Source organism: Paraburkholderia sp. RL17-337-BIB-A (genome assembly GCF_046025895.1).
Taxonomy (GTDB): Bacteria; Pseudomonadota; Gammaproteobacteria; order Burkholderiales; family Burkholderiaceae; genus Paraburkholderia; species Paraburkholderia fungorum_C.
In genome coordinates, this window is sequence record NZ_JARESY010000003.1 from 1315812 (window position 1) to 1373482 (window position 57671).

The following is a 57671-nucleotide window of genomic DNA, read 5'->3' on the forward strand; positions in this document are numbered from 1 at the left end:
GCGTGGTCGACCCGGCGACCTAGCGGTATTTTGAATCATTTGGTTCAAAACTCCTTGACAACTTTTACGGCACCAATATATAACCGAATAGTTCTAAATTAACAAGCCGTTTCTGGCCCTGCGGGGCCTCACGACTCGGCCTTCACCCTTCACCACACGGAGACACCTATGGAACATTCGATCGCGGTCGTCACTGGCGCCACCTCCGGGCTCGGCTATGCCGCAGCTCGCACTCTTGCCGGAGAGGGCTGGCGCGAGATCATCATCACCGGACGCAGCCTGGCTCGGGCCAAGGAAGCGGCCGCTCAACTCGCAGCGGAAACCAAAAGACAGGTCCTAACGCCGCTGGAGTTGGAGTTGGACACGCCGGCCAGCGTCCAGTCCGCGCTCGCCGAGCTGGTCAAACAAGGTCGGCCGGTCGATTTCCTGCTGCTCAATGCCGGATTGGTCCCAACCAAGAAGCGCGTGATCACTGCGGCGGGCGTTGAGGCTTCTCAGTCCCCGCTGATCGGCCATCATCAACTGACTGTCGGGTTGCTTCGCGCCAACCTTCTTAGCCCCAACGCGCGGATTGTTATCGCCGGCGCGGAGCCTGCCCGGGGGGGCGTACCTATGTTCAAGTACACCGACGTGGACGCATTCGCTGCCAAATACCACCAGGGCGACCTGACCGCTGCTACGGAAGCCCTACTGCGCAACGGGCCGAACGTGAAGTACGTGCCCAACAATGCGTATGCTGACGCGAAGCTCATCATCGCTTGGTGGACCGCGGCGCTGGCCCGCCGGCTGCCCTCCGGCATGGCCGTGTACGCCGTATCGCCCGGTGGAGCGACCGACACCAAGGTGGTGCGAAACGCTGGCCCGTTGTTGAAGTATCTGTTTATCCCAATCGTGAACCTCATTCCCGGCATGAATCAAACGCCGGAGACCGCGGCCCGTCGGTACCTCCAGGCGTCGGAGTTCGGAACCGACGTCTCAGGGCAATTCTTCGCCTCGGCTCAAGGGAAGTTCTCAGGCCCAATTGAGGCGCAGCGCCACCCACACCTCCACGATGGCGCGAATCAAGAAGCCGCGTGGCAGGCCGTCGTCAACGTCTCTGGCGTCAACTGGTCGTACGCGGAATCGTTGCGCGCGGTGTCCTGAAGGCGCGGCGGTCGCGGCGAAATTGGTCGCGGTGATCGGAATCGGCAGGCGATTGCGGAGTTACATGATTGTCCACGGGTCTTACGGTATTTTGAAATAAATAGTAGTACAAAATAGTTAAATATCAGCAAAGCAGCCCTAACCTCTCAAGGAGAATACATATGAACCGGTACCAGGATAAAAAGGTGGTGATTATCGGCGGCACGAGCGGCATGGGGCTCGCGACAGCGAAGATGCTCCTCGATGGGGGCGCGCGGGTCCTGGTGACGGGTCGCTCGCAGGCCGGACTGGAATCGGCGCAGAAACAGCTTGGAACGGGCGCCATCGTGGTTTCGAGTGACGCGCGGTCGTTGACCGACATCGACGCCCTCGCCGCTCAGGTGAAGACCGAGTTCGACACCATCGACCTGCTTTTCGTCAACGCCGGGTTCAGCATTCCAACGCCTCTCGGGAGCGTGACCGAAGCCGTCTACGACGAAATGTTCAACCTGAACGCCAAGGGCCCCTTTTTCGCGGTCCAGATGCTCGCGCCGCTGATCAATCGGGGAGGCGCTGTCGTCCTCACGACCTCTGTCGCCAACGTCAAGGGACTGCCGGGCCAAGCCACATACGGAGCCGCCAAGGCTGCGCTGCGGTCATTCGCCCGGGTGCTCGCCACCGAGCTGCTCCCTCAGGAGATCCGCGTAAACGCGGTGTCGCCCGGCCCCATCGACACGGGCATCCTCGAAAAGGTGTTCCCTACGGAAGAGATGCGTACACAGGTCAAGGGGCACACCGTCGGCATTATTCCCATGAAGCGCTTCGGGACGTCGGAGGAAATCGCCAAGGCCGTCCTCTTCCTCGCGTTCGACGCGACCTTCACGACCGGCGCCGAGCTTCCGGTCGATGGCGGCTGGTCGCAAATCTGAACGCGGTACAGACCGCACGCATCACCAGACGGGGGCTTCACGATGAATAGGTTGGCAGCCATCCGTTGCTTGACCGGATGAGCGTCCGCTCCCGGGCGCTCGGTACGGCCAGGCCGATCGCAGTTTAGCACGCCGTTGAAATATCCGTCGTTGATGCGCTCAGATGCATTACGACGGATGCTGGGTTTGCACTTTTGAAACGCGGAACACGTTTGCGGGCATTCGGCGTTACTCGCGGGTTCACCATATCGGTGTTATCCATCGCTTCCTGCCCCTCAACCGGCAAGTGTGCGCATACGCGTCAGGTTGTAGCCGACCTGCGTCAGCACGAAGAGCTGGTCTACGCGTTCAAGTCCCCGATACATCGCTTGTCGAATTCGTCCGACTGTCTTGCCCCATCCGAACACCTGCTCAATGCGTTTACGTTTTTGCTGGCTGACCGCATAACCCGGCCAGCGCGTAGTTCGCTCGTCAATTGCTGAACCCCGGACGCCCATCGTTTTGCGCCACATGCGGCGTCACACGGTTCGCTCGACAACTGGCCACGAAACCGGCGGTGTCGTAGTTCTTGTCCGCGCCGACCGTGATGCCGAGCGGCGCAACACTTGCGGCGTCGGCAAGCATCAGCTCGGCCGCGTCGCGCTCGGCGGTGCCCGTCGCCAGCGTCACCTGTGCGTTGACCACCAGGCCATGCCGGTTGTCGGTCAGCACGTGGCCCATATAACAGAGCATCGCTCCAGTTCCTTTGCTCTTGCGAAACAGGCGCGCCTGCTCGTCCGTCGTGGATTGGTGCGTCTCGTTACTGCGCTTCTGTCCGTGCCAGTTGTCATTCGGCGCGGGCGGTTCGTCAGGAGGCGTGTCGTCTTTGTCCGGACTTGCCTTGGGCACAAAGCTCTTGTGCCCGGCCCATGCCTGAATCAACGTGCCGTCGACGCTAAAGTGCTCCCCGGAAAGATATCCGAGCTCACGCGCGGTCTCGACTGTCTCGTTGAAGAGCAACACCACCACATCGTGTTCGAGCAACCGGTCGCGGTTCTTGCTGAACGTCGAGTGGTCCCACACGGTCCCGTCCATCGGCAGGCCGACGAACCAGCGGAACAACATGTTGTAGGAAATCTGTTCCACCAGCATGCGCTCGCTACGAATCGAATACAGCACCTGCAGCAAAAGAGCTCGCACCAGCTTCTCCGGCGCGATGCTCGGCCGACCTCCTTTCGCGTCAGCCTCGTACATCCGCGCGAACACATCGTCCATGCGGTTAAGCGCGTCATTGAGCCAGGTGCGAATCGGGCGCAACGGATGGTCCTTCGGTACAAAATCGTGCAGCTTCAACACCGTGAACATTGACTCGGTAAAACCATCTGGCCCACGCATCCGTTCCATCTCGCTCTCATTGATGACATCAGTTCAACGTTTACCCCTGCGTCCCGGATGACCGCTACATGAGGTATTTCGCCGGGCTGTTAGGGTCGACAAGGGGCGGTCGCGCCATACCGACAGCGGGCCGTTCACGGACCCGGCGATGGGCTCACGAGATGTGAGGTCTCGGTCACAAATGCGCTTTCTGATCGGACCATTAAGATAACTATTCTTGCACTAAACCGCTGACGCGGTAGGGGTGGAGAGCGAGCGCCTATAACTGACGTTCATCAGAGATGGTAATCAGGCGCTGGATCATCAGCGAGGAGAAGCGGACGTTTCCAGGAGCAATATATGGATGCCCACCCGGGCTTCATCATTGCTTCCAGGAGGTGCGCCATGACGCCATTGCGTCAACGTATGTTACACGACATGCAGATCCGTAATCTCGCCGAAAATACTCAGCGATCCTATCTTATTCAGGTTTCAAGCTTCGCCCGGCACTTCCGCCGTTCGCCCGAGTTACTGGGTCCCGAGGAGATACGGGCCTGGCTCATCTATCTTCGGGAAGAGCGCAAGCTAGCGCCCGCCAGTCTCCACCCAACGATCGGTGCACTGCGCTTCCTCTACCGCGTGACGCTTAAACGCGACTGGAGCGACGAGGACTTTCCATTGCCGAAGAAGCCGCTAAGACTCCCCGTCATCCTGAGCCTCGATGAGATAGCAACCTTTTTCGACGCAATTCCCAGCCTGAAGTACCGTGCCATTCTGATGACCGCATATGCCGCCGGTCTTCGAATTTCAGAAGTGGCGCACCTGAAGACCATCGATATCGACAGCCAGCGCATGGTCATCCGCGTGAACCAGGGGAAGAACCGTAGGGATCGCTTCGTGATGCTCTCACCACGGCTGCTCGAGATCCTGCGAACGTACTGGCTCAATGCTCACCCTCGCGACTGGCTTTTTCCCGGCGACGTCCCCGGACACCCGATTACCACTGCCGCGATCTGGCAGGCATGCAACAGGGCACGACAGCGCAGCGGCATCCAGAAGCCGATTACGCCGCATGTGCTGAGGCACGCGTTCGCCACTCATCTGCTCGAAGCCGGTACTGATGTGCGCAAGATCCAACTGCTCATGGGCCACAGGGTCCCTTGCCACCACTTCGCGGTACCTGACGGTGGCCACGAGCGCCGTGTGCTCCACCACCAGCCCCTTCGACCTGCTTCCGCACCCCGCACCCATTCCGTCTGCGCCCGCTGTGCCAGAGGACGTCTGAACCCAGTCATGCGGCCGGCGATCGAAGTGGCAGACATCTTCCGCCGCTGCGGACCTCAGTATCGGCAAACCCATGCCGAGGGGCTCAGTCGTGTCCAGCGTCGCGTGATGAGCGCCATCGAACTGTGCCGCACCGCCGCGCTCGGCGCCCATCTCGAGCAGTGCAATACGTGCTCATATCAGCGCATCACCTACAACTCGTGCCGGCATCGCGCCTGCCCGAAGTGCCAGTCGCTCGCCCGCGCGCAATGGCTCGAACGTCGGCGCGCGGAACTCCTCTCATCGGTCGAGTACTTCCATGTCGTCTTCACGCTTCCCGAATCCATCGCCGCGCTCGCCTTGCAGAACAAGAAGACGCTCTACGATCTGCTGTTTCGCGCCAGCGCCGAGACGCTGCGCACGATCGCCGCCGATCCGAATCACCTGGGTGCCGAGATCGGCTTCATCACAATCCTGCATACGTGGGGCAGAATCTGCTGCATCATCCCCATGTGCATTGCGTTGTGCCAGGCGGGGGCATCGCGCCGGACGCCGAGCGCTGGATCGCCTGCCGTCCTGGCTTCTTCCTGCCCGTGCGGGTGCTCTCACGGCTCTTTCGCCGATTGTTTCTCGAACAGCTGCGCCGCGCGTTTGACGCCGGCGCGCTGCACTTCCGTGGCCAGCTTGAGCCGTTGCGTGACCCGCGAGCGTTCGCCGCCTGGCTCGCGCCCGCTGCTCACGCGGACTGGGTCGTCTACGCGAAACCACCGTTTGGTGGCGCCGAACACGTGCTCGACTACCTGGGCCGCTACACCCATCGCGTCGCCATCTCCAATAACCGGCTGCTTGCCTTCGACGAGCGCACCGTGCAGTTCCGCTGGAAGGACTACCGGCACGAGGCCAGGCAAAGGACCATGACGCTCACGGCCGATGAGTTCATTCGCCGCTTCCTGCTGCATGTGCTGCCCGAGGGCTTCAAGCGCATCCGCAGCTACGGATGGATGGCCAACTGCCACCGCTCTGACAGGCTCGCTACCTGCCGGCAACTGCTCGGCGTCGAGGCTCCCGCCGCTGCGTCAACCGAGCCCGGCGAAGACTACCGTGACCGCTACCAGCGACTGACCGGCAAGTCGCTGCGCGACTGCCCCGTGTGCGGCACGGGCCGCATGCTCCGCATTGAAAGTATGCCCGGTAGCCTCCCACGAGCCCCCCCAGGTTCCGTCCATGCGCACTAGTTGCCAATGCACCTGTTTCTGGACACGTTTGCCTATCCCGACGAGGCAAGCGCGGCTGCACTCGTACCTTCGATTCGTCGCAGCACCCGAATGGCACAAAAGTCAAAGCCTTGGTCCGCGGCTCACTACATTCGTGCGTCTCTCGCCACGCAGGCGTCACGCGATGGTGTCGAGCACAGGTGCGATAACCCACCACGAGCCTCGCAAATTACCGCGGCAGTCAATCACTGCCCATAGCGGTCACCGCCTGCGGAGCGGTTTAGCGCAAACGGTTTTTTCGTTACCGACCGCGGAGTGATCTCGATCGGCCTGGTGATGCGCCTGTAGCCGCGATCGCTAACGAAAAAACGCTCTGCAGTATCCCTGTAGCGACGTTTCCGAACTAAACTCGATGGCATGAAAACGCGCCTCACCTCAGCATCCGGCTCCGATCCCGACGATTTTCCTGATGCCGACGAACTCGCCATGCTGCGTGCCTGGTACGCCGGCATGCCGGTGCGTAAAGCCGCGGAACGCTACCTGCCGGATCGTGTCGGGGCAGGGCAGTCGGCACGCGGCCTGCTCGGCGAGCTTCGACGGCGACTGGCGAAGTTTGCGCGGCAGGTTGGCCGGCAGGATCTCGCTGCTGTTTTCGAGCACGCCGACGGTGAGCGTTTCCGGGAAGCGAAGAGCGTCGCAGATGCGATCGAAGTTCTGCGACATGCAGGCCCGCCGTCACCGCAGATCAGTGACGACATCGGCTTGTGGCTGCCGGCTCGCGCCGTTTCTGTGCTGCGTGCACAAGACATTGCGACTCTGGCGGACCTCACAGTGCGGATTCCGCGCCGACGTCAGTGGTGGAAAGCGGTCCCCGGGCTCGGCCCGGCAAGTGCAAGGCGGATCGAAGCGTTCTTCGCCGCGCATCCTGCACTGTCCGAACGGGCCCACGCGCTGATCGCGCTCAGCGGTCCTGGCGCAGTCGTCCCGTGGGAGTCGCTCCGGCTGCCACACGAGGTCGATGGCTCGTCGGGCGCCTTTCGCGCGCCGCGGCACACCTGCACGCTCGACGCCAACAACGATTACGCAGCCGTGCAGGCATGGCTGTCGCTGCACGAATCCCCTGCAACGCAGCGCGCCTACCGTAAGGAAGCTGAACGCCTGATCCTCTGGGCGATCGTGGACCGTGAGCGAGCCCTGTCGTCGCTCACGACAGAGGATGCGATCGCGTACAGAAGTTTTCTGCGTCGGCCGACGCCGCGCGAGCGCTGGGTGGGACCCATGCGCCCGCGCACCTCGCCGGAGTGGCGACCATTTTCCGGTGGGCTGTCGGCGCGCTCAACCGCCTACGCGCTGTCCGTGCTTGGCGCGATGTTCCGCTGGCTGATCGAGCAGCGCTATCTGCTGGCCAACCCGTTCGCTGGCGTCAAGGTGCGCGGCACCAGCCGCTCAACCGTGCTCGACACGTCCCACGCCTTTACCGAGGGCGAGTGGCTGCTCGCGCGGACGATCGCAGACGGACTCGAGTGGTCATATGGCTGGGAGACGCCGGCGGCGCAACGCCTGCGCTTCGTGCTGGACTTCGCCTATGCGACCGGTTTGCGAGCCAGCGAACTGGTCGGCGCCTGCCTCGGCAACATCGAAACCGACGCCCGCGGCGATCATTGGATGAGCGTTGTCGGGAAAGGCCGCAAGGCGGGTAAGGTCGCGCTGCCACCAGTGGCCCGCGGCGCGCTGGACCGCTATCTGGTGGAGCGAGGGCTCCCGGTCACGCCGACCCGGTGGCATCCCCGACACGCCGCTCATCGGCAGCCTCGAGCAGGACAGTGCGGCAGGCATCAGCGGTGTGCGGCTATGGGAGATCACTCGAAGATTTTTTGCGAAAGCAGCCGAAGTCGTTGAGGCGGACAACCCGGTACTCGCGGAAAAGCTGCGTCGCGCCAGCCCTCATTGGACTCGGCACACCCACGCAACCCACGCTCTCGCACGCGGCGCCGAGCTAACCACGGTACGGGATAACCTGCGTCATGCCTCGATTGCGACGACGTCGATCTACCTGCACAGCGACGAAGTCAAACGGGCCCAACAGATCCGGAACGCCTTCGCGGACAGATAGGGTTCCAGCTGAACCGCCCTGAACGGCATGATCTTTCCGGTTTATATAACCTGGATGCTTATGATAGGAATTCGCGCGTACCTTGTTCATACCCCTACATTCATAGACTGGGTCGATGGAAACCTCGAATAGCCCATCAGGCGCGTGCGAGCAGGCGGACGGCCGATGTCACCGCACGAGCAGTCATTCGTCGGCGACCCGCGACCGTCCCTTTGGCCGGGCACGGACTGACGCAGTTGGCCACGCTCCACCCGTGGCCCTTATATATATTCGAGCCAGGCTTTGAGACGTAGGAGCAACTCACAGCACTCCTCCGCATCGCGCTGACAGATCTCGCAGACGAAGAATCGCCTACTCTGAAAACTTGATCATGCTGGAGCGAGTCAGCGTAACGTTTTTGCTCACGCCGGCCGGCGCATTGGCTAGAATCCACGCGGCCGAGAGTTCGCCGAACGGGTCTCTGCTCGACATGCCATCAGTCGGGACCACTACCTTGAAGCCGCGCACCGCCGCTTCGCTTGCGGTGTACAACACTGCGCCGTGTGCCATCGTGCCGGTAACGATCACGGTTTGAATGCCCTTGTTCTTCAGAGCCGTTTCGAGATCGGTGTTGAAAAACTTGTCCACACCCGATTGCACGACCGTCTCGCCACCTTTGGCCGCGATAACCGGCGGCACCGCCGCCAGTGTGCCCGTGCTAGTCAGACTGTAGACGATCATCAGGTTCGCCTCGCGCGACTTGCTCAACAGATTGGCGACATACGGCAGTGAGGCCGCGCAGGTAGGACGCTCTTTGCTGTTGCAGGTACTGGTGTCGAAATCGAGCAGCAATAGCGCGGTATGACCTGGATCGGTAACGGTAAATGTCTTCAACTCTGGAGGCGGAGGCATCGGGACTGACTGCCAGGACGTGATGATGTCGGCTTGTGCCATACCGCAAAAGGGTAAAGCGAGCAGCAGCGCGCACAGTGCTCTTCGAACGTTACGCATAGACTCTCCGATATAACCTGCATGATATACAGCACCCACGGTGGGTAGGCTTTAGGGCCCGCGACCGTCATGCCGTCGTGGCCAAACAATTCTATTGGCCAAACCATTCAGACACCTGATGGTCGAGCGGCCGAATACGGACGACCGCTTCGAGGCCGCTACTGACCGATGCACTTGCCCAAAATCGACCCGTTGCGGGCAACCGAACGGAACGCACGCCCGTCGGCAATGGTTGCGACACCGGACGTTCGCGGTAATGATCTATCCAGCTTTTGTCGCATCGGTGACGCCGACTGTGCTTTTTCAGGAGGTGCTATTCGTGGCAGGCACAGTGAATTGAAAGGTGACGCCACGCGGCAGATTTTCGTTCACCCACACTCGTCCGCCATGCGCTTCGATGATCGAATGGCAAATCGAAAGTCCAATCCCCAAGCCGGTGGGCTTCGTTGTGTAGAAGGGGCTAAAGACGCGTTCCGCTACGGCCGGCGCCAAGCCCGGCCCCGAATCGCGCACCGCGACGAGTACGCCGTCTGTCCCGGCGTTCCGGGTGCTGATTAGCACCTCTCGCGTGCCGTCGCTGACGTCGCTCATTGCCTCGAACGCGTTCATGATCAAGTTAAGAAGCACTTGTTGCAGTTGCACCCGATCACCCTCGATGAGCGGCAAGCCATTCGCGATCTCCGTTTGTACTGCGATGCCATTCTTTACTGCTTCCCCGCGGGTAAGCTCGATCACCTCGCGGACTGCCTCATTGATGTCCACCCCTTCCATCCGGGAGGGCGCTTTCTTGACGATACCTCGAATCCGGCCGAGAACGGCCCCCGCTCGATAGCCATCCTTGACGACGCGTTCGAGCGCCTGCCGCACTTCCTCCAAATCCGGCGGCTCTGCATCCAGCCAACGCAGGGCGGCCTGGGCGCCGATGACCGCCGCGCTGATGGGCTGGTTGACCTCATGGGCGATCGAGGCGATGAGCTGGCCCATGGTGGCAACGCGGTTCGCGTGCGCCAGTTCCATCTGCGCGTCGCGCAAAGCCTCCTCGGCTCGCTTGCGCTCAGTCAGATCGAGCACGAACGTAACACCTTGATGCCCGGCTTCTTCGACGCTCGCCACACCGATCATGACTGGCACCCGGGTGCCGTCTTTGCGGAAATATTCTTTCTCGAACGGTGGCAGGATCCCGGTCCTCATCAGTTCCGGCAGCCATTGTCGGGTGTCGCGGTCGAGCCATTCCGGCGGCGTCAGATCCGTCCAGCGGATACGGCCTGAGATGAGATCCTCACGGTCGTACCCCACCATATGAAGAAATGCGTCATTGGCCTCGATGACCCGACCTTCGAGAGCAAAGATGAAGATCCCCACAATGTTGGCGTCGACCAGACGCCGGATTTTGGCTTCGCGTTCGGCCAGATCGCGATACAAACGGGCATTCTCCAGCGCGATCGCCGCCTGCGACGCCAATAGCCTCAGCACCGCGAGGCGGGCTGGCGCGAAGACGCGGGGGGCAAGATTGTTCTCCAGGTAGAGCACCCCGACCAGCTCGCCCCGGTTGATCAGCGGCAGGCACAGCGCGGAGCGGACCCGACATTGCTGGATGTAGGGATCGGAGCCGAACGAACCGTCATTCACCGCGTCATCAAGAATCACGCTTTCCCGGGTGCGCAAGACGTAGTGAAGCATGGATTGTGGCAGCATCGTCGCTGTCACGGACTCGTCGCCCACTTGCACAAAGACCCTGTCGCCATTGATCGACGCTTGCGCTTTGATCGTTGGTTCCTCGCCACTCGCCAGTAGCAGAAGGCCGCGATCCGCGCCCGCCTGCTCCATCGCTGTGCGCATGAGCGTGTCGAGCAGCTTGTCCTGCACGATCTCGCCCGAGAGCGCTTGCGAGACCTTGAACGTCCGACTCAATTCCGCGGTCCGTTCCGCAACCTTTATCTCAAGGTCATCGCGGGCCTGCTGCAACGCCTCCTCAGCGCGCCTCCGCTCAACGATCAGGCGCGCGTTCTGACACGCAGTTGCGGCATGATTTGCCGCGACGGAAACCAGCAGTTGATCGATGTCGTCGGGAAAACCGGCGCGATAACGTGCCGCGACAACCAGACCACCCTCGGAATTACCACCGATGGGAATGACGATACCGTGCCCCTCATGGGCATCTCCGCCAATGTCCGAGAAGATTTTACGAGGGGGAAACCGGCCGCCCTCGGTGAGGTGGCGCTGCAGCCATTTGGGAAACTCCGGCCATGCGTTTCCTCGCGTGACTTCGATCGCGACATTGTCTCTAGGATCGAGTAATCGGACAAAAACAAAATCAAGACGCAACGACCGGACGAGTACGTCCGCAAATTCTGCAGCGATCGCCTGCGGTTCCCTGCCTACCCAAGCGGCTGGGACGGCGGAAATGGCTACCAGATCCCTGAGCGCAGTTCGCAACCGTGATGTCTCATCGTGCACATCTGCCCCCACTTGCTTCACGTCTTGCGCCACAGTCTGTCGCTCCCGCGCATATCTTGGATCAGGCCTGTACCTGGAGTAGAGTATAAAAGGATTCTCGTAGATTCTTCTGTAGGCCGTTTCGGTGGGTAAAAAACGCAGAACATACCTGAACAACGCTGTGACAAGCCCGGCCGGACTGCGGTAGGAGTAGAAACGTGACTGATACGACGAAAAGGGATCCGTGTGTGCATCTCGCCGGAAAAATGCTCACGGAAAGGCGTCACGCCTGCGCATTCTTCAACTCGCGCGCGGAAGAGTATCGCGTCTTACTGCCCTTCATCAAGGAAACGATGGACCAGGACGAAAGATCAATCTTCATTCTGGATCCTGAGTATCGGGCAGAACATCTTCGTTGGCTGGAGCAGTCAGGCATCGACGCCGTCGCGCTCCGTCAGCGTGGTCAAATCGAGATTCGCTCGTGGGAGGAAGCCTATCTGCGTGGTGGGCGTTTCAATCCCGATGCCATGCTCAGCTTGATCGACGGGCTCTATGCCGCCAGCAATGTGGATGGTTTCTCCCATGCTCGCCTCTGGGCGAGCATGGAGTGGGCGCTGCAGGATCGGCCGGGCGTCACCGACCTCATCGAGTATGAAGCACGGCTGAATTACCTCCTGCCAAAGTACGATCACATTACTGTCTGCGTCTATGATCTCGCGAAATTTAGCGCCGGTGTGATCATGGATGTGGTTCGTACGCACCCGCTGGTGATCATTGGTGGGAATCTCCAGGAAAATCCGTTCTTTGTGCCTCCCGATGAATTCCTGCGTGAATTGCAGAGCCGTTTGCCATAGATTGTTCCAGTGATTACGACTTGACCGGCGGGAGCCGGTCGGTTGAATATTGCCGGGGCTTCCTGGACACGTCGCTAATACTCACCGTTCAGAAGGTTCAGCAGCGAGAGCTCCACGGTACGCGAGCGGACCCATCTCTATCTGTTTGCCATCGTCCTGTGCGGGCGTGAATTGATGGTGATGTCGCTTTGGCGGTCTCCGTATTTATACACGATTTGCGCCAAGTTTCGGGGTAGGAGGACGCGGCCGCCTCCCGACCAAATAGAGCAGTAGCAGGAAACGTCGACAGAACGCAGTCCGGCGCTGCAGCTTGGAGCTGAATGCTTCGAACCGATGCGCGCCTCGTGGCCGCACAAGCGCGATCGGCTTGACCAGCGGAAGGGACGATTCCGTGAATCCACGCTTTCAAGAGGGGATTCGAAGTGTAGGAGGCGAATTGACAAATTTAATACGCATATATGCGAATTGACACTTTAGCGCCGCTCAGTTGGACGTTAAAATGTCAACCTCCACGCGATTTTCCACGCCGGCGCAATGCCTGGTAGTGACAGACTTGCTTCGCTCTACGCCAAGGAGTGTTTTAAATGGCAGATCTGCAAGTACAAAAGTTGAAGTCCGGCAGCTTGCACGAAGACAAAACAACGACTCACGGGCGGTCGTTGTACAAGACTGGATTTTTGTGTCCGATACAGCAGGCCGCAATTATCAAACTCGTGAGATGTCGACCGATATCAGGAGGAGCATTGTAAGCGGCTCGTCCCCACCGTCGTAGGCGGTTGCTGCGATACACAGCAAAGTGATGTCCATCATTTCCGATTTGATGGACACCACTTTGTCAGAATCTCCAGAGAAGAAGCATGGAAGTCGAGCAGGCCGTCCGAATTACCCACGGGAGCTTCGGGACCGGCTGGCGGCAGCAGCGTGTGAGCCGGGCGTCTCGGTCGCGAGACTGGCCCGTGAGAATGGCATCAACGCGAACATGTTGTACACCTGGCGGCGGCGATATCTTGCCGAGCAGCAAGCTCCGTCCACCGGCCTGCTCCCCGTCGTACTGCTGTGTGACGCGCCGACGCAGGTCGTTGCGTCCTCTTCGGGGGGGCCGCAAGCGCCAGATATGAAGCCAGCGTCGCGTGGGGGCACGATCGAGATCCGCATCGGCCGTGCGGTGATTAAGGTAGACGGCCTGGTCGACGCGGACATGCTGCGGACTGTGCTGGGCAGTCTGCGATCATGATCTCTCTGCCGGTTGGTACGCGCATCTGGATCGCTGCGGGCGTGACCGACATGCGATGTGGGTTCCAGGGGCTGGCCGCAAAGGTACAAACGGCGCTTGAAGAGAATCCACTGGGCGGCAACGTCTACATCTTCCGGGGCCGCCGGGGCGACCTCGTAAAAATCCTCTGGGCAACGGAGGACGGAATCTGGCTTCTCGCGAAGCGGCTTGAGCGGGGTCGTTTTATCTGGCCCCAGGCCGACGGCGGGAAGGTCCATCTGAGTTCAGCACAACTGTCGATGCTTCTCGAGGGCATCGATTGGCGACAGCCCCGTCGTACCGCCGCGTTATCGATGTTGTAAACCGCGCCGCAGACTCGTAAACTACGGCGTATGTCGAACGGCGCCGATCTTCCAGACGATGTCGAATTGTTGAAGGCCTTGCTGGTCGAGGCCAGTAGTCTGCTTGCTGAACGCGATGTCGAGATCGAGCAGCTTAAGGCGCAGATCGACAAACTTCGGCGCATGCAGTTCGGCCGCAAGTCCGAACAGTTGCAGCGGCAGATCGAGACCCTCGAGACCCAACTCGAGGATCTGGCCGCCGGACGCGGCGTTGCAGACGTGGAGCGTGCGCAAGCTCGAGACGCAAACGCTTCCTCCTCCAATGCACCGACGGACGAAGCGGCTTCGAGGCAAGCACTGGCTGCGCACCTCGCGCGTGAGGATCATGTGCTCGAGCCCGAATCGAGTTGCCCGGACTGCGGTCAACAGATGCAGGTGCTCGGTGAGGACGTGTCCGAGCAACTCGCCCGGGTCGCAGCGGCGTTCAAAGTCGTTCGCACGATCCGGCGCAAATTCGTTTGCCCATGCTGCAGCACCATCAGGCAGCCGCCGATGCCCGGCCTTCCGATCGAGCGGAGCATTGCCCATCCAAGCTTGCTGGCGGATATCCTCGTTTCGAAATACGCAGACCACCAGCCGTTGTACCGGCAATCGGCGATCGCGGCGCGCGACGGCGTGACGCTCGACCGGGCCAGCATGGGTCGCTGGGTCGGTCAATGCGAAGCGTTGTGCGCGCCGCTGATTGAGGCGCTGCGCCGCTATACGGTGTCCGCCGCCAAGCTGCATGCCGACGACACGCCGATCCCGGTGCTCTCACCGGGCAACAGGAAGACCCGCACCGGTCGGCTATGGGTCTATGTGCGCGACGATCGTCGCTCGGGGTCGATGCAACCCGCTGCGGTATGGTTCGCATACTCGCCGAACAGACAGGGCATCCACCCTCAGACTCATCTCGCCGGCTTCAGGGGGACCCCGGCAAGCGGACGCTTACGCGGGCTTCGATGAGCTGTTCCTGGGTGGCTCCGTACTGGAAGCGGCATGTCATGCTCACGCGAGGAGAAAGTTCTACGACATCCATGTGCGCACGCCGTCCGACACGACGCAAAAAGCACTTGAATACATTGGCGCGCTATACGACATCGAGGCCTCCATTCGCGGCAAGCCTGCGGCCGAACGGCTACGAATACGGCAGGAGAAAGCCTGGCCACTGCTTCAAATCTATGAAGCGTGGCTCAAGGCCAAGCTCGAAACGTTGTCGTCGAAGTCCGACACTGCCAAGGCGATCAACTACTCGATTAACCAGTGGCGCGCCCTGACGCTATATTGCGAAGACGGCACGCTCGAGATCGACAATAACATCGCGGAAAACGCGCTGCGTTGTGTAAGCCTGGGTCGGAATAATGCGCAGTTGCAAATTATGCGGAGTTACTCATTGTCGAAGAGTGCCATGCGAGTCGCCGACGCGATCCGCAGGGATTCGCGGTTCGGCGAGCTACGCATAATTACAGCGACTCAAGGAACTGGAGGATGCGGTCCGGTGGTCGATAGCGACGGTTCTTCACTTCCGGTGGCTGAATCCTGCTCAGCGCTCGCTGCTTCATCGTCAGATCGGCTTCCATATAGCAGTGTGTTGTCGATGGGCTTTCGTGTCCCAGCCACAAGGCGATGACCGAGAGGTCGACGCCTGATTGAAGTAGATGCATGGCAGTCGCGTGACGAACCAGGTGCGGAGAAACACGCCGTTTGGCGAGTTGCGGACATTGGTCCTTCGCGCGCGTTACGGCAATTCTCATTCGATCGGCGACATTGGAGCGTGTCATCGCGTTTCCCGATCGATTTGGAAAGAGCCTCTGACTTGATGCATCCTGGATCTGCGGCAACCACCCCTTGATGAGCCTGGCCGTGGATCGCCATAAAGGCACCGTTCGTTCCTTGCGTCCTTTGCCAAGAATATGAACGAAGGGTGATGTACCCAGCACGACATCACTGACGCGTAGTGCCAGCATCTCCGAGACGCGCGCCCCCGTGTTATACATCGTTGCCAGCAGAACCCTGTCGCGTTGACCCGACCAGGTGTCCGGGTCAGGCGCCGTCAACAGTTGCTGAATCTCTTCGCGTGACAGGAATCCGACCATAGGTTTATCGCACCGCTTCATCGGCACGGAGAGTGCGCGCTGTATAACGGCCAACGACGCGACGTCACGGTGTGCCGCGTACTTCAAGAACGAGCGCAACGCTGCGAGTCGAACGTTGCGGGTCCGCGTGCTGTTGCGCCGCTCAACCTCGAGATGCCGCAGAAACGCCAAGATCAGCGGCGCATCCATGTCCGACAGCTTCAGATCAGTTGGGCACCTGGCAAGGCGATCCGATGCGAACTGAAGAAACAGACGAAACGAATCGCGGTAGCTCGATATCGTCTCCGGGCTCACCGCACGTTGCTGCATCAACCGTTCGACGAAGAAGTCCTGCAGGAGCGTCGCGAAGGAAGGAACTAGGCAGGCTTTAGTCATGACGTACCCCTTCGGCAAAGCACGCAAATTTCCGGCTCACGATTTCCATGAGATCGGGAACCGCAGTCAGATACCAGTAGGTATCGCTCGGCTTCACGTGCCCCAGATATGTCGACAGCGCAATCATCCGGTTGTCGACGTTCACGCCGTCCTGATACCACTTGAGGATGCACCGGCACACGAACGTGTGGCGAAGATCATGGATTCGAGGCAACGCGTGGTCACCCCGAGAAGTCCACGCGAGTTGCTCGCGAAGCCGACCGAACACCCAGTGCACCGTTCGGGCCTGCAACTTCCTGCCATCAAGATTCACAAAGAACGAATCGCACGGCTCTGCGGCGACGACCAGCGCACGGCGAGCAGCGTAACGCTTCATGGCCAGAGTTACGGTAGGATGCATCGGAATAAGGCGCGACTTGTGAAACTTCGTCTCGCGCACCGTGAGCGTGCCCTCAGCAAGATTCACGTCGTCTCGAGAGAGATTGATGGCTTCCGAGATACGCAAGCCGGTTGCCGCAATCAAACCAAACAGCGCTTCATATGTAAGCGGTATGATCGAACCGACGGGTAACATCGCCGCCGACGCCGTGAGGAGTTCGCCGAGTTCCTGCTCCGTGTAGATGTGCGGCGCCAGACGACGATGGGCCCGCCCGCACAAGTCGCGTCGCGGAACAACCGTATCGGGATAGAACTGCCTGAGGTACTTCGCGAAGGGGCGCACTACCTCGATCCGACGCGCCCAGGTAATGGACCTTTGGCTCGGTGTCGAGTGTGCCCAAGCAAGGGCCAGACTTTCGGTGATCGGACCGCGATCGTGCGCCGTATCCGCGAAGCGGGCGAAGTTCATCAGCACCTGCCCCGAGATCGCAAGGTCGAAGCCGAGACAGCGTCGCTCTGCGAGATACGTTTCCACCAGCGATACCATTGTGTGTGCCGATTTGACGGGACGCTTCATGATTTGCTCCCCGGCCAGGGAAGCGCCACGGCCTCCAGGCTTCGCAGGTCGATCTTCGTGTAGATCGCGGTGGTGTCGATGCTCTGATGGTGCAATACGTCAGCCACTTCCTTCAACGACGAGCCGGAACGAAGCAGCCGTCGGGCCACGCTGTGCCTCAGAAGATGGGTTCCAGATTGTTCAGTCCAGCCGCAGCGAACATATGCGGCATGCACGGCCTGATGGACGCGCCCGGTTCCCAACGGAACGTCGGCGGGTGCGTAATGCCGGACAAAGACAGCACGGGAGGTCGTCGTCTTCCTTCGGGCTAACCGGATATAGTCGGCGATCGCACGACCTGTTGGCTCGGGCAACGGAATGACGTAGCCCCGTCGCGATTTGGTGCGACGGATTTGCAGCGTGCCTTCGCGCCAGTTTAAATCGTCGAGTTGGATTTGCACGACTTCCGCAGCCCGCAACCCAAGATCAGCCAGACAGCGCGCCACTGCGTAATCACGTAAGCTGGACGCAGTCGCGCGATCGAAGGAGTTCAGGAACTGCTCAATCGCTGCATCCGAAAGCGTTTCAGGCAGCGCCGCCAACCTCCATCCAGCCACGTTCGGTACTGCCGCGATCAGCTCTTCGACCTGGTCGTTATATTGCATGGTCCTGAATCGCAGATAACTGCGCAACGTCACGCCCGCTACGTGAGCGGCTCCAGCATTGCACCCGTCAGGGTAGCGCGTAACGAAACGACGGATATCCCGAATCGTTAGCTGCTCCATGTCGATGTGTTTGCGACCAAAGCGCTGACGCAAGAAATCGCGAATGATTCGACCACGCTGATATCGCGTGCATTCGGCTAGGCCGCAAACGTCCTTGAGGTGGTCAGTAAAGCGACACACCTCCTGTTGCACCGAATCCGGTTCTGCCTGCAGAAACCGAGGGACACCGCACGCGCCCAACACGACCAGCAAATGCCGAAGTGCAGCACTCACGTCTGTCCGACACCTCGGAATCGGATCTGGGCAGGTACATCGCCGCAAATGGTCGTTCACGAACCTGCAGACAAGTCGATCGTCGACACTTGCTACGGCTATACGGTGCGTTGTAAGCCAATACGCAAAGTGCGCGGCGCACCTCACGTAGCGGTTGACGGTGCCGGCCGCGTAGCCGGTATCAACGAGATATTCGCAGTAGCGCTCTGCGAAAGGAGAAAGGACGCTGCGCCACAACCACGCCTGAGGCTGCGGTCGAAGAGGAACCAAGCCGATCATGATGATTCTCCTGAATGGGTAACAACCCAAACAGGAAAGCATCTTTTTTATGTGCAGTTTGCTGCAAGCCACAGATCCCTGCAAGGCGCGTCGCACTGGCGCTCGTGACGAGCCGTACGATGCAAACTCCGCATAATTTGCGGCTGCGCATTATTTCTGCAATGCAATTATGTGCATTGCAGAAAGAATTTCCTGTTTGCCGGTTCCGACAGCGGCGGTGAACGGGCCGCCGCAATGTACGCGCTGATCGGGACTTGCGCACTGAACGACATCGATCCGCGCGCCTATCTGAACTATGTGCTAACTCACATCGCTGACCATAAAATCAATCGCATCGACGAGCTTCTGCCGTGGCGCGTGGCCGACAAGCTGCACACGCCAGCCAGTCCTCCGACACCCGCTACCTGACAGTCCAAGTCCGGATCACCATCATGCCTCACGTGCACGCGCGTGGACGAACGGCCCACGTGAACCGCTTACAGAGCAGACGCGCCAGTGCTTTGCGAACATTGAGGGTGCTTTGAAAGCAGTCCAGTCAAGCCTCGCCGACGTCGTGCGGCTGCGTATTGCCTTGCCGAAGCTCGAACAGAAGGCAGCAGTAATTGCAGTCGTCGCAGAAAAATTCGCTGGAGTCGATCCTGCCAGGCACAGTGACTGCGACACCCCTTTGCAGCCTCCAAATACCTCGTCGAAATCGAAGTGACTGCTTTCCGCGGTGCGGGCGCCGCGGAAGCAGAAAAATTGCGGATAAACCTTTAACCTTGCTCTGATCTACGGTATTCACTGATCAACCTGAATCGTGCGCGATGACCGGCGGCCGTTCCATCTCCGAGCGGCTGCATGAGATATAGCGGTATGGCGTCACGTCAAACATAACTTAGTCGAGGTTAGTTTGCTACTTGGAACGCTGCTGGCGGTGTCTGGTGGCATTTAAAGCATACGCTCAATGGGAGCAGGCACTTTGATTAACCTCTCGCAAATAATTCTCGATTTTCTTTCGTAAAGCGGATCGAGACCACCATTAGGTCGAATGCATCCGCACCTCTTCTGGCTGAATCTTTCTTCGGGCTCCGCCGTGCAGCGAACGGCGCACTGCCGTGTCAAATGGATTAGTGCGAGGACCAATTTTATCCGCGTGCCGACGCAGCAAATCAACCACCACTGGCAAGCGGTCGTCATCAAGCCGGGTGGCAAGCGTACCAATACTTAACGCGGCAACAGCATGGCCCGAACGGTCGAGTATCGGTACGGCAACCCCTGCCATTCCTTCCAGCAACCCGGTATTTCTGCCCGCGTAACCAAGTGATCGGGTCCGTTCGATCTCCGTGCGCAGGTAAACTTCGTCCAGCATGCCATAGGCGCGCAACCGCGGGACGTTGTAGCGAATAATCTCCTCCCTTTCGTCTTCTGGCAGGAAGGCAAGTATCGCCAGACTTCCTTGCCCCACCCCGAGCGCTACCCGGCCGCCAATGTCGCCAGTGAACGTGCGAATTGGGAAGGGACCTTCGCACATATCGAGACAAACTGCGTCAAAGCTACTCCTCGCCATGAGGAATATGGATTCTCCAAGACTCGAACACAGCTGCAGCAATGCAGCTCGGCATAGGTCGCGGATCCCGTTTGGATTCCCGGCCTGAGCCGCCAACGCGAAAAATTCTACGCTGAGCCGATATAGCTTTGTGCCAGCGTCTTGCTCGACAATGCCCTCCTCAGTAAGCGCTCGCAATAAACGATGGACCGTGGGCTGACTAAGCCCGATCACCTTCCCTAGATGCGTCACTCGACAGCCATCCGGTTGAGCTGACCCAATCGCGCGAATGATCGCAAAAGTACGCTGTATCACGCCGACACCCGGTGTCGCCGAAGCATCAACAGGATCCGGCGCCACTCCTTGCAATGATTTCATCTGATTTCCTCTTATAGCTTCATCAACACTTGCCATACGTCGGTGTTTCTGCGCACATCGTACACTACCAGATATCGGCCTGAACATCCATCTGTTGAATTACTGTACTATACAATATTACATTCATTCCATTATACGGATGCTGTCATGAAATTACGACTTTTGATGAAATTCCTGATTGACGATGGTGAATTGGCTACCTACAGTCTTTCTCAACGAGGATACGATCTGGCCTCGAATGTCATTTGATGATTAAAAGCAGGAATGTACGTGAGCAAAGCGGTCCTTGAAACGGGATAGCCTGGCCGTGATGTCGAGGGAACGAAGACGTCGTACCGACGGCAGTACAGATCGTAGTACGAAATACCGGTGAGCGACCGTTGCGCGACCTCAATTCGAGACGACACCAATTAATTTTTGCGTCAATGCATTCGTCGAGGCGAGGCCTCGGAACTGAACCGATTGAAAGCCCTAACTCGTGTCGACATAGGCCGATGGCAGGGTCGCGTGTGTGGTGAAGCCCCTATGGCTCTGTTCGCACAGGAATTGGGGCGGACGCCGGAAGACGTGAGTAGATTGCGGAGCCAGTCGCCCATCAAACCTGGAGCGGAGTCGAAGGCAAGACGCCTGACAGCAACCTGATCATTGGCTCACGCAAGACGACCCGTGTCTCTTACATGCCTCCGGCTTCTCGGGCGGTGGCTTCCTTCTCGCTCCAGGCGTCGGTGAAGTGTTGGCAGACCTAATCTGCGATGGAGAGACCTCAACGCCGCTGTCGACCTTCTCAGTTGATCGCTTTATAAAAAACATCTTCACAGCAACTCGCAAATCACCATTAGGAACTCGCGATGGAAATGTCTAAAGTATTTGCTGCGTGCGCCGCCACCGCTGGCGCAAATGCCGCGCCGGCCGCTCTGCGTAAGCTCGACCTTCTAAGCGGGGGCCAACGTAGGTTTGCATGGAAATGGTTAGCAGCCGTGCTGACGCTGGCTTCGGCAAGTTTTATCTCGAGCGGCGCTTTGGCGCAGACAGATCAACGCCCGATTATCCGCGTAAGCTCGGGCGCACCGGATGTACTGACACTGGATCCAGACAGGGCAACGTCGACCGGCGATCTCGGAATGGTCGCAGAAATTTATAGCGGTCTTGTACGCTTTGCGCCAGGCAGTGCTGACCCAAAAACGCTGGAGCCTGATCTCGCGTCAAGCTGGGAGGTATCGAGCGACAAAAAAATCTGGACGTTCTATCTTCGCCATGGCGTCAAGTTTCACGGAGACTGGGGCGAGTTGACCTCAGCGGACGTAGTCTATTCGCTCCAGCGCGCAGCTGATCCATCGAAGTCGAGCTTTGCAGCGAACTACGCCGTTATCGATAAGGTCGAAGCGACGGATCCTTACACGGTGCGCATCACATTGAAGTACTCCGACGAGGACTTCCTGGGGCGTGTCTCCAATTATCACGCCGGCTTCATCATCAGCATGAAAGCTGCCGAGAAATACGGCAGCCAATTTGGGAATCATCCAGTCGGTACTGGACCATTCGAATTTCAAGAGCATGTCACACAGCAGTATGTAAAGTTGGTGGCAAACGAATCATACTTCCGGGGCAAGCCGAAGCTCGCGGGTATCACGTACCGCATGATCCCCGCGGACAGCGATCGTGAATTGGCGTTCACTTCCGGCGAACTTGATGTCGTCTACGGCGAACGTGAACAACGCTGGGTGGAGCGAGCCCGCAAACGTAGCGGCACAAATGTTGACATTTTCAGGCCAGGCGAATTTAGCAGCTTGTTTCTCAATATCCGAAAGCCACCGCTTGACAACATCAAGGTGCGAAAAGCGTTGGCGGAATCGATCAACCTTGACGAAATGGTTCGTTTCGTCGGCGCAGACGTAGCGACCAAAGGCTGCTCAGCAGTGCCGCCGGGATATCTGGGTGCCGATTGCGCGGCTGGTGCATACCCATATAACGTCGCCGACGCAAAGAAATTATTGACTGAGGCTGGGTACCCGAATGGTGTCACTATCAAATCGATCGTTTCTAATCTCTCGGGTTTGCAGTCCTCGATGGAAATCGTACAGTCCCAACTTGCGAAGGCTGGTATCAAGCTCGACATGACCGTCGTGGATCATTCAACCTATCAGGCGCAAAGCCGGAAAGACATGAGCGCGCTCGTTTTATATAGTGCGGCGCGCTTTCCTAACGCCGACACCTGGTTGACTGAATTTTACGACTCCAGGTCTACGGTGAACACGCCCACCGCAATGTCGAACTTTTCTCACTGTTCGGTCGCTGACTCAGACATCCGTGCTGCCCGCGTAGAGCCGGACCCTGCCAGGCAATTGGCCTACTGGAAAAGTGCTCAGCAAAAAATCCACGACGAGATCTGCTCGGTACCGCTATTTGACCAGTTGCAAGTGTGGGTCCACAACGATCGGGTGGTTTACGGCTATGACCTGAAAGGTTCAATGAGCCTCGCGCCAATTATTACTGAGAAAACGTCGTTGAAAACCCAATAAGGTCGTTTTATGGAATGCGATGTTCTGCGCCTTTATTGCCCAGATCGGTGCACCGCCGTAACGAGGTAAAGACGTTGCACATGAACAAGGCTAACACGCTTCCATTTGACAAATATCGACATCTCGATGATTGCCCGACTGGATCATTTTATTGCGCTTGCCGGCGGCGCGTTTATCCGGTCGCCGTACCACCCAGACGCCGCGACCGTAAAGCGTCTTCAAAGCTACTTCCACGCCACCCTGAAGCCGCCGAAACCGCGAAATCACTGAAGGAGTGGTGCCTATCGCATCGTTGGCATAGAAGGACCCGCTATGCGCAAGACAAACAACGAGCCAAATAATGTGACGAATCTGCAACTCATGACACCAGACTCTTCCCAACTTGAAACCACAGCAACACAGAAGGAACACTAATGCACGCTATTGATGAACTTGCGGCGTTCGTGGTCGGTCATCCAGATGGTGGCTTGCCGGAGCAAGCTCGTGAAACTTGCTCTTTGCTGGTTACGGACCTCATCGGCGCCACAGCTGCCGGAATAAACTCGCAACTGGCTAAAGCTGCCCGGAGTGCAAGTGAACAGATCTTTGGACAAGGCCAGGTAGACGTCTGGTTAACTGGGCCCGCCCTCAGTATCGCCGGGGCCGCGATGGCGAATGCCGCAGCGGCGAGCGCTCTTGACATCGACGACGGCCACCGGGGGGCGGCCGGCCACGCGGGAGCCGGGATTATTCCTGCTGTTCTTGCGATTGGCCAAGCCCTCAACGTGCCGGACCAACGCATCTTCGACGCATTGGCTTTGGGCTACGATGTGGGCCTGCGTGTTGCCACTGCTCGCCCAACGCCAACAATAGAAACCTACGCGAGCGGCCGCTGGGTTAATTACGGCGTCGCTGCTGCCGTCGGCAGGATGCTTGGCCTGGATGCGCGCCAGCTTGCGCACGCGATGGGCATTGCTGGCGCCGAGGGGCCAATCGGGTATCCGTCGGGCAGTACGCAATATCTGGGCAGCACGGTCAAGGAAATGATTCCCCCCGCTGTGGTCGCCGGCCTGATCGCTGCATTTCGCGCCAAGGCTGGAGCGACAGGTCCGCGCGATCTCCTGGACCGGGACGACCATTTCAGACGTGCAGTGCTCACCGGTGGACTGGGCGAGAGCTGGTGGGTGCAGGATTGTTATCTCAAGCCATATGCGTGCTGTCGTTACATGCACGCGGCTGTAGATGGGATTTTGGCTTTACGGCAGCCAGGAAAACCGATCTTCAGCCTCCGGATCGAGACCTTCCAGCGTGGCCTGAAATTGTCAAACGAACGCGCTCCCCACACGCTGGAAGGCGGTCAATACAGCTACTATTTTAGCTGCGCTCTGGCAGCTCTTCGTGGCGCGTCCGCGTTGCAACCCGTCGATCCCATAAGCCTGCACGATCCTGAGGTACTGTCGCTGGCTGCTCGCATTGAACTTGCCGCACACTCGGATTTCGACGATGCGTTCCCCGAAAGCACGCCTTGTCGCGTCATCCTGGATCAAGGCGAGGGACCTCAAAGCTTAACGGTGCCTTTTCCTTTAGGGGACGTGGCTAACCCGATGACCCGGTCCCAGGTGACGGAAAAATTCCGACGCATTGCAACCGCCAATATCAGTGCGGATCGACAAGACGATATCTTGCTAGCACTTGACCGATTGACGACCGATGGCTTTAGCGAACTGTTTGCTGAACTAGGGGCGCGACCAAGTCGGTGATTGCACCAACAGTCGGGAACGCCTCTAGCCGGGACGTCACTGAAGATATCCCGGCCGGATACTCGCTATCGGGCGAAGCTTTTGATCGGCACGGCGCACACGAAGTAGCGACGTACCGCAAGGTCAAAAGTTACTTCGAAACAGGCATTGCGAACTCGGCACCCTTGCCGATGCTCTCGGGCCAACGCTGCATAATCGACTTTTGCTTCGTGTAAAAGCGCACACCTTCCTCGCCGTAGGCATGCATGTCGCCGAAGAGGCTACGCTTCCATCCACCGAAGCCGTGCCATGCCATCGGAACCGGAATCGGCACGTTGATACCGACCATGCCTACCTGAATCTGCCGGCCGAACTCACGTGCAACGTTGCCGTCACGCGTATAGCAGGCAACGCCATTACCGAATTCGTGATTGTTGACAAGTTCGACTGCTTCGGCGAAGTCTTTTACGCGTACGCACGCGAGGACCGGTCCGAAAATTTCTTCGCTGTAGATTCGCATCTCGGGAGTTACGTGGTCGAAAAGCGTGCCTCCCGTAAAGAAGCCTTCCTCACGTCCCTGCACCTTCAACCCACGCCCATCAACGACGAGCTCAGCGCCTTCCTCGACCCCGACCTGGATATACCCTTCAATACGTTCCAGTGCCTGCCTCGTCACAATCGGCCCCATCTCCGCGTCGGGCTCCATGCCGTCTTTAATCACCAGGCTCCGGGCGCGTTCGGCAAGGCGCGGAACGATTTTGTCGGCGATGTCGCCTACCAGCACAGCGACGGAGATTGCCATGCACCGCTCACCGGCCGAACCGTAGCCTGCGCCAATCAACCCATCGACGACCTGGTCAATGTCCGCGTCGGGCATGACGACCATATGATTCTTGGCGCCGCCCAAGGCCTGGACACGCTTGCCGTGCTTCGCGCCGGTCTCGTAGATGTAGCTTGCAATCGGCGTCGAGCCCACGAAGCTCAAAGCGCAAACGTCCGGATGATGCAGCAGCGCATCGACCACGGTCTTGTCACCCTGCACGACATTGAAGACGCCGTCGGGAAGGCCCGCTTCTTTAAGCAGTCGAGCCATGAAGATTGCCGCGGACGGGTCGCGCTCGCTCGGCTTCAGGATGAACGTGTTGCCAGCAGCGATTGCCACCGGAAACATCCAGCACGGAACCATGCAGGGAAAGTTGAAGGGGGTGATTCCTGCGACGACTCCGAGGGGCTGTCGGATCGTCCAGTTGTCCATACCGGTCGACACCTGCTCGGTGTAGTCGCCCTTCAGCAACTGCGGGATACCGCACGCAAACTCGATGATATCGATGCCACGGGCTACTTCGCCTTGTGCATCCGAAAAGACTTTGCCATGCTCGGCCGTAATGATTGCAGCGAGCTCGTCTTTACGCCGATTTATCAATTCGAGAAATCGGAGCATGACGCGAGCGCGACGGATAGGCGGAATGTTGGCCCACTTCGGGAAAGCAGCCTTCGCGGTCGCGACCGCTGCATCGACGTCAGCCTTCTCACCAAGCACGAGTTGTCGCGGTGACTTTCCCGTCGCGGGGTTGAAGACTGGCTGCGTACGGGTGCTGGCACCGCGCACGTCAGCGCCCCCAATGAAATGCACTACGTCGGCTGTATCCTGGTAATTCTGCATTTGACACCCTACGGATTGATTGTTTAGTGTTCGCAGTTTAGGGGCGTGAAACTGGGTCGAACAGCCGTAAATCCCAAACAAATTGTTTTCCCGGGTGAATAATCGCATGACTGGAATACAGAACGTGGAAGGTCTGTGGGTTCATCTACACTGGCTCATCGTGCTGGCTGAGCAGGGTTCGTATACGCGGGCAGCGGCGCGACTGAACGTCAGCAAAGCCGCCATGAGCCAGAAGATTGCCGAGTTGGAGAGGGTCGCCGGCATTGCGCTCGTCCAGCGAACAACCCGTAGCGTGAGGTTCACTGATGCAGGAGAAAGGCTCGTCGAAAGCACCCGTTCACAGTTCGAAGAGATTGCATCGAGCTTCTTGAATGTGCGAGAAATGGCCGGAGTGGCTCGCGGCCTGGTCAGAGTCACGGCGCCTGTTGCATTCGCCCGTCAGCAACTGGTGCCGAAGATGTCCCACTTCTTGCGGGAAAACCCCGAGGTCAAGGTCGAGCTCGAGGTCTCAGATCGACTGAGCTCAATCTCGACTGAGGGATTTGACCTGGCTATACGACACAGCGCTCAGGTGCCCGAGACGCATGTCGCGGTGAAGCTGTGCGAGACCAGGTCAGTGATTGTCGCGACCCGTGATTACCTGGAGCAACGCGGGCATCCCACACATCCCGCCGATTTGGCGCGACACGACTGCCTTTTTTATCCTCGCGCGCGGGGGCCACCGAATGGACCTTCCAACTGACCTCGGAGAAACGGGCGCCCGAGTCGATGCAGGTAGTTAAAGTGGACGGCCCATTCGCGGCGAACAACAGCGAGTCGCTTCGCGACGCTGCGCTGGACGGCCTTGGAATTGCGCTGCTTCCCGATTTCACCGCGCAGACAGCGGTGTTGGAGGGACGGTTGCAGATATTGCTTGAAGACTGGCGTCCAACAGGCGCGTTTGCCGACCAGCTTTTCGTGGTGAGGCCGTACGCCTCGCAGGTCCCGCGGGCTATAGGCCGATTTGTAGCTCATCTGCGCGACACATTCGTGGACGGCTTTCCGCTGAGCTGATGGTCTAAATCCCGCGCCTCCACGGCGCTCGATGGAGTCAAAGCTGGCGTACTGCCTCAGGACAAATACAAACGCGTTCAGGAGTTGCCACAGCAAGGTCATGTTGTCGCCATGGCGGGCGACGGTGTCGACGATGCGCCTGCTCCCGCTCAGGCCAACGTGGAAATTGCGATGGGCACCGGTACCGATGTGACTTGAACAAGCGCACGCGTGGCACTCCTAAAGGGAGACCTGCGCGGCATGCTCCATCTGCGCCTGGGCGGAATCCCATCAGGCGACTCCCGGTTGCCAGATAGGGAAGTAATGACATCCAGTTCTGAATCCAGCTGCAATGGCGTTCGATATCGTTGCTCGGTTTCGACGCAAGGTACAGATCGGGTGGTCTGGTCAGCTACTTGCGGACCATGAGCATCGGCTTGCTCGACATTGTCGTTAATGATCAGCCACTGTTCTGCTCCGTCACGGACGACCCAGAAGTCAGCTATTGGCTCCGTCACCGACGCGACAGCGTCTGCTTGGGAAGACGCTGAACGGGTGCAGAACAGGCTATCGCATTGCTGCAAGTCGGGACGACAGCAATGCTCCAACCCTAGTTCAATTTCCTGGAAAGTTGCAAGTTCAAGTCAATTTTGATTGATACGAGATGCAACCCGGAGCCCGGACGCTCCTTGACTGGCAAGGGCTTGCAGCCCGTCAGGGAGTTCTATGTCGAGTTCGATTGATATGAGCAAATCGATCACGTTCTATCACAAAATCGATACGAATGAGCAGCCGAGCGCACCATGTCACTTCAAAAAGCGTTACTTTTCAACGACAAAAGGTAAACTCCAAATATAAATGAGCACATGTGAGCTCGAAACCACTATCATTCAGTCATAGTCTCTCATCCAAGAAACTATCGCGAGCTTTGTTCGGACGCCCTCATAGGGGCCTTCCCCTTCACCGAAGAGGCTTGAGCAGCCGCTCCAGCTACGCGCGTCCGATAGCGAACCGCCGCTTTCATACAAAATTTTCCACAAACTTCCACCAGGAGTTCATCAAATGGCAGATCTGAAGGTTCAAAAATTGAAGTCTGGCAGCATCTTCGAAGACAAGAACAACTACTCACGGGCCGTGGTAGTACAAGACTGGGTTTTCGTGTCCAACACGGCAGGCCGCAACTACCAGACACGCGAGATGTCGTCCGATCCGACGGAACAGACACGTCAGTGCTTCGCAAACATTGAAGGTGCTTTGAAGGCGGTCGATTCAGGTCTCGCTGACGTGGTGCGTGTGCGCGTTGCCGTGCCAAAGCTTGAACATAAGGCTGCTGTGGTGGCGGTCGTCGCAGAAAAATTCCAGGGAATCGACCCTGCCAGCACCGTCACAGCGACACCCCTCGCAGGTCCAGATTATCTCGTCGAGATCGAAGTGACCGCTTATCGAGGTGCCGGCGCCGCCCAAACGGAAAGATTGCGGGTCACCCTATAGTGTGGCGCTGGCCGGCCGTATCAGCCGGTCAGCGTATTCCCAGGAATCGAGTACGTCTTCAATTGCCCGTCGGAGAGAGCAGGAGCACTTCGTGTATCTTTCCAAAATCACAGTTTAGTTTACCCCAGAGGTTACTCGAATGACGGAAAGCGACGCGAATGGCAAGAACAATACAGAAGAACCGCCTCCCGACATCCCGGAGGACATGATCCAGGCTGAGCGGCAACAGCGGATGGCAGATTGGTTCCAGTCTAACGTTGGCGCCTCGAATCAAGAACTTGCCCGCATCTTCAAAACGTCGGCGTCGACAATACGTCGAGACTTGGATGCTCTGGCGGTTCGCGGCGTGCTTCGAAGAACGCATGGAGGTGCGGTCCGCATCCGTCAGCGTTCGACATACGAGCCGAGCATAGATGAAGCGCGTGGCACAGCGGTTGAAGAAAAGCATGCGATCGCTGTTGAGGCTGCGACGCGCCTATCCGATGGGCAAAGCATTCTTATTGACACCGGCTCAACGATGCATCAATTTGCGCAGGTCGTTGCGGAACTCAATCTTTCATTAACAGTGGTCACGAGTGACCTTCTAGTTGCTAACCTGTTGACGCGAAAATCAAACGTGAAGCTCATTGTGCCCGGGGGGCAGTGCCGACCTCGCGCCTATACCCTCTTGGGGGAGCCCGGATTATCTTTCCTACGCGATATTCGGGTCGACCATTTTTATCTTTCGGCGCAAGCAGTTGACGAACATTGCGTATCTGACACTTTTCTAGATTTAGTGTCCCTCAAAAGAACAATGATCCGCGCAGCGAGCAAAACATTTCTGCTAATCGATAGTAGTCGATTTGCCGGGCGAGCATTTCACAACGTCGTCGACGTTACAGCTGTAGACGAAATCATTACTGATGATGGTCTGGCCGACCATGAGTTTCAGCAGTATTGCAATAACGGCGTCAAGGTGACCCGCGTCCCGCTCAATGGATCGCGCACGGTTCCCAGGACTGCAGATGACACATCTTCAAAGACCACTTGACCGGCGGCGCTCCAGCAATTCTCAATTGCGCTTTTCACCGCACCACTTATCCAGGAACAAGGGCAAAACGCTGAGTGCCGTCGTGCATTGTTGAGCGTTATCTATGCGCGCACGAAGAAGGACACGTTTAAAGACAGCTATTCTTTGCACGTCTGGCAGACTCGGTGACAAGCGCCGCTGGCGCACATTTACTTTTATTGGACGGCACGGCATTTTTGTATGATGCCAAAAAAGCAATGTCGTTCCAACAAATGATTCGACAAAGCGATCAAGTTGAGGTTATCTGCACCTCATCAGGCTGGATTTTTCTGCGTGACAAGCCGTGAAGCGAACGGCCCACGCCAACGTTAAACGGATTGGTCCGCGGGCCGATCTTGTCCGCATGGCGGCGCAGCAAATCAATCACCACCGGCAAGCGATCATTGTCAAGCCGCGTGGCAAGCGTACCGATGCTCAATGCAGCAATCGCGCGGCCCGAACGGTCCAGGATAGGCACTGCCGCCCCCGCCATGCCTTCCAGCAAACTGGAGTTGCGGCCCGCATAACCAAGTGACCGGGTCCGTTCGATCTCCGCGCGTAAGTACACCTCATCGAGTACCCCATAGGCGCGCAATCGAGGAACGTTGTAACGAATGATCTCTTCCCTCTCGTCTTCGGGAAGAAACGCGAGTATCGCCAAACTTCCCTGCCCCACCCCCAGCGCAACCCGTCCCCCGATGTCGCCCGTGAACGTGCGGATTGGAAAAGGCCCTTCGCACATGTCAAGACAGACTGCGTCAAAGTTACTCCTGACCAGCAGAAAAACAGTTTCCCCGAGACTGGAACAGAGTTGCAACAAAGAGGGCCTACAGAGTTCCCGCATCCCGTTCGGATTTCCAGCCTGAGCGGCCATTGCGAAAAATTCCACGCTTAACCGGTATCGCTTCGTGCCAGTGTCCTGTTCAACAATCCCCTCCTCGATAAGCGCACCCAGGAGGCGGTGGACCGTGGGCTGACTTAGCCTGAGCACCTTCGCGAGTTGGGTCACCCGACAACCGTCCGGTTGGGAGGACCCCAGTGTCCGAATAATCGCAAAGGATCTATGTATAACGCCGACGCCGGGCGTATCGGAGGAATCAACAGATCCCGGGGCCGCTCCTTCCGCAGATTTCATTTCATTGCCTTTAAGCATTTCATCACATTCCGCCGGTCGAACCGACAAGGTCTTGGCACATCTTACCTCAACAGCCTTTTCTTTTATCATCCACCTATCAAAATTATTCTGCATATATACCAACATATATTCCATCTATCGGATGTTTATTGATTTTAAATCCTTTGAGTGGAAATACCTAGTTGACTATGACGATTTGGCTACCTACAGTTACCTACATTAGCCGAGCGAGGACACGCGCATGTGGAAGTTCAAACTGGCGGATCGAGCTTGTCTAAGGAAGTGAACAGGCAATCAGATCCAAACATCAGAGCAATAGTGCGTTGAGAAGCAGACACGTTTGATCTCGAACACCATTGCATGACCCAGTCCAGGACGACTCCGGTCAACATTGAGCGAGCGTCTCCCATAGCGCTACTTCCTAAATAGCCCAGCGTGCGAATATTGATCAGTTTCAAGGAGTTGTGGTAGCGAAAACGAACATGTCGTAAGTAATGCTAATAGTCGTTCAGAATCAAATGCGACCTGCTGCATTTGTAGGATTATTAAATTTTCTAGGTCATTTGTTTTCGATTTTTCGAGCACATCAGACCAGCTTCGGGCCGTTGTACGTCGTCGCTAGTCATTACCTTTAAAGCTATGCAATGCCCCAGTCCAAACAGCAACTAGTCCGCGTGTCCGAAACGGTGCGCGCTCCTATCACTTTCCACCTTGACGGTGTCGAGCTTCGCGCGCTGGTCGGCGACACCGTTCTCACCGCCATACTGAGTAATCAGCGCTATTTGCGTCACGCTGAATTCAGCGGTGAGCCCCGCGCAGGGTTTTGCCTTATGGGCGCCTGTCAGGACTGCTGGGTCCGGTGTGAGGACGGTACTAAATTACGAGCTTGCTCGACGCCATTGCGTGCAGGTCTTCGACTCATCACAAACAACACAGCCGATTCAGCTGGAGGCGCACAATGAGCGCGGAACCTCGAGTTGTAATCGTTGGCGCAGGACCCGCCGGGATCCGTGCAGCTGAAACGATCGTAGGCGCAGGAATCAGACCTATCGTGATTGACGAGAATCCCACTTGGGGAGGTCAGATCTATCGCCAGCCACCTGCGAACGCTGGCTTCCGGAGAACGAAGAAAGACCTGTATGGATTTGAGGCCGCCAAAGCGGATTCTCTCCACGCCGCTATGGCCGCGCTCTTGCCCAAAGTTGACTATCGCGCCGAAACGCTTGTATGGGCATGCGAGCCAGGTCACGTGGAAACACTGAGCGGTGGCCGCCCAGGGCGAGTTGCGTTTTCGCATCTCATCATCGCCAGCGGCGCAACCGACCGAGTGCTTCCTCTGCAGGGTTGGACTTTGCCGGGCGTCTACACGCTTGGCGGGGCTCAGATTGCCCTTAAGGCACAGGGGTGCGCAATCGGAAGTAACGTAGTTCTTGCCGGGACAGGCCCTCTCCTTTATTTGGTCGCGTACCAGTACTGTAAGGCAGGCGCGAATGTTGTTGCAGTACTCGACACCAGTCCGTTCTTGCGGCAAGCAATGGCGCTACCCAAGTTATCGCGGCAACCTGCCACCCTCGCAAAAGGTATCTACTACCTTAGCTGGTTAAAAGCTAAGGGCATTCGGATCGAGTTCAATGTTTCTCTGATCAGTTTCGAAGGAGAGCGGGCGATCAGTGGTGTCCGTTGGAAACGAAACAAGGATGCGGCTACATCAGCTTCCGCTCGATGGATCGACTGCGACTCTGTTGGTGTCAGCTTTGGCCTACGGCCTGAAACGCAACTGGCCGACCTCGCCGGCTGTCGTTTCCGATACGACACATTAAATTGCTGCTGGCTACCCGAACAAGATTCCGCCGGCCGCAGCTCGGTCACTGGCGTATATCTGGCGGGAGATGGAGCTGGAATAGCTGGCGCCGATGCAGCGGAACTCGCAGGTCGCCGTGTCGGCCTGGCTCTTTTGAGTGATCTTGGCATTGCTCATTCGCGGGGTGACGGCACTTCCGACGTTGATACCCTCGAGCGAAAGTTGAAGAGGATTGCGGTGTTCCGCTCGGGAATCGAAACGGCTTTCGCGCCACCGAAGAATCCAGCCGGTGCATGGCCTGACAACCTCACCATCTGTCGCTGCGAAGAGATCGCCGCGGGCACGCTGCGTCACTGCATTCGTAGCGGCCAGGCGACGGAGATAAACCGGTTAAAAGCCTTAACCCGCGTCGGCATGGGTCGATGTCAAGGTCGCATGTGTGGTGAGGCCGCAATTGCCCTGCTCGCGGAGGAATTGGGAAAGACACCCGAAGAAGTAGGCAGATTGCGGAGTCAGTCACCGATCAAGCCTATACCAATCTCTCCGGAACTCAATGTAGATACTTTGGAAATCATTCCGGAGGGCGACCGAGATGAGTGACTTACAGCACTATGACGTCGCTATTGCTGGCGGAGGTCTCGTTGGTTCGTCTGCTGCACTTGCTTTGTCTCGACGAGGTATGCGCGTCGTTTTGATTGAACGTGGATTTTGTGGTGCACAGGCGAGCGGCGTTAACTATGGCGGTGTGCGTTGCCAAGGTCGCCCCAAAGAACAGATGCCGCTTGCGATGCGTGCGCGATGCGTATGGAACGACCTTCCCCAACTAATCGGCACCGACGGCGAGTTTGTCGTTTCGGGCCATCTTAGATTGGCTCGACGCGACGAAGACCTCGAAGGGCTGAGTGCCTGGGCACTTATGGCACGAGAGTATGGTCTTGAGACATTGTTGCTGGAAGGCCCCGCCTTTCGCAGGCTTTATCCGTGGCTCGGGAATGCCACGGTCGGCGGATCGCTGTGCATGAGCGACGGACACGCAAACCCCCGACTCGTTTCTCCCGCTTTCGCACAAGCTGCGCGCGCATCCGGGGCTGATGTCTGGGAACAAACTGAGCTCAAGGATTGCAGCTTCGACGGAAAGCATTTCCAGATGATGGCGGGTGATAGGCGCGTCAGTTCCCGTTGGCTCATCAATTCGGCTGGCGCGTGGGCGAACAGTGTCGCAGCGCAATTTGAAGAGACTATACCCATGCAACCGATGTATCCGAACATGTGGGTTACCGAGCCATTGCCCCAGTTCATCACAGTCAACCTGGGGGCGTACGGCGGCGGGTTTTACGCCCGCCAGGTCGAGCGGGGAAATGTGGTGCTCGGTGGAGGCCGAGCACGCGGCAACGGCGAGTACGCGCAACCGTCCAACGATATCACCCTTGCGGCAATGCATGAGGCTTGCGCAATGTTACCGGCTCTGCGAAACGCTTTGCTTATCCGAACCTGGAGCGGCGTGGAGGGCAAGACACCTGATAGCAACCCCATTATCGGCTTAAGCAAAACCACCCCTGGTCTCTTACATGCATTTGGCTTCTCAGGCGGCGGCTTTCTCCTGGCTCCCGGCGTTGGCGAAGTGTTGGCAGATCTGATTCTTGATGGTGAGACCGAAACGCCGCTCTCGGCCTTTTCAGTTGACAGGTTCTTAGAGTCATCTTTGCTGCAACCCGCAAATCATCATTAGGAACTCACGATGAACTTATCTAAATTGTTTGAGGTGCGGGCCGCCTCTTCTCGCGCGGCTATTGCTCTTTCGATTCGGCGTAAGCGGGGTCTTCTGAACGTCCGCCAGCTTATGTCCTCATGGAACAGCCTGGCTGCAATGCTTGCGCTTGTCACGGCGAGTATTGTTCCGATCGGCGCGCTTGCGCAGACAGATCAGCGCCCCGTCATCCGCGTCAGTTCTAGTGCACCGGATGTACTAACACTTGATCCGGACCGGGCCACCTCGATCGGTGACCTTGGAATGGTTGCAGAGATCTATAACGGGCTCGTACGCTTTGCGCCGGGTAGTGCCGACCCAAAATCCCTTGAACCCGATCTTGCAGCGAGCTGGGACGCGTCGAGCGACAAGAAAGTCTGGACGTTTCATCTTCGCCATGGCGTCAAGTTTCACGGTGAATGGGGCGAGTTAACTTCAGCCGATGTGGTCTATTCCCTAAAGCGCGCAGCGGATCCCGCAAGGTCGAGCTATGCAGCAAACTACACCCTTATCGAAAAGGTCGAGGCCACGGATCCGTACACCGTGCGAGTTACATTGAAGTACCCGGACGCGACTTTCCTTGGGCGTGTTTCCAATTATCACGGTGGTCTCATTGTCAGCATGAAAGCCGCCGAGAAGTACGGCAACCAGTTTGGAAGTCACCCAGTAGGTACCGGGCCTTTCGAATTCAAAGAACATGTCACACAGCAATTCGTAAAGTTGGCGGCAAACGAATCGTACTTTCGGGGCAAGCCTAAGCTTGCGGGAATCACCTACCGCATGATCCCCGCGGATAGCGATCGTGAACTGGCGTTCACCTCCGGCGAACTCGATATCATCTACGGAAAACGAGAACAACGTTGGGTGGAGCGAGTCCGCAAAAGCAGCGGCACACACGTCGACATCTTCCGGCCTGGTGAGTTCAATAGCTTGTTCCTTAACCTTGGAATGCCGCCCCTTAACAATATTAAGGTACGCAAAGCAGTGGCGGAGTCGATCAATCTCGACGAGCTCGTTCACTATGTCGGCGCGGACGTAGCTTCCAAGGGCTGTTCGGCCGTGCCTCCCAACTACCTGGGCGTCGACTGTTCGGCCGGAACATATCCGTACAACATCGCTGATGCGAAAAGACTGTTGGCTGAGGCTGGGTACCCGAATGGTGTCACCATCAAGTCAATCGTTTCCAACCTGTCGGATTTGCAGTCTGAGATGGAGATCGTACAGGCACAACTCGCAAAGGCAGGGATCAAGCTCGACATGACGGTCGTCGATCACTCGACCTATCAGGCGCAAAGCCGGAAAGATATGAGTGCGCTTGTTTTATATGGTGCAGCGCGTTTTCCTGACTCCGACACGTGGCTGACTGAATTCTTCGACTCTACGTCTACGGTCAATACACCCACGGCAATGTCCAATTTTTCGCATTGCTCCGCTGCAGACTCGGACATCCGTTCGGCGCGTGTCGAGCCCAATCCTGCCAAGCAGTTGGCCTATTGGAAAAGTGCGCAACAAAAGATCCACGATGCAGTCTGTTCGGTACCGCTTTTTGACAAATTGCAAGTATGGGCTCACAGCGATCGGGTTGTATATGGATACGATCTGAAAGGTTCAATGAATCTTGCCCCGCCGATCACTGAAAACACGTCGCTGAAAGCCCAATAAGGCTATCAATTCGGTCGGATAGTCTTTGCAGGTTCGTCTGTACGGTAACAAGAAAACTCGCTAGATGGTTGCGCTGATTTAGCGCTACCTTACCGAGTTCCATTGAACATCTGGCGCTTGACGCTGGAATGAAGACATTGACAACGGTGGAAACCAGTATGTTGCATATGCCTGTCGTACATGTGCTTTTCATCGATCAGACCATCGATCAAGGTCTGATCGAACCGCGTCTCACGGAGGCTTCGACATGAGGCTCTTTATCATCAAACGACTGTTACTCGCCATCTGTACATTGCTGGCCTCGTTGACAGCCATCTTCGTGCTTGTGCGCCTGGTGCCGGGGGATCCTGCCGTCGCCATCCTGGGCGATCAAGCGAGCGCTGCGGCCCTCTCGGCATTGCGAGACCAACTGGGCCTGAATCTGCCAATGTACGTCCAATATCTGGTTTTTTTGCGCGACGTCCTCGAAGGTAATCTCGGCCATTCGCTGTCCAACGGACGAAGCGTTCTGACCGAAGTTGCTGAGGTCCTGCCATGGACGTTTCAGTTGACCGTCGCGTCTATTGTTGTCGGCGTTGTAGTAGGCCTTCCAATAGGCATTTGGGCGGCGATTCGTCGAAAATCATGGCCCGACTACATGAGCAGTCTTTTGTCGATGGCAGGACTGTCATTTCCCGGTTTTGTCTCGGGGATTCTGATGCTGTTGGTATTCGCTATCGAGCTTCACTGGTTCCCAGTCATCGGCAGTTCCACCTCCGGCAGTCCTTGGGGCCAATGGCGGGGTCTCGTGCTTCCCGCCCTTAACTTAGGGCTGATCATGGCGGCCTATGTAACGCGGGTCACTCGTTCTTCGATGCTAGGGGTGCTCAGCGAGGACTATATGCGCACGGCGCGCGCTAAGGGTTTGCGACCGCGCCAACTGATCTTGCGTCACGCTCTTCGGAACGCAATGATCCCCGTCATCACCGTAGTCGGTGTCTATTTTGGCACGCTGATCGGCAACTCCGTATTGACCGAAATCGTATTCAATCGGCCAGGCCTGGGTACGTTGATCCTCGGCGCTTTGAATTCGCGTGACTACACATTGTTGCAGGGACTCATGATCGTATTCGCCAGTTGTGTGATCGTGGTGAACCTGTTGACTGACCTGACCTACGGATGGGTCGACCCTCGAGTGAAATACAAATGAGCACCAACGCATCTACCCAAGATTCTGAAGCCCTGCCACCTTCCTCAGCTGGCCGGCCTATCAGCCTGTGGCGGGCATTCTATTCCAATAGGATCGCCTTGATTGGCATGACCGTGCTAGCGTTGATCGTGCTAGCGGCGATCTTCGCTCCCTGGCTTGCACCGCACGATCCGCTTGAGCAGAACATCGTCTATCGACTGGAACCGCCATCGTCGGACTTCCTCCTTGGAACAGACAGTTACGGTCGTGATGTCCTTTCGCGTCTGATCTACGGTGCACGTATCTCTCTGACGGTCGGCTTTGTTGCAGTAACGATCGCCATGCTTATCGGTTCGTCCCTAGGCATACTTGCTGGCTATGTGGGCGGAAAGGTTGATCAACTCCTGATGGGATTAGTTGATGTGCTGTTGTCTTTCCCAACACTGCTATTGGGATTGATGGTAGCAGCTATGCTCGGCGCAAGTCTCCAACATCTGATCTTCGCGATCGCCATTACAGAGATCGCTCCCTTTGTGCGAATCGCGCGAGCACCAACAATCTCGCTCAAGCAGCGCGACTTTGTTGACGCAGGCCGAGCTCTTGGGTTTGGGCCAATACGTCTGATGTTCGTACATATTCTGCCCAACCTAGCATCGGATGTAGTAGTGCTTGCATCTTTGTGGATGGCTTCAGCGATCCGCACCGAGGCGTCGCTTAGTTTTATAGGACTTGGCGTGAAGCCCCCAATCGCAACGTGGGGCAACATGATACGGGAAGGTTTCGATCACATTCTGGATGCCTGGTGGTTGATCGTCTTCCCTTGCATGGCCATCTTGCTTACGGTGCTGGCTTTGAATCTGTTAGGCGATGCCTTGCGCGATTCGCTTGATCCCAAGTTGCGTGGAGAAGGTCAATGAACTCCGATTCACCAGTTCTGGAACTTAAAGGCCTGCACGTTGAGTTCCGTATTCGCAAGCAATGGCACGAAGCCGTGCGTGGCGTGTCACTCTCAGTGGCAAAGAACGAGACGATTGCGCTCGTCGGGGAGTCCGGCAGCGGAAAAAGCGTGACAGCGCTTTCGATTCTCAGGCTGTTGCCGACTTTCGGTGCTCGCTACACGAGTGGAAACGTTCTTCTCGAGGGGCGCGATCTCACGTCGCTTTCTGAAGAAGAAATGTCACACGTGCGAGGAAACGATGTCGCGATGGTCTTTCAGGATCCGATGACATCCCTAAATCCAACGATGACCGTCGGTGATCAGATCAGTGAAGCTATCTGCCAACACAATAAGGTTTCTCGAGCCTCTGCCCGTGAGCAGACACTCGCCGTAATGCGCGAAGTCGGTATCCCCGGTGCGGAGAGTCGCCTGAACGACTTTCCCCATCAGTTTTCGGGTGGCATGCGACAACGCGTTTTAATTGCCATGGCGCTCGCATGCAAGCCAAAGCTACTGGTGGCTGACGAGCCCACTACTGCCCTCGACGTAACGATACAGGCCCAAATTCTTGCGCTGCTGGCTCAACTGCAGGCCGCGCACGGGATGTCCATCCTTTTCATAACCCACAATCTTGGCGTCGTCGCCCAGATTGCCGATCGGGTTGCAGTGATGTATGCCGGCGAAATTGTTGAATTGGCCGACGTTGAATCGCTTTTCGCTAAACCCACTCACCCCTACACGCGAGCTCTACTGCAGGCAATGCCTCGAGTAGATCTTGACAGCGACGAGCTGCAGGGCATACCCGGTAGAGCGCCCACGTTGGCGGCAATGCCTCGCGGGTGCGCGTTCGCTTCACGGTGCTCATTCCGGCAACCCCAATGCGAACTAGAGCACCCAGCGCTGATGACTGTATCTGACGACAATGATAGTCATATGGTGCGCTGTCCAGTGGTGTTGAAACAATCGCGAAATGATCTGGAGCCGTCGCTATGAGTGAGCTTTTGCGCGTAGAGAATCTGGTCAAGCATTTCACTAGCGGTGGTGGCCTGTTCGGGGCGCCACGTAAGACCGTGCGAGCAGTGAATGAAGTCTCGTTCACAGTCGAACGGGGCGGCTCGATGGGCCTAGTCGGAGAGTCCGGTTGCGGAAAATCGACTGTTGCGCGTATGTTATTGCGTTTGATGGAGCCCGACTCCGGTTCAATTCTGTTTGATGGAATCGACGTACGACGGGCCACGACGTCACAGATGCGCGCGTTGCGACAACGTATTCAGATCGTTTTCCAGGATCCCTATGCATCGCTAAATCCTCGCCGTACTGTTCGTCAGACGCTGGAAGAGCCACTCCGCGTGCACGGTCGGGGAAATCGACGCTCGATCGCTGACAAGGTCGCCAGCACGCTGAGCGAAGTCGGCCTACCAGTCGACGTCCTCGACCGATACCCACATGAATTCTCAGGCGGTCAACGCCAGCGTATCGGCATCGCGCGTGCACTTGTTCTCGACCCGGACATGATCATTGCGGACGAACCTGTATCGGCTCTTGACGTGTCCGTGCAGGCGCAGATTCTCCAATTGCTTTCAAAGCTTCGCAAAGAACGCGGCTTGTCGTTCGTTTTTGTGTCGCACGACTTGGGTGTCGTGCGTCAATTCTGCGACACGGTCAGCGTAATGTATCTAGGCCGAATCGTCGAAAGTGGGCCAACCCGTGCATTGCTCGACACACCCGCGCATCCCTACACTCGTGTTCTAAAGGATTCATCCCCTGTCCCGGATCCACAAGCTCGCATAAGGCTTTCCAAGATCAAGGGAGAGATCCCCTCTCCGACTCGCATGCCGCCAGGTTGCTCGTTCAACCCACGCTGCGAGCGCGCATCGGACCGGTGCAGGAAGGAAATGCCAAGTCTTGATGAAATTGTCTCCGGGCGACGTGTGGCATGCTACTTCCCCTTGTCGACTGTCTCTAGCGACGGCAATGCATCGGCGGCGAGCTCTGGAAATAACGTCTAACACCAGAAATCTTTCCACTTGAAAGTGCATAAACATAGAAGGAACAGCAATGCACGCTATTGATGAACTTGCGATGTTTGTGGTCAGTCATAAAGATGGTGACTTGCCACAGCAAGCTCGCGAGACTTGCTCGTTGTTGGTTGCTGATCTCATCGGCGCGACTGCGGGCGGGCTGAATTCGCAACTGGCTAAAGCTGCAAGGAACGCAAGCGAACAAATATTTGGTCCAGGCCAGGCAGACGTCTGGTTGACTGGCCCCGCGCTCAGTATTGCTGGAGCGGCCATGGCTAATGCCGCGGCTGCAAGCGCCCTTGACATCGACGACGGCCATCGAGGGGCGGCTGGGCATGCAGGAGCTGGGATCATTCCTGCTGTCCTTGCAATTGGCCAAGCCCTCAACGTGTCCGATCAACGCATCTTCGACGCCCTGGCTCTGGGCTACGATGTGGGCCTCCGGGTTGCCTCTGCTCGCCCAACGCCAACAATAGAGACCTACGCGAGCGGCCGCTGGGTCAATTACGGCGTTGCCGCCGCCGCCGGCTGGATGCTCGGCCTTAATGCGCTCCAGCTCGCGCACGCACTGGGAATCGCTGGCGCCGAGGGGCCAATTGGATCTACTTCGGGCAGCACCGTCAAAGAAATGATTCCTCCCGCCGTGGTGGCCGGCCTGACCGCTGCATTTCGCGCGAAGGCGGGCGGCACGGGCCCGCGTGATCTCCTTGACCGGGACGAACTTTTCAAACGGTCGGTGCTCACCGGTGGATTGGGTGAGCGCTGGCTGCTGCAAGACTGCTATCTCAAGCCATATGCATGCTGTCGTTACATGCACGCGGCTGTAGATGGGATTCTGGCTTTGCGGCATTCAGGAAAGCCGATTAACAGTCTCCGTATCGAAACTTTCGCACGTGGCCTCAAATTGGCAAACGAGCGCGCACCAGAAACTCTCGAAGCTGGCCAATACAGTTACTATTTTAGTTGCGCGCTGGCGGCTCTCCGAGGTGCAGCAGCGTTGCAGCCCGTTGATCCTGAAAGCCTACGCGATCCTGAAGTACTGTCCCTTGCTGCTCGCATTGAACTCGCTGCACACGAGGATTTCGACAATACATTTCCGAACAGCACACCTTGCCGTGTGATCCTGGACCAAGGCGAAGGACCTCAGAGCCTAACCGTGCCCTTTCCGTTAGGGGACGTCGCCAATCCTATGAACAGGCAACAAGTGGCGGCAAAGTTTCGCCAGATCGCGGCGGCGAATCTTGACGCGGATCGACAGCATGAGATCCTGTTCGCACTCGAGCGGTTGACAGATGACGGCTTTCGACCGCTATTCTCTTCACTTAGGGCGCGTCCCGGACACTGAATGCGATGCCGGCGGCGATCGGTCATGGCACAGGGCGAAACAACGTAAGCGCCTCGCTTGGACCGTTCGGGTTTTTCTGGACGACGCGATGTGAAGCGGGACATGCTATCTCCTTTGGGTATTTTGCGTTACCCGGTAACGAATTCAGACATATCGTTACCGGGTAACAACGACGAGGAGAAACCGATGGCGCAAACAACAGCGGAGCGGCAGGCCGCCTTCCGGGCAAGGCGGGCGACAGCTGGAAACGATGGCAACGGGGAGCGGCGGCTTGATATGTGGGTGACCACTGAAGCCGATCTCGCGCTCGCACGGCTGGCACGCCGTTACTCGGTAACGAAGCGTGAGATGCTGGAGCGGCTGGTAGTGCGGGCGGACGCGGCTATCGTGCGCAGGCTCGATCCGGACTCCGCAGAATGGGATACCTACTTCCAGGTTCGACGGTAGCCCTTCAGCGTTACCGGGTAACGGACCGCTGTCCCAGGTGCAGTCGGCTACTGGCTCAGCGCGTGTGAGCCGTTCCGGGCGATCGGGGCGTGCTGTCCACCGCTGTTGTTCAACCGGTCGGAACCGCAGGTTGGGGCGGATTTTGCAGGTGTGCGGCAACGCGCCAGGGCAGCAATTCGTCGACGCGGTTGATCGGGTGATCGGCGATGCAGGTCAGCACATGGCACAGGTAAGCACGCGGATCGACGCCATTGAGTTTGCACGTGGCGATCAGCGAGTACATCGCCGCTGCCCGCTCACCGCCGCTGTCAGAGCCGGCGAACATGAAGTTTTTCCGACAATGCACATAATTGCATTGTCGGAATAATGCGCAGCCGCAAATTATGCGGAGTTTGCATCGTACGGCTCGTCACGAGCGCCAGTGCGACGCGCCTTGCAGGGATCTGTGGCTTGCAGCAAACTGCACATAAAAAAGATGCTTTCCTGTTTGGGTTGTTACCCATTCAGGAGAATCATCATGATCGGCTTGGTTCCTCTTCGACCGCAGCCTCAGGCGTGGTTGTGGCGCAGCGTCCTTTCTCCTTTCGCAGAGCGCTACTGCGAATATCTCGTTGATACCGGCTACGCGGCCGGCACCGTCAACCGCTACGTGAGGTGCGCCGCGCACTTTGCGTATTGGCTTACAACGCACCGTATAGCCGTAGCAAGTGTCGACGATCGACTTGTCTGCAGGTTCGTGAACGACCATTTGCGGCGATGTACCTGCCCAGATCCGATTCCGAGGTGTCGGACAGACGTGAGTGCTGCACTTCGGCATTTGCTGGTCGTGTTGGGCGCGTGCGGTGTCCCTCGGTTTCTGCAGGCAGAACCGGATTCGGTGCAACAGGAGGTGTGTCGCTTTACTGACCACCTCAAGGACGTTTGCGGCCTAGCCGAATGCACGCGATATCAGCGTGGTCGAATCATTCGCGATTTCTTGCGTCAGCGCTTTGGTCGCAAACACATCGACATGGAGCAGCTAACGATTCGGGATATCCGTCGTTTCGTTACGCGCTACCCTGACGGGTGCAATGCTGGAGCCGCTCACGTAGCGGGCGTGACGTTGCGCAGTTATCTGCGATTCAGGACCATGCAATATAACGACCAGGTCGAAGAGCTGATCGCGGCAGTACCGAACGTGGCTGGATGGAGGTTGGCGGCGCTGCCTGAAACGCTTTCGGATGCAGCGATTGAGCAGTTCCTGAACTCCTTCGATCGCGCGACTGCGTCCAGCTTACGTGATTACGCAGTGGCGCGCTGTCTGGCTGATCTTGGGTTGCGGGCTGCGGAAGTCGTGCAAATCCAACTCGACGATTTAAACTGGCGCGAAGGCACGCTGCAAATCCGTCGCACCAAATCGCGACGGGGCTACGTCATTCCGTTGCCCGAGCCAACAGGTCGTGCGATCGCCGACTATATCCGGTTAGCCCGAAGGAAGACGACGACCTCCCGTGCTGTCTTTGTCCGGCATTACGCACCCGCCGACGTTCCGTTGGGAACCGGGCGCGTCCATCAGGCCGTGCATGCCGCATATGTTCGCTGCGGCTGGACTGAACAATCTGGAACCCATCTTCTGAGGCACAGCGTGGCCCGACGGCTGCTTCGTTCCGGCTCGTCGTTGAAGGAAGTGGCTGACGTATTGCACCATCAGAGCATCGACACCACCGCGATCTACACGAAGATCGACCTGCGAAGCCTGGAGGCCGTGGCGCTTCCCTGGCCGGGGAGCAAATCATGAAGCGTCCCGTCAAATCGGCACACACAATGGTATCGCTGGTGGAAACGTATCTCGCAGAGCGACGCTGTCTCGGCTTCGACCTTGCGATCTCGGGGCAGGTGCTGATGAACTTCGCCCGCTTCGCGGATACGGCGCACGATCGCGGTCCGATCACCGAAAGTCTGGCCCTTGCTTGGGCACACTCGACACCGAGCCAAAGGTCCATTACCTGGGCGCGTCGGATCGAGGTAGTGCGCCCCTTCGCGAAGTACCTCAGGCAGTTCTATCCCGATACGGTTGTTCCGCGACGCGACTTGTGCGGGCGGGCCCATCGTCGTCTGGCGCCGCACATCTACACGGAGCAGGAACTCGGCGAACTCCTCACGGCGTCGGCGGCGATGTTACCCGTCGGTTCGATCATACCGCTTACATATGAAGCGCTGTTTGGTTTGATTGCGGCAACCGGCTTGCGTATCTCGGAAGCCATCAATCTCTCTCGAGACGACGTGAATCTTGCTGAGGGCACGCTCACGGTGCGCGAGACGAAGTTTCACAAGTCGCGCCTTATTCCGATGCATCCTACCGTAACTCTGGCCATGAAGCGTTACGCTGCTCGCCGTGCGCTGGTCGTCGCCGCAGAGCCGTGCGATTCGTTCTTTGTGAATCTTGATGGCAGGAAGTTGCAGGCCCGAACGGTGCACTGGGTGTTCGGTCGGCTTCGCGAGCAACTCGCGTGGACTTCTCGGGGTGACCACGCGTTGCCTCGAATCCATGATCTTCGCCACACGTTCGTGTGCCGGTGCATCCTCAAGTGGTATCAGGACGGCGTGAACGTCGACAACCGGATGATTGCGCTGTCGACATATCTGGGGCACGTGAAGCCGAGCGATACCTACTGGTATCTGACTGCGGTTCCCGATCTCATGGAAATCGTGAGCCGGAAATTTGCGTGCTTTGCCGAAGGGGTACGTCATGACTAAAGCCTGCCTAGTTCCTTCCTTCGCGACGCTCCTGCAGGACTTCTTCGTCGAACGGTTGATGCAGCAACGTGCGGTGAGCCCGGAGACGATATCGAGCTACCGCGATTCGTTTCGTCTGTTTCTTCAGTTCGCATCGGATCGCCTTGCCAGGTGCCCAACTGATCTGAAGCTGTCGGACATGGATGCGCCGCTGATCTTGGCGTTTCTGCGGCATCTCGAGGTTGAGCGGCGCAACAGCACGCGGACCCGCAACGTTCGACTCGCAGCGTTGCGCTCGTTCTTGAAGTACGCGGCACACCGTGACGTCGCGTCGTTGGCCGTTATACAGCGCGCACTCTCCGTGCCGATGAAGCGGTGCGATAAACCTATGGTCGGATTCCTGTCACGCGAAGAGATTCAGCAACTGTTGACGGCGCCTGACCCGGACACCTGGTCGGGTCAACGCGACAGGGTTCTGCTGGCAACGATGTATAACACGGGGGCGCGCGTCTCGGAGATGCTGGCACTACGCGTCAGTGATGTCGTGCTGGGTACATCACCCTTCGTTCATATTCTTGGCAAAGGACGCAAGGAACGAACGGTGCCTTTATGGCGATCCACGGCCAGGCTCATCAAGGGGTGGTTGCCGCAGATCCAGGATGCATCAAGTCAGAGGCTCTTTCCAAATCGATCGGGAAACGCGATGACACGCTCCAATGTCGCCGATCGAATGAGAATTGCCGTAACGCGCGCGAAGGACCAATGTCCGCAACTCGCCAAACGGCGTGTTTCTCCGCACCTGGTTCGTCACGCGACTGCCATGCATCTACTTCAATCAGGCGTCGACCTCTCGGTCATCGCCTTGTGGCTGGGACACGAAAGCCCATCGACAACACACTGCTATATGGAAGCCGATCTGACGATGAAGCAGCGAGCGCTGAGCAGGATTCAGCCACCGGAAGTGAAGAACCGTCGCTATCGACCACCGGACCGCATCCTCCAGTTCCTTGAGTCGCTGTAATTATGCGTAGCTCGCCGAACCGCGAATCCCTGCGGATCGCGTCGGCGACTCGCATGGCACTCTTCGACAATGAGTAACTCCGCATAATTTGCAACTGCGTATTATTTCGTCCCAGTGAGACACAGCGCAGCGCGTTCTCCGCGATGTTGTTGTCTATCTCCACCGTGCCATCGTCGCAGTACAGCGTCAGCGCGAGCCATTGATTGAGCGAGTAGTTGATGGCCTTGGCCGTATCCGACTTCGTTGACAGCATCTGGAGCTTTGCCCTGAGCCATGCACCGTAGGTTTCAAGCAGCGGTTTGGCCTTCTCCTGCCGCACACGCAGCCGCTCGGCAGGCGGCTTGCCGCGGATACTGGCTTCGATGCCGTAGAGCTCGCCAATATAGTCGAGCGCCTTTTGCGTGGTTTCAGACGGCGTGCGCACGTGAATGTCGTACAGCTTTCTCCTCGCGTGCGCCCAGCATGCTGCCTCGCGCATCGAGCCGTCCCGGAACAGCTCGTTGAAGCCCGAATACGCGTCTGCCTGCAGGATCCCGCTGAAGCCGGTCAGATGGCGCTGGGGATGGACGCCTTGCCGGTTGGGCGAGTACGCAAACCAGACGGCGGCTGGTTCCTTCGAACCGGACCGACGGTCATCACGCACATAGACCCACAGCCGGCCTGTCTTTGTCTTCTTGTTGCCCGGCGCGAGCACAGGGATCGGCGTGTCGTCCGCATGGATCTTGAGGCCGCCCATCGCGTAGCGGCGCAGCGCTTTCACCAGCGGATCGACGAGCGCCTCGCACTGACCAACCCAGCGGCCCATGCTCGCCGGGTCCAGTTTGACGTTTTCGCGTGCAGCGATCTCCGACTGCCGGTAAAGCGGCTGGTGATCGGCATACTTGGCCACAAAGATCTCGGCAAGCAGGCTTGGGTGCGCGATGCCGCGCTGAATCGGCAGGCTCGGTGCCGGCGGCTGAACGATGCGACCGCAGCAGGCGCAGATCTTCTTGCGCCGGATGGTGCGGATGACCTTGAACGCTGCCGCGATGCGGCCGAGCTGCTCGGAGACGTCCTCGCCCAGCGCTTGCATCTGGCCGCCGCATTCGGCGCAGGTTGGCTCCGGCTCGAGCACGTGCTCCTCACGCGGCAGGTGGTCCGGGAGCGCCTCGCGCGAAGCACGTTCGGGCGCGTCGGACCTGCTCCTGCCGCCGGCCTGTGCTTCGCGCGTTTCGGCTGCGCCACGGCTGCCGGTCAGATCATCCAGTCGGGTCTCAAGTTCCGCAATTTGCCGGTCCAGTTTCTCGGACTTGCGGCCGAACTGCATGCGCTTGAGCTTGTCGATCTGTGCCTTGAGCCGTTCGATTTCCAGATCGCGCTCGGCCAGGGACGCCCGCGCCTCGAGCAACAAGGCCTTGAGTGCATCGATGTCATCAGGAAGGTCGCTGGCATCAGACATGCCACGCAGTTTACGCAGGTGTTGCGCGGTTTACAACATCGACAGTGGCTCGGCGGTACGGCGTGGCTGCCGCCAGTCGATGCCCTCAAGCAGCATCGACAGCTGGGCCTGGGTCAGATGGATCTTGCCGCTATCGGCCTGCGGCCAGACAAAGCGGCCACGCTCGAGCCGCTTTGCAAGCAGCCATAGCCCGTCGCTGGTAGCCCAAAGAATTTTTATCAGATCACCTCGACGGCCGCGGAAGATGAACACGTGACCGCCCAGCGGATTCTCCTGAAGCGCCGTCTGTACCTTGGCGGCCAGGCCCTGGAACCCGGAACGCATGTCGGTCACCCCCGCGGCAATCCAGATGCGTGTGCCCGCCGGCAGACCGATCATCGCGACAGCTCGCGAATCAGCAGCCGCAGTGTCTCCGGCGAGACCTCGCCGCGAATGCGCAGGCGTGCACGCTCGAACTCCACCTCGCAGACACTCTCCAGCGGCTCAGTTGTAGTGACCGTTGGCGGCGGCGCCTGTACAGACGTACCGTCGATGATGTTCACCGGCAATAACGGCGGAATCTCGCACTCCGCCTGCTCGGACAGCGTCGGCAGACCGTACGCTCCCTCGAGATACGCTCGCCGCCACTTGAAGAGCAGGTTCGCGTTGACATCATTGCCGCGCGCGATCAGGGCAACCGATGCACCCGGCTCAAAGGATTGCTCGACCAGGTGCCTCTTGAACTCGAGCGAGAAATTCGGCCGCTTGGTGCGTGCGCTTGATGTTTTGTCCACGTTGGTGCCCACAATAATTTGGTGGACACCAAATTACCCAAAGCATCGACCAGTCGTCCAGAATGGCCCTCGCGAGTTGCTTACGAAACAACGCAACCATCCTGAAGACTGACGGTGTTCCCAGATTAGACGGCTAATGTGTATCGCAAGTCGATGCGGGGTCAACCCGACTATATTGTTAAGTCTCTCGAGAGGAGCCGCTGACGATCGCCAGTCGTTTTTGGTCGTTCGCCATCGCGGAGCCTTTGGCAGTTCTCCACGATCACGCCGATGCTCCGCGCGAGCGTCTGCGACGTGAGCCATGTGACATGAGTATTTGAGACGACCGCGTCCCGGCTACGCGAGATAACCCATTGATGACTGCTGGTCCACCCCACCGAATGGCAACTGAAAAGGCAATAACCGACGGTCCCGTCATCTACATCGTTGATGACGACAACGCGATCCGGCTTGGCGTCAGCTCGCTGATGCGCTCCGTGGGCTATCGCGTGGAGGTGTTCGAATCCCCTGACGAATTTCTACGATTTCCGCACTCCGCCGGGCCGGGCTGTGTCATCCTCGACGTGCGGTTCCGCGGAAAAAGCGGTATGGATCTTCATCAGGAAATCGTCAATATCGGCATGCGTATTCCCGTCATATTCATGACCGGCCATGGAGACATCGAGATGGGTGTGAAGGCGATGAAGGCCGGCGCGCTGGACTTCTTTGCCAAGCCCTTCAAAGACCAGGACATGCTCGACGCAGTGGCTCACGGGCTGCTGCGAGATAGTGAGCGGCTCGCGACGGAAGCGGCGTTGGCCGATCTGCGCGCCTCGTATGAATCCCTGTCGCCGCGCGAGAAAGAGGTGATGGCCTTCGTGCTGTCTGGACTGCTGAACAAGGAAACTGCCTCTAAGATGAACCTGAGCGAAATCACGGTCAAGGTTCACCGAGGACAGGTCATGCGGAAGATGAGGTCGCGCTCTATGCCGGACCTTGTCCGCAAAGCGGAATCCCTGGGTGTCGGGCCCTCTCTGGGCCACGGCGGCCATCAATGAGCGCCACGCACCCGTGCATTTTCCGATATGGTCGCGCGCGCGGGGACGCCGCATTCAATACAGTCGCTCGCGCTTATCGCTGGAATGAGTCGGTCTGCGTTCATGGCTCGCTTCGTTGAAATCGTTGGAGATTGGTCCATGGTGATTTTGCGTCAGTTACGTATGCGTCGAGCTCTGGTTCTACTCACAGCATGTTGATTTGTATGGAATCCTGACCCCGGGATTTGCATTGAATTCTGACCCACCCGTTGGACCAGCTTTGCGGGCTTTGTCACGTTACCGAGGTGGCCGCGTAGAATTCTTGAGATGAAGAATTCTAAATCGCTCTATCACGGACATCGCTTTCCAGCGGTGGTCATCAGTTGTGCCGTCCGCGGGTACTTTCGGTTTCATTTGAGCTTGCGTGACACTGAAGAATTGCTGTTCGAGCGCGGCATCGTGGTGAGTTATGAAACCGTGCGCCGCTGGTGCGATAAATTCGGCACGGGTTCGCGCATCGCGTCAAGGTTGTCCGGCAAAAACCATGCAATACATGGCATCTCGATGAGTTGTTCGTGACGCTGCGCGGTGAACCTTATGCGCTGTAGCGAGCCGTCGACGCGCACGGCGCCGAACTCGATATCCTGCTTCAGAAGCGGCGCGACACGGCCGCAGCCGAACGATTCTTCAGGCGCGTGCTTCGTTCGTGTCCCGTGCCGCACAAGATCGTCACCGGCCAGCTACGCAGTTATCCGGCCGCGAAGTCCAGGATCTCCGAGCTGGCAAACGTCAGGCACGTGTACGTCAAGGCTGCAGCCCGTGTGAACAATCGGGCCGAAAATAGCCATCAACCTACGCGTGAATGTGAGCGGCGCTTGCGCGGGTTTCTCGACCCAAAACGCACGCAGGCGTTTTCTCTCGAACTTCGGACCGATCCGGCAGCACTTCGCGATCAAGCGACATTTGCTGCGCGCGTCTGTCTACCGCAAACAACTCGGCGAACGCTTTGCCGCATGGCATCGTTTCACCGAGCTTACCCAAAACCCGTCCGGCTTTTAAGGAAAGCTCCGTCCATCGCACTACTGCGACGCGACAATTTAACGTGACAAAGCCCTTTGCACTGCCATCGGTGATGTGAAGCGAGTTGGAGCCGCGCAAGATGTACCTATCCACAGAATGGCGCCCGCGCGCCGCTTCATCGCAGGGTTTTGGCTGTGCCGACTATCGGTTCGTCCGGCTCGACATCCAGCGCTCGCATGGCCGCCTGCGCGATTTCAGCGAATACAGGGCCTGAAACGTCACCGCCATAGTGCCTGGCACCTTTAGGCTTGTCGACCGAGACAGCGATCACAAGTCTTGGGTTCCTGATCGGAATAATCCCAACAAACGAGGCGCGATAGGTGTTCCTCTCATAGCCATGGCGAGCGGCGGTGTATGCCGTTCCCGTCTTGCCACCGACGCTGTATCCAGGGACTTGGGCCTGAGGGGCGGTGCCGCCTTTTGCGACCACACTCTCCAGCATGGCCCTGACTTCATCACTTGTACGTTGCGTAAAAATCTGCGTACCTGTGATCGATGCTTCGTCCGTCTTGTAGAGCGAAAGCGGCACGAGTCTGCCATTGTTCGCGAAGACGGTGTAAGCGTGAGCGAGCTGAACGAGAGAGACGGACACACCGTAACCGTATGACATCGTCGCCTGGTCGATGCGATGCCACTTCCGCCACGGTCTCACGATACCAACACCCGCGCCCGGAAACCCGAGGTCCGGGGATTGGCCGTAGCCCAGCGCAGTGTACATATTCCACATTTCTTCAGGCTTCATCGTCAGCGCTATCTTCGTCGCACCGATATTGCTCGACTTCTGGATCACGCCCGCCACTGTCAAGGTGCCGAAGTTTGCGTCGTCGGTGATGGTAGCTCCGTCCAGCGAGAAGGTCCGGTTTGTCTCAACGAGCGAATCTGGCATAAGCCGGCGGAGGTCGAGAGCGAGCGACACGGTAAATGGCTTCATTATCGAACCCGGTTCGAATACGTCCGTCACCGCCCGGTTGCGCAATGCGGGACCGCGCAGCGCGGACCGGTCGTTCGGGTCATAGCTCGGATAATTCGCGAGAGCCAGAACTTCACCGGTGTGGCCGTCAACAACGATTGCCGAACCGCTTTCCGCATTGCTACTGGTCACAGCCGATCGCAAGGCGTTGAAGGCGCTGTACTGGATGCTGCCGTTCAGCGCGAGCTGGATGTCGGTGCCGGGATGCGGCTCGGTTATGTCGCCAAGATATTCAACTACGTGCCCGACTCTATCGCGGATGGCCAACCTGGTACCGTCCACGGACTTCAGCTTCACGTCCTGCGCAAGCTCGACGCCGTCTTCGCCGCCACCGGCAATGCCGCCAAAGCCGACCAGTTGCGCGGCGACCTCGCCTTCCGGGTACAGGCGCTTGTACTCCGGAATCTGGTAGATGCCCGGGATGTCCAGTGCCTTGATTTCGCCAGCAATGCCAAGCGGCACCTGGTGCTTGAGATAGACAAACGTCTTGTCACTGTCGATCTGGGCGTTGATCTGTTGCTCCGGCATGTCGAGCAGGCGGCCCAGCATTGCAAGTTTTCCGGGTTCAAGGTCGTCCGGAATTGCCTTCGGATCGGCCCAGACGGATCTCACCGGAACATTCGTCGCCAGCAGCATGCCGTTTCGGTCCAGTATCTTTCCGCGCTCCGAATGAACATCAATGACATGTTCAACTCGTGACGCGCCCTCCTTCTGGTAGAACTTGTTATCGATAACCTGAATCCAGAGGGCCCGCACCGCGCAGGAAGCGAATGCAACGGACATGAGAATCATGACGATTGTCGACCGGTGGCGGGAAGCGTCTGCCTTCAGAATTGGCGTTTGATTGAATGTGATGTGTTGCCGCATCCCATGATTTGCTGAATGTCGATCCGGGTTCGGGAGACTCTCTACCTTGGCACGCAGGTTCGACATGTTTGCTGGCGCGATGAACTGGCAGATTCAGCTAAAAGCGATCCGAGGAACCGAAACGGTTGAGATGAAGACGCCGGAAACGACAGGGTTAGAAAAGTACGTGGCTCGGCCGGGGCGAGTTATGGCGGAGCTTGACTGCAGGTAGCGCGCTCACTGCGCTTGTACCTGCTGGTCGCCGGAAACATGCAGTGCGGGGCGGGAAAGAAACACACTCCCAGACGCAGAAATCGGCGGGGTTAGTTTGCCGACGAGGCCATAGCAGGCCACGCCAGCCACTCCGCCCACGCAGCCCCCCCGTGGCGCGTCTATATGGCCGCGAGTCTTCGCGGGAGTGTTCTTCTGCAACGCAGCTCGTGTCGTGACGACAGCAGAGCGCGATCTGCGTGCATTCTTTCAACTTCCTTCTTCCGGCTTCGCGGGTGTTCATATGCATCCTGCGGGGTCGCAGTTACATGTCCGGAATGATACGGGTGTGGCAGGCGAAGGCAGAAGCCCGCTGCGGCGAAATCACCTTTGCAGGAAAGGGATAACAGTGCTCGCAGCGGCTTTGTCAACTTGCCGTATTCAGGCGGACTTCAGGATAACTGGCAATCGCTCAGAAACCAGTCGACGGATTTTGGGTGAGCTCAGTGAATCGATGCCACGCGGCAAAGCGTTCGCTGAGTTGTTTGCGGTACAGCGAAGCACGCAGCAGATGTCGCTTGAGCGCGAAGTGCTGCCGGATCGGACCAAAGCTCGATAGAAATGCCTGCGTGCGTTTGCGCTCACGAAAGCCCCGCATGCGACGCTCACGTTCGCGCGTGGGCTGATGACTGTTCTCGGCTCGGTTGTTTAACCGGGCGGCGGCCTTAACGAACACATGCTTGACGTTGGCCAGTTCGCGGATGTCCGCCTTCGCGGCCGGGTAGCTGCGCAGCTGGTCGGTGACGATTTTGCGTGGCACCGGACACGAACGAAGCAGGTGCTTGAAGAAGCGTTTGGCGACGGCCTTGTCGCGTCGCTTCTGCAACAGGACGTCGAGCGCGGCGCCATGTTCATCAACCGCCCGCCAAAGCAAGTAAGGCTCCCCGCGCAGCGTCACAAACATCTCGTCGAGATGCCAGGTGCTGCCTGTCTTGCGTCGGGCCGCTTTCACGCGGTGAGCAAAGCCTGCACCGAATTTGTCGCACCAGCATCGGATCGTCTCGTACGTCACGACCACGCCGCGCTCGAAGAGCAACTCCTCAATGTCGCGCAAGCTCAACTGGAAGCGAAAGGCAGTATGACTTTGCGTGAGGCAAGGGCTGGCCCGCCGTGGGGAAACTGAACGCGGGTTAGCATTGCTGTCAGAGCCGCACGGGCGTGGACTGGGCCATGCCCCGGCGATTTCCTCCACGGAGGCCAGCATGCGAAACGATAGCACGGTGTACGTTGGACTGGATCTTCACAAGGACTCGATCACGGTCGCCTACGCGATCGACGCGGGCGAGATCGAGCTGCTGGGCAAGACCGGTACGACCGGGGCCGACATCGATCGCCTGTGCACACGCCTGCAATCCAAGGCGCCGCACGTGCGCGTCGTGTACGAGGCAGGTCCATGTGGTTACGGGCTGTACCGTCAGCTCGTCCAGAAGGGCTTCGACTGCATGGTCTGCGCACCTTCACTGATCCCGCGCAAGCCGGGCGAGCGCGTAAAGACCGACCGGCGTGATGCCATCAAGCTGGCGCGCTCGCTGCGCGCCGACGACCTGTCGGCCGTGTACGTGCCCGGCATTGAAGACGAGGCATTCCGGGATCTCGCCCGCGCGTGGGCGGCTGCCCGCGAGGATCTGCGACGTGCACGGCATCGACTGAAGTCGTTCCTGCTCGCGCATGGCGTCCGTTATACCGGTAGCGCAAACTGGGGCGAGGCGCACCGTCGCTGGCTGGGCCGCTGTTCGTTTCCCAGCGCCTGGCAGCACCTTGCCTTTGACGAACACCGGCGCACGATCGAGGACCGGCTTGCGCAGTGCGCCCGTCTCGAAACAGCCGTACGCGAAGCGGTGATCTCCTGGCGCTTCTATCCGGTAGTGCTGGCCCTGCAGGCCATGCGGGGCGTCCAGTTCGTTACCGCCGTCGGGATGATTTCAGAAGTGGGCGACCTGTCCCGCTTCGAACACCCGCGTCAGCTGATGGCCTGGCTCGGCGTAACGCCATCCGAGCATTCATCGGGAGGCAAACGCCGCCAGGGCAGCATTACCAAAACCGGCAACAGCTACGCCCGAAGACTGCTGGTCGAAGCGGCCTGGAGTTACCGCCATCCTGCCCGCGTCAGTCCGGAAATCCAGGCCCGTCTCGAAGGTCTGCCCAAGGCCATCATCGACCGCGCCTGGGACGCCCAGGTGCGGCTGTGCCGACGATTCCGCCGGCTGACCGCGCGAGGCAAGCCCATCAACATCACGGTCGTGGCTATTGCCCGCGAACTGGCGGCGTTCATCTGGGACATCAGTCGACTGGCCATGGCGCTTGCAATACCTCGCAGCAAACCGCCCGCGGCCTGTGTGTGATTTCCCGAACAACGGAAGGAGTTTCCTGAAGGCGGCGCAGCCCGGCATCCGAGCAACCCGCGATGGTATTACGCAACGGGCATCACCAACTTGCGGCGGAAGTTAGCGGCAGGCTCATGAGGCGGACCTCTGTAATGCGGTATCCAACCCGCGGATGTCAGTGTGATCCACCGTCGAGACTTACTGCTGCGCCGCCCTCAGGAAATTCATGCGTCGATGCAACCTGGAAACCAATTTCGCGATTGACACGCAAAGTCATATCAATACCAACGCACGGCGCAACTGATAACACCAGCGGGGAAACGGTGACCGTGATACAGCGATTTTGATTTCTTCATCGCGCCATCTTACGCGACGACCCCAACAACCTGACAACGCCAGCCGGCCTCATCGAAGCCGATCACCCACCGCTCGCGGAGAAGCTGCGGCGTGCGAGTCCGCACTGGATGCGCCACACGCATGCCACGCACGCGCTTGCCCGCGGCGCAGAGCTGACGACCGTTCGCGACAACCTGCGTCACGCATCGATCGCAACGACCTCAGTCTATCTGCAGGGTGACGAAGTAAAACGTGCCCGTCAGCTCGATGCGGCTTTCGGCTCACGTCGGTGAGAACGACCATGAGGGAGCGCCCGAACGGTGGGGATTTGCAGGAGCCGGGCGCGGGAGGCCTGGCGTCAGAGGTGTAGAGAGCCAGCCATAGCACGACCGCACACACGAGCGCCCCCGTGATTCGCACTTGCGCGACGTTATTGGCACGCTCTCCAGGCAACGCCTCTTGCTGTTCCATCATTCCAGGTTGCTGCGCCTGCCTGCATGCATGCATGCAAATGAAGCTTACCCATGCGCGGCAGTAGTGGCGCAAGTATCACATCGCCTTATTTTGCATTACTGAGCGTTACGAAGACCCTATGAGCCCCTTCGCTGTAAAACCCGGCCTGAATGTTGGCTGGCCACGCTGCGGTTTTTTGACGGTTAGTTGCGTTTACATGAGTCGTAGCCAACGGATGCCAGGCCGACCCCTTCCGCCGAATCCGGCTTCACGCCCGACGTCGCCATCGTCGCTGCAGAATCGGACAAGTCGCACGCGGCGCACGGAAACAGTTCGTGCACATGCGGCCGACAGCTGGTGCACCAGTAATAAACTGTTTCTGTAGAACTGATGACCAGGGTGTGGCTTTGGGGCCGCCGGTACGGCAGGGCCGACTTGTGGGCGACCGAAAATTGACCTTGGCAATGTCGGAGTTCCTGGTCTCTGACACATCTCCCGTGTCATGATGGAGAGTGGAAGAACACCGGGGCGGTCACATGGCCCATCTCGCGAAGGAGGCCAAGGTGACGAATGGCAACGATGTATTGGACGGCCCTCACGACCAGATACCGGAAGAGCTGCGAATCCTCGCCGGCTACCTGGAGCGGGCTTTGGACAGCGCGACAAGCATCGTGACGATGCGACCCACCGACGGTGTCTGTACCGTATATTTGGGCGACCCAACGGGTCCACGTGAGGACCTGATGCAGATTGGCACGATTGCAACCCGGGTCGCAAACGACATCCTTGAGTCGACTTCATCGGGAGCGAACACGGTGCAGGTTGACGGTCAGGTCTATCGTCTTGTCCGAAGCTTCACGCAGGTTGCCGACATGGCGGCCGTTGTCTTTTCAACAAAGTAGGCCGCGGCTCATTCCGCTGACAACGTTTCAGCGACGTTATCTAGTGTTCCGTCCCAGAAATAACTTTACGTAAATTTGGATTGTTCTATGATCGAGTCGTGATGAACAGGAGGCGATCATGGGACGCAAGGGGATCGAGGTTGTGGTGTCGGAACTGGAGCGAGAACAGTTGCTGTCCATGTGTCGCTCGCGTTCGTTGCCTCATTCTCTGGTGCGTCGGGCAAAGATCGTCCTGATGGCCGCTGACGGTTGCACGACCAAGGAAATTGCGATGCAGTGCGAAGTGACGCCACCGGCGATCACGCACTGGAAGAAGCGGTTTGTCGCTCAGGGGCTTGCGGGTCTGCATGATGAAGCTCGCCCAGGCCGACCACGCACACATGACGACGAGGCGGTCGCGGAATTACTGGCCAGGGTGTTGCATGAGAAGCCGGACGGGGCAACGCACTGGAGCGTGCGTTCTGCGGCCGCGCAGACAGGGATTTCGAAGAGTTCGGTTGCCCGGTATCTGTCGCTGTTCGGTATACAGCCCCATCGTTCAAAGAGCTTCAAGCTGTCTACCGATTCATTCTTCGTCGAGAAGGTGCGCGATATTGTCGGGCTGTACCTAAGCCCGCCCACCAACGCCATGGTGCTGTGCGTCGACGAGAAGAGCCAGTGTCAGGCGCTGGAGCGCACGCAGCCGATGCTGCCGATGGGGCTGGGCTATCTCGAAGGCGTGACGCATGATTACGTCCGGCATGGCACCACAACCTTATTCGCTGCGCTCAATGCAGCGACGGGCGAAGTCATTGCTCAATGCAAGCCACGCCACCGGCATCAGGAATTCCTGGCGTTCCTCAGGCATATTGACCAGGTGGTGCCGGCCGATCTCGACGTGCATCTGGTCGTCGACAACTACGCGACTCACAAGCATCCGAGGGTCTGGGCGTGGCTCGCCAGGCATACGCGCTACCACATGCATTTCACGCCGACCTACTCGAGCTGGCTGAATCAGGTTGAACGCTGGTTTGGCCTGATTACGCAACAGGCGATCCGTCGTGGGTCATTCAGAAACGTGCGCCAGCTCATTGCCAGCATCGAACGTTATACCGAGCAGTACAACCAGCACAAGCGGCCCTTCGTATGGACCGCAACAGCCGATTCCATTCTCCAGAAAGTGGCCCGGCTATGCAAAGTTATTTCTGGGACGGAACACTAGTTGCATGTAAAGGCTGCCGGAGCCAGACCGAAGAGCGTACCGCCTACGCCAGCGCGTCTCAGGCGCTTGTGTGGGCCTTGATCAGCTCGCTGGCCAGAATCATTGCATCGCGGTTGAGTGGAATGACTCGCCCGCGA

The 57671-nt window shown here is 58.2% G+C and carries 40 protein-coding genes and 14 pseudogenes (2 of these 54 cut by a window edge); 36 read left to right on the forward strand and 18 right to left on the reverse strand.

The genetic code is table 11. From position 1 onward, the window contains the following. Positions 1 to 39, reverse strand: the start of a protein-coding gene (locus P0D84_RS44405; protein WP_408349378.1) for a TetR/AcrR family transcriptional regulator. The gene continues 594 nt to the left of window position 1, outside the view; the window shows 39 of its 633 coding nt (coding positions 1–39); the start codon lies at positions 37 to 39; its stop codon lies off the left edge, out of view. Between the two features lie 129 nt (positions 40 to 168). Here P0D84_RS44405 and P0D84_RS44410 point away from each other — a divergent pair, with 129 nt between their 5' ends. Both P0D84_RS44410 and P0D84_RS44415 read left to right on the forward strand, forming a co-directional pair. Beyond that, positions 169 to 1143: an SDR family NAD(P)-dependent oxidoreductase gene (locus P0D84_RS44410; protein WP_408349380.1), complete on the forward strand. Its 975-nt coding sequence runs from the start codon at positions 169 to 171 to the stop codon at positions 1141 to 1143. A gap of 161 nt (positions 1144 to 1304) precedes the next feature. Beyond that, positions 1305 to 2051, forward strand: a complete 747-nt coding sequence (locus P0D84_RS44415; RefSeq protein WP_408349383.1) for an SDR family oxidoreductase — start codon at positions 1305 to 1307, stop codon at positions 2049 to 2051. A gap of 275 nt (positions 2052 to 2326) precedes the next feature. Here the strand turns inward: P0D84_RS44415 and P0D84_RS44420 are convergent. Further along, positions 2327 to 3425 (reverse strand): annotated as a pseudogene (locus P0D84_RS44420) (IS5 family transposase). A gap of 417 nt (positions 3426 to 3842) precedes the next feature. Here P0D84_RS44420 and P0D84_RS49135 point away from each other — a divergent pair. Together P0D84_RS49135 and P0D84_RS44435 are read left to right on the forward strand one after the other, a co-directional pair. Next, a pseudogene (locus P0D84_RS49135) lies at positions 3843 to 5902 on the forward strand (IS91 family transposase). A 396-nt stretch (positions 5903 to 6298) separates the two neighbouring features. Then, positions 6299 to 7994: pseudogene (locus P0D84_RS44435) on the forward strand (site-specific integrase). 351 nt (positions 7995 to 8345) lie between these two features. Here P0D84_RS44435 and P0D84_RS44440 read toward each other — a convergent pair. Then, complete coding sequence (locus P0D84_RS44440) at positions 8346 to 8984, reverse strand: cysteine hydrolase family protein (RefSeq protein ID WP_408349386.1); 639 nt, start codon at positions 8982 to 8984, stop codon at positions 8346 to 8348. Positions 8985 to 9287: 303 nt separating this feature from the next. Then, the gene (locus tag P0D84_RS44445; RefSeq protein ID WP_408349389.1) at positions 9288 to 11474 is read right to left on the reverse strand and encodes a GAF domain-containing sensor histidine kinase; all 2187 of its coding nucleotides are present in this window, start codon (positions 11472 to 11474) and stop codon (positions 9288 to 9290) included. 164 nt (positions 11475 to 11638) lie between these two features. On the opposite strand from P0D84_RS44445, the gene P0D84_RS44450 reads away from it, so the two are divergent. The 4 genes from P0D84_RS44450 to tnpC (P0D84_RS44465) all read left to right on the forward strand — a co-directional run bounded on the left by P0D84_RS44450 (position 11639) and on the right by tnpC (P0D84_RS44465) (position 14833). After that, positions 11639 to 12274, forward strand: a complete 636-nt coding sequence (locus P0D84_RS44450) for an MEDS domain-containing protein (RefSeq protein WP_408349392.1) — start codon at positions 11639 to 11641, stop codon at positions 12272 to 12274. 832 nt (positions 12275 to 13106) lie between these two features. Beyond that, positions 13107 to 13508, forward strand: coding sequence for an IS66-like element accessory protein TnpA (gene tnpA / locus P0D84_RS44455; protein ID WP_408348807.1), 402 nt, complete (start codon positions 13107 to 13109; stop codon positions 13506 to 13508). Further along, on the forward strand, positions 13505 to 13849 hold the full coding sequence (gene tnpB / locus P0D84_RS44460; protein WP_074294021.1) for an IS66 family insertion sequence element accessory protein TnpB: 345 nt from the start codon (positions 13505 to 13507) through the stop codon (positions 13847 to 13849). The genes tnpA (P0D84_RS44455) and tnpB (P0D84_RS44460) overlap by 4 nt, the downstream gene beginning before the upstream one ends. A gap of 30 nt (positions 13850 to 13879) precedes the next feature. Next, positions 13880 to 14833 carry an IS66 family transposase gene (gene tnpC, locus P0D84_RS44465; RefSeq protein ID WP_494478249.1) on the forward strand — a complete coding sequence of 318 codons (954 nt, stop codon included), beginning with the start codon at positions 13880 to 13882 and terminating at the stop codon, positions 14831 to 14833. A gap of 497 nt (positions 14834 to 15330) precedes the next feature. Here tnpC (P0D84_RS44465) and P0D84_RS44470 read toward each other — a convergent pair whose 3' ends face one another. From P0D84_RS44470 to P0D84_RS44480, 3 genes are read right to left on the reverse strand one after another with little or no spacing between them, the layout of a single operon-like run. Further along, positions 15331 to 16338, reverse strand: coding sequence for a tyrosine-type recombinase/integrase (locus tag P0D84_RS44470; RefSeq protein ID WP_408339057.1), 1008 nt, complete (start codon positions 16336 to 16338; stop codon positions 15331 to 15333). Then, positions 16331 to 17293, reverse strand: coding sequence for a tyrosine-type recombinase/integrase (locus tag P0D84_RS44475; protein ID WP_408339055.1), 963 nt, complete (start codon positions 17291 to 17293; stop codon positions 16331 to 16333). Before P0D84_RS44475 ends, P0D84_RS44470 begins: the two co-directional genes overlap by 8 nt. Then, positions 17290 to 18270 (reverse strand): tyrosine-type recombinase/integrase, encoded by a 981-nt coding sequence (locus P0D84_RS44480; RefSeq protein ID WP_408339053.1) that lies wholly within the window; start codon positions 18268 to 18270, stop codon positions 17290 to 17292. Before P0D84_RS44480 ends, P0D84_RS44475 begins: the two co-directional genes overlap by 4 nt. A 459-nt stretch (positions 18271 to 18729) precedes the next feature. Here P0D84_RS44480 and P0D84_RS44485 point away from each other — a divergent pair. After that, positions 18730 to 18957: pseudogene (locus P0D84_RS44485) on the forward strand (transposase domain-containing protein); the annotation flags it as partial. Then, positions 18878 to 19252 carry a Rid family hydrolase gene (locus tag P0D84_RS44490; protein WP_408349859.1) on the forward strand — a complete coding sequence of 125 codons (375 nt, stop codon included), beginning with the start codon at positions 18878 to 18880 and terminating at the stop codon, positions 19250 to 19252. The pseudogene P0D84_RS44485 and the gene P0D84_RS44490, both read left to right, overlap by 80 nt. 318 nt (positions 19253 to 19570) lie before the next feature. On the opposite strand, the gene P0D84_RS44495 is transcribed toward P0D84_RS44490, so the two are convergent. Continuing rightward, positions 19571 to 20455 carry an IclR family transcriptional regulator gene (locus tag P0D84_RS44495; protein ID WP_408349395.1) on the reverse strand — a complete coding sequence of 295 codons (885 nt, stop codon included), beginning with the start codon at positions 20453 to 20455 and terminating at the stop codon, positions 19571 to 19573. 417 nt (positions 20456 to 20872) lie between these two features. Here P0D84_RS44495 and P0D84_RS44500 point away from each other — a divergent pair. From P0D84_RS44500 to P0D84_RS44515, 4 genes and pseudogenes are all read left to right on the forward strand, one after another. Then, positions 20873 to 21058: pseudogene (locus P0D84_RS44500) on the forward strand (bacterioferritin-associated ferredoxin); the annotation flags it as partial. Beyond that, positions 21052 to 21317: pseudogene (locus tag P0D84_RS44505) on the forward strand (NAD(P)/FAD-dependent oxidoreductase); the annotation flags it as partial. The pseudogenes P0D84_RS44500 and P0D84_RS44505, both read left to right, overlap by 7 nt. Then, positions 21304 to 22974 carry an ABC transporter substrate-binding protein gene (locus P0D84_RS44510; RefSeq protein ID WP_408349398.1) on the forward strand — a complete coding sequence of 557 codons (1671 nt, stop codon included), beginning with the start codon at positions 21304 to 21306 and terminating at the stop codon, positions 22972 to 22974. The pseudogene P0D84_RS44505 and the gene P0D84_RS44510, both read left to right, overlap by 14 nt. 413 nt (positions 22975 to 23387) lie before the next feature. Next, on the forward strand, positions 23388 to 24713 hold the full coding sequence (locus tag P0D84_RS44515) for an MmgE/PrpD family protein (protein WP_408349401.1): 1326 nt from the start codon (positions 23388 to 23390) through the stop codon (positions 24711 to 24713). Positions 24714 to 24843: 130 nt separating this feature from the next. Here the strand turns inward: P0D84_RS44515 and P0D84_RS44520 are convergent, their stop codons facing one another. Beyond that, positions 24844 to 26355: a CoA-acylating methylmalonate-semialdehyde dehydrogenase gene (locus P0D84_RS44520; RefSeq protein ID WP_408349404.1), complete on the reverse strand. Its 1512-nt coding sequence runs from the start codon at positions 26353 to 26355 to the stop codon at positions 24844 to 24846. A 106-nt stretch (positions 26356 to 26461) separates the two neighbouring features. Between P0D84_RS44520 and P0D84_RS44525 the strand changes: the two are divergent. The 3 genes and pseudogenes from P0D84_RS44525 (at position 26462) to P0D84_RS44535 (ending at position 29908) form a co-directional block, all read left to right on the forward strand. Further along, positions 26462 to 27408: pseudogene (locus P0D84_RS44525) on the forward strand (LysR family transcriptional regulator). A gap of 1041 nt (positions 27409 to 28449) precedes the next feature. Then, entirely contained in the window at positions 28450 to 28878 is a 429-nt protein-coding gene (locus P0D84_RS44530; RefSeq protein ID WP_408349407.1) for a Rid family hydrolase, read from the forward strand. 139 nt (positions 28879 to 29017) lie between these two features. Beyond that, a complete protein-coding gene (locus P0D84_RS44535; protein ID WP_408349410.1) occupies positions 29018 to 29908 on the forward strand; it encodes a DeoR/GlpR family DNA-binding transcription regulator in 891 nt (296 codons plus the stop codon). 268 nt (positions 29909 to 30176) lie between these two features. Here P0D84_RS44535 and P0D84_RS44540 read toward each other — a convergent pair whose 3' ends face one another. After that, a complete protein-coding gene (locus tag P0D84_RS44540; protein WP_408349862.1) occupies positions 30177 to 31061 on the reverse strand; it encodes an IclR family transcriptional regulator in 885 nt (294 codons plus the stop codon). A gap of 644 nt (positions 31062 to 31705) precedes the next feature. Here P0D84_RS44540 and P0D84_RS44545 point away from each other — a divergent pair. The 10 genes from P0D84_RS44545 to P0D84_RS44590 all read left to right on the forward strand — a co-directional run bounded on the left by P0D84_RS44545 (position 31706) and on the right by P0D84_RS44590 (position 42189). After that, on the forward strand, positions 31706 to 32023 hold the full coding sequence (locus P0D84_RS44545) for a (2Fe-2S)-binding protein (RefSeq protein WP_408349413.1): 318 nt from the start codon (positions 31706 to 31708) through the stop codon (positions 32021 to 32023). Then, the gene (locus P0D84_RS44550; protein WP_408349416.1) at positions 32020 to 33462 is read left to right on the forward strand and encodes an FAD/NAD(P)-dependent oxidoreductase; all 1443 of its coding nucleotides are present in this window, start codon (positions 32020 to 32022) and stop codon (positions 33460 to 33462) included. Before P0D84_RS44545 ends, P0D84_RS44550 begins: the two co-directional genes overlap by 4 nt. Next, complete coding sequence (locus tag P0D84_RS44555) at positions 33455 to 34591, forward strand: NAD(P)/FAD-dependent oxidoreductase (RefSeq protein WP_408349419.1); 1137 nt, start codon at positions 33455 to 33457, stop codon at positions 34589 to 34591. Before P0D84_RS44550 ends, P0D84_RS44555 begins: the two co-directional genes overlap by 8 nt. A gap of 9 nt (positions 34592 to 34600) precedes the next feature. Further along, a complete protein-coding gene (locus P0D84_RS44560; RefSeq protein ID WP_408349422.1) occupies positions 34601 to 36271 on the forward strand; it encodes an ABC transporter substrate-binding protein in 1671 nt (556 codons plus the stop codon). Between the two features lie 247 nt (positions 36272 to 36518). Beyond that, positions 36519 to 37460: an ABC transporter permease gene (locus P0D84_RS44565; protein WP_408349425.1), complete on the forward strand. Its 942-nt coding sequence runs from the start codon at positions 36519 to 36521 to the stop codon at positions 37458 to 37460. Next, the gene (locus P0D84_RS44570; protein WP_408349427.1) at positions 37457 to 38356 is read left to right on the forward strand and encodes an ABC transporter permease; all 900 of its coding nucleotides are present in this window, start codon (positions 37457 to 37459) and stop codon (positions 38354 to 38356) included. Before P0D84_RS44565 ends, P0D84_RS44570 begins: the two co-directional genes overlap by 4 nt. After that, complete coding sequence (locus P0D84_RS44575; protein ID WP_408349430.1) at positions 38353 to 39369, forward strand: ABC transporter ATP-binding protein; 1017 nt, start codon at positions 38353 to 38355, stop codon at positions 39367 to 39369. Before P0D84_RS44570 ends, P0D84_RS44575 begins: the two co-directional genes overlap by 4 nt. After that, the gene (locus tag P0D84_RS44580; protein ID WP_408349433.1) at positions 39366 to 40385 is read left to right on the forward strand and encodes an ABC transporter ATP-binding protein; all 1020 of its coding nucleotides are present in this window, start codon (positions 39366 to 39368) and stop codon (positions 40383 to 40385) included. Before P0D84_RS44575 ends, P0D84_RS44580 begins: the two co-directional genes overlap by 4 nt. A gap of 49 nt (positions 40386 to 40434) precedes the next feature. Beyond that, entirely contained in the window at positions 40435 to 41742 is a 1308-nt protein-coding gene (locus tag P0D84_RS44585) for an MmgE/PrpD family protein (RefSeq protein ID WP_408349436.1), read from the forward strand. Positions 41743 to 41928: 186 nt separating this feature from the next. Continuing rightward, a complete protein-coding gene (locus tag P0D84_RS44590) occupies positions 41929 to 42189 on the forward strand; it encodes a hypothetical protein (RefSeq protein ID WP_408337159.1) in 261 nt (86 codons plus the stop codon). 109 nt (positions 42190 to 42298) lie between these two features. On the opposite strand, the pseudogene P0D84_RS44595 reads toward P0D84_RS44590, so the two are convergent. Continuing rightward, a pseudogene (locus P0D84_RS44595) lies at positions 42299 to 42526 on the reverse strand (transposase domain-containing protein); the annotation flags it as partial. A gap of 459 nt (positions 42527 to 42985) precedes the next feature. Here P0D84_RS44595 and P0D84_RS44600 point away from each other — a divergent pair. Genes P0D84_RS44600 through P0D84_RS44610 form a run of 3 tightly spaced genes read left to right on the forward strand, consistent with a single transcriptional unit; the run spans position 42986 to position 45925 of the window. After that, positions 42986 to 43966 carry a tyrosine-type recombinase/integrase gene (locus tag P0D84_RS44600; RefSeq protein ID WP_408339053.1) on the forward strand — a complete coding sequence of 327 codons (981 nt, stop codon included), beginning with the start codon at positions 42986 to 42988 and terminating at the stop codon, positions 43964 to 43966. After that, entirely contained in the window at positions 43963 to 44925 is a 963-nt protein-coding gene (locus P0D84_RS44605) for a tyrosine-type recombinase/integrase (protein ID WP_408339055.1), read from the forward strand. The genes P0D84_RS44600 and P0D84_RS44605 overlap by 4 nt, the downstream gene beginning before the upstream one ends. Continuing rightward, positions 44918 to 45925, forward strand: a complete 1008-nt coding sequence (locus tag P0D84_RS44610; RefSeq protein WP_408339057.1) for a tyrosine-type recombinase/integrase — start codon at positions 44918 to 44920, stop codon at positions 45923 to 45925. The genes P0D84_RS44605 and P0D84_RS44610 overlap by 8 nt, the downstream gene beginning before the upstream one ends. A gap of 100 nt (positions 45926 to 46025) precedes the next feature. On the opposite strand, the pseudogene tnpC (P0D84_RS44615) reads toward P0D84_RS44610, so the two are convergent. From tnpC (P0D84_RS44615) to tnpA (P0D84_RS44625), 3 genes and pseudogenes are all read right to left on the reverse strand, one after another. Beyond that, positions 46026 to 47363 (reverse strand): annotated as a pseudogene (tnpC, locus tag P0D84_RS44615) (IS66 family transposase); the annotation flags it as partial. Between the two features lie 30 nt (positions 47364 to 47393). Continuing rightward, positions 47394 to 47741 carry an IS66 family insertion sequence element accessory protein TnpB gene (gene tnpB / locus P0D84_RS44620; protein WP_408243351.1) on the reverse strand — a complete coding sequence of 116 codons (348 nt, stop codon included), beginning with the start codon at positions 47739 to 47741 and terminating at the stop codon, positions 47394 to 47396. After that, positions 47738 to 48136 carry an IS66-like element accessory protein TnpA gene (gene tnpA / locus P0D84_RS44625; protein WP_408337155.1) on the reverse strand — a complete coding sequence of 133 codons (399 nt, stop codon included), beginning with the start codon at positions 48134 to 48136 and terminating at the stop codon, positions 47738 to 47740. The genes tnpB (P0D84_RS44620) and tnpA (P0D84_RS44625) overlap by 4 nt, the downstream gene beginning before the upstream one ends. Before the next feature lie 380 nt (positions 48137 to 48516). Between tnpA (P0D84_RS44625) and P0D84_RS44630 the strand changes: the two genes are divergently transcribed. Both P0D84_RS44630 and P0D84_RS44635 read left to right on the forward strand, forming a co-directional pair. Further along, on the forward strand, positions 48517 to 49173 hold the full coding sequence (locus P0D84_RS44630; protein ID WP_408349438.1) for a response regulator transcription factor: 657 nt from the start codon (positions 48517 to 48519) through the stop codon (positions 49171 to 49173). A 306-nt stretch (positions 49174 to 49479) separates the two neighbouring features. Beyond that, a pseudogene (locus P0D84_RS44635) lies at positions 49480 to 50211 on the forward strand (IS6 family transposase). Between the two features lie 136 nt (positions 50212 to 50347). On the opposite strand, the gene P0D84_RS44640 reads toward P0D84_RS44635, so the two are convergent. Together P0D84_RS44640 and P0D84_RS44645 are read right to left on the reverse strand one after the other, a co-directional pair. Then, positions 50348 to 52069: a peptidoglycan D,D-transpeptidase FtsI family protein gene (locus P0D84_RS44640; protein ID WP_408349441.1), complete on the reverse strand. Its 1722-nt coding sequence runs from the start codon at positions 52067 to 52069 to the stop codon at positions 50348 to 50350. A gap of 661 nt (positions 52070 to 52730) precedes the next feature. After that, positions 52731 to 53390: pseudogene (locus tag P0D84_RS44645) on the reverse strand (IS6 family transposase); the annotation flags it as partial. Between the two features lie 130 nt (positions 53391 to 53520). Between P0D84_RS44645 and P0D84_RS44650 the strand changes: the two are divergent. After that, positions 53521 to 54660, forward strand: coding sequence for an IS110 family RNA-guided transposase (locus tag P0D84_RS44650; RefSeq protein WP_408348031.1), 1140 nt, complete (start codon positions 53521 to 53523; stop codon positions 54658 to 54660). A gap of 263 nt (positions 54661 to 54923) precedes the next feature. Here the strand turns inward: P0D84_RS44650 and P0D84_RS44655 are convergent. Next, positions 54924 to 54998 (reverse strand): annotated as a pseudogene (locus P0D84_RS44655) (IS6 family transposase); the annotation flags it as partial. A 33-nt stretch (positions 54999 to 55031) separates the two neighbouring features. Between P0D84_RS44655 and P0D84_RS44660 the strand changes: the two are divergent. The 3 genes and pseudogenes from P0D84_RS44660 to P0D84_RS44670 all read left to right on the forward strand — a co-directional run. Continuing rightward, positions 55032 to 55271 (forward strand): annotated as a pseudogene (locus P0D84_RS44660) (tyrosine-type recombinase/integrase); the annotation flags it as partial. Between the two features lie 696 nt (positions 55272 to 55967). After that, positions 55968 to 56333 carry a hypothetical protein gene (locus tag P0D84_RS44665; protein WP_408349444.1) on the forward strand — a complete coding sequence of 122 codons (366 nt, stop codon included), beginning with the start codon at positions 55968 to 55970 and terminating at the stop codon, positions 56331 to 56333. A gap of 118 nt (positions 56334 to 56451) precedes the next feature. After that, positions 56452 to 57534, forward strand: coding sequence for an IS630 family transposase (locus P0D84_RS44670; RefSeq protein WP_408349447.1), 1083 nt, complete (start codon positions 56452 to 56454; stop codon positions 57532 to 57534). A gap of 58 nt (positions 57535 to 57592) precedes the next feature. On the opposite strand, the pseudogene P0D84_RS44675 reads toward P0D84_RS44670, so the two are convergent. Then, a pseudogene (locus P0D84_RS44675) lies at positions 57593 to 57671 on the reverse strand (DUF3331 domain-containing protein) (its annotated part continues 47 nt past the right edge of the window); the annotation flags it as partial.

Coding starts and splice junctions, on each gene's coding strand:
- P0D84_RS44590 (WP_408337159.1), top strand. CDS start 41,929: ATGGCGCAAACAACAGCGGAGCGGCAGGCCGCCTTCCGGGCAAGGCGG.
- P0D84_RS44510 (WP_408349398.1), top strand. CDS start 21,304: ATGGAAATGTCTAAAGTATTTGCTGCGTGCGCCGCCACCGCTGGCGCA.
- P0D84_RS44585 (WP_408349436.1), top strand. CDS start 40,435: ATGCACGCTATTGATGAACTTGCGATGTTTGTGGTCAGTCATAAAGAT.
- P0D84_RS44605 (WP_408339055.1), top strand. CDS start 43,963: ATGAAGCGTCCCGTCAAATCGGCACACACAATGGTATCGCTGGTGGAA.
- P0D84_RS44545 (WP_408349413.1), top strand. CDS start 31,706: ATGCCCCAGTCCAAACAGCAACTAGTCCGCGTGTCCGAAACGGTGCGC.
- tnpB (WP_074294021.1), top strand. CDS start 13,505: ATGATCTCTCTGCCGGTTGGTACGCGCATCTGGATCGCTGCGGGCGTG.
- P0D84_RS44530 (WP_408349407.1), top strand. CDS start 28,450: ATGGCAGATCTGAAGGTTCAAAAATTGAAGTCTGGCAGCATCTTCGAA.
- P0D84_RS44540 (WP_408349862.1), bottom strand. CDS start 31,061: ATGAAATCTGCGGAAGGAGCGGCCCCGGGATCTGTTGATTCCTCCGAT.
- P0D84_RS44535 (WP_408349410.1), top strand. CDS start 29,018: ATGACGGAAAGCGACGCGAATGGCAAGAACAATACAGAAGAACCGCCT.
- P0D84_RS44475 (WP_408339055.1), bottom strand. CDS start 17,293: ATGAAGCGTCCCGTCAAATCGGCACACACAATGGTATCGCTGGTGGAA.
- P0D84_RS44520 (WP_408349404.1), bottom strand. CDS start 26,355: ATGCAGAATTACCAGGATACAGCCGACGTAGTGCATTTCATTGGGGGC.
- P0D84_RS44610 (WP_408339057.1), top strand. CDS start 44,918: ATGACTAAAGCCTGCCTAGTTCCTTCCTTCGCGACGCTCCTGCAGGAC.
- P0D84_RS44495 (WP_408349395.1), bottom strand. CDS start 20,455: ATGAAATCATTGCAAGGAGTGGCGCCGGATCCTGTTGATGCTTCGGCG.
- P0D84_RS44555 (WP_408349419.1), top strand. CDS start 33,455: ATGAGTGACTTACAGCACTATGACGTCGCTATTGCTGGCGGAGGTCTC.
- P0D84_RS44565 (WP_408349425.1), top strand. CDS start 36,519: ATGAGGCTCTTTATCATCAAACGACTGTTACTCGCCATCTGTACATTG.
- P0D84_RS44570 (WP_408349427.1), top strand. CDS start 37,457: ATGAGCACCAACGCATCTACCCAAGATTCTGAAGCCCTGCCACCTTCC.
- P0D84_RS44575 (WP_408349430.1), top strand. CDS start 38,353: ATGAACTCCGATTCACCAGTTCTGGAACTTAAAGGCCTGCACGTTGAG.
- P0D84_RS44410 (WP_408349380.1), top strand. CDS start 169: ATGGAACATTCGATCGCGGTCGTCACTGGCGCCACCTCCGGGCTCGGC.
- P0D84_RS44415 (WP_408349383.1), top strand. CDS start 1,305: ATGAACCGGTACCAGGATAAAAAGGTGGTGATTATCGGCGGCACGAGC.
- tnpB (WP_408243351.1), bottom strand. CDS start 47,741: ATGATCGGTCTGCCGGCGGGCACACGCATCTGGATTGCCGCGGGGGTG.
- P0D84_RS44440 (WP_408349386.1), bottom strand. CDS start 8,984: ATGCGTAACGTTCGAAGAGCACTGTGCGCGCTGCTGCTCGCTTTACCC.
- P0D84_RS44515 (WP_408349401.1), top strand. CDS start 23,388: ATGCACGCTATTGATGAACTTGCGGCGTTCGTGGTCGGTCATCCAGAT.
- P0D84_RS44665 (WP_408349444.1), top strand. CDS start 55,968: ATGGCCCATCTCGCGAAGGAGGCCAAGGTGACGAATGGCAACGATGTA.
- tnpC (WP_494478249.1), top strand. CDS start 13,880: ATGTCGAACGGCGCCGATCTTCCAGACGATGTCGAATTGTTGAAGGCC.
- P0D84_RS44650 (WP_408348031.1), top strand. CDS start 53,521: ATGCGAAACGATAGCACGGTGTACGTTGGACTGGATCTTCACAAGGAC.
- P0D84_RS44550 (WP_408349416.1), top strand. CDS start 32,020: ATGAGCGCGGAACCTCGAGTTGTAATCGTTGGCGCAGGACCCGCCGGG.
- P0D84_RS44630 (WP_408349438.1), top strand. CDS start 48,517: ATGGCAACTGAAAAGGCAATAACCGACGGTCCCGTCATCTACATCGTT.
- P0D84_RS44560 (WP_408349422.1), top strand. CDS start 34,601: ATGAACTTATCTAAATTGTTTGAGGTGCGGGCCGCCTCTTCTCGCGCG.
- P0D84_RS44640 (WP_408349441.1), bottom strand. CDS start 52,069: ATGCGGCAACACATCACATTCAATCAAACGCCAATTCTGAAGGCAGAC.
- P0D84_RS44470 (WP_408339057.1), bottom strand. CDS start 16,338: ATGACTAAAGCCTGCCTAGTTCCTTCCTTCGCGACGCTCCTGCAGGAC.
- P0D84_RS44580 (WP_408349433.1), top strand. CDS start 39,366: ATGAGTGAGCTTTTGCGCGTAGAGAATCTGGTCAAGCATTTCACTAGC.
- P0D84_RS44670 (WP_408349447.1), top strand. CDS start 56,452: ATGGGACGCAAGGGGATCGAGGTTGTGGTGTCGGAACTGGAGCGAGAA.